At 69.6% G+C, this 57,023-nt stretch carries 48 protein-coding genes and 1 tRNA gene (2 of these 49 only partly in view); 15 read left to right on the top strand and 34 right to left on the bottom strand.

The window, feature by feature from the left end:
- From hflX to V6B97_RS03275, 4 genes are all read left to right on the top strand, one after another.
- Positions 1-390 carry the 3' portion of a GTPase HflX gene (hflX, locus tag V6B97_RS03290; protein WP_333505126.1) on the top strand. Its footprint begins 1,377 nt before the window's first position, so 390 of the gene's 1,767 nt are visible here — the last part of the coding sequence; its start codon lies off the left edge, out of view; the stop codon is at positions 388-390.
- A gap of 1,153 nt (positions 391-1,543) precedes the next feature.
- Entirely contained in the window at positions 1,544-3,256 is a 1,713-nt protein-coding gene (locus tag V6B97_RS03285) for an FAD-dependent oxidoreductase (RefSeq protein WP_333505065.1), read from the top strand.
- Positions 3,257-3,577: 321 nt separating this feature from the next.
- Entirely contained in the window at positions 3,578-3,817 is a 240-nt protein-coding gene (locus V6B97_RS03280) for a hypothetical protein (RefSeq protein ID WP_333505064.1), read from the top strand.
- Positions 3,818-4,013: 196 nt separating this feature from the next.
- Positions 4,014-5,645 (top strand): glycosyltransferase family 2 protein, encoded by a 1,632-nt coding sequence (locus V6B97_RS03275; RefSeq protein ID WP_333505063.1) that lies wholly within the window; start codon positions 4,014-4,016, stop codon positions 5,643-5,645.
- Positions 5,646-5,698: 53 nt separating this feature from the next.
- On the opposite strand, the gene V6B97_RS03270 is transcribed toward V6B97_RS03275, so the two are convergent.
- The 17 genes from V6B97_RS03270 to V6B97_RS03190 form a co-directional block, all read right to left on the bottom strand.
- Positions 5,699-6,574 (bottom strand): ThiF family adenylyltransferase, encoded by an 876-nt coding sequence (locus V6B97_RS03270; protein ID WP_333505062.1) that lies wholly within the window; start codon positions 6,572-6,574, stop codon positions 5,699-5,701.
- A 95-nt stretch (positions 6,575-6,669) separates the two neighbouring features.
- Entirely contained in the window at positions 6,670-6,954 is a 285-nt protein-coding gene (locus V6B97_RS03265; RefSeq protein ID WP_333505125.1) for a MoaD/ThiS family protein, read from the bottom strand.
- A gap of 87 nt (positions 6,955-7,041) precedes the next feature.
- Positions 7,042-7,269 carry a MoaD/ThiS family protein gene (locus V6B97_RS03260; RefSeq protein WP_333505060.1) on the bottom strand — a complete coding sequence of 76 codons (228 nt, stop codon included), beginning with the start codon at positions 7,267-7,269 and terminating at the stop codon, positions 7,042-7,044.
- Between the two features lie 96 nt (positions 7,270-7,365).
- Positions 7,366-9,093: an aldehyde ferredoxin oxidoreductase C-terminal domain-containing protein gene (locus tag V6B97_RS03255; protein ID WP_333505059.1), complete on the bottom strand. Its 1,728-nt coding sequence runs from the start codon at positions 9,091-9,093 to the stop codon at positions 7,366-7,368.
- A 764-nt stretch (positions 9,094-9,857) separates the two neighbouring features.
- Complete coding sequence (locus V6B97_RS03250) at positions 9,858-10,895, bottom strand: extracellular solute-binding protein (protein WP_333505124.1); 1,038 nt, start codon at positions 10,893-10,895, stop codon at positions 9,858-9,860.
- A 38-nt stretch (positions 10,896-10,933) separates the two neighbouring features.
- Positions 10,934-11,707, bottom strand: coding sequence for a spermidine/putrescine ABC transporter permease PotC (potC, locus tag V6B97_RS03245; protein WP_333505058.1), 774 nt, complete (start codon positions 11,705-11,707; stop codon positions 10,934-10,936).
- 1 nt (position 11,708) lies between these two features.
- Positions 11,709-12,677: a spermidine/putrescine ABC transporter permease PotB gene (gene potB, locus V6B97_RS03240; RefSeq protein WP_333505057.1), complete on the bottom strand. Its 969-nt coding sequence runs from the start codon at positions 12,675-12,677 to the stop codon at positions 11,709-11,711.
- Positions 12,664-13,863 (bottom strand): spermidine/putrescine ABC transporter ATP-binding protein PotA, encoded by a 1,200-nt coding sequence (potA, locus tag V6B97_RS03235; RefSeq protein ID WP_333505056.1) that lies wholly within the window; start codon positions 13,861-13,863, stop codon positions 12,664-12,666. The genes potB and potA overlap by 14 nt, the downstream gene beginning before the upstream one ends.
- A 762-nt stretch (positions 13,864-14,625) precedes the next feature.
- Positions 14,626-15,441 carry a polysaccharide deacetylase family protein gene (locus V6B97_RS03230; protein ID WP_333505055.1) on the bottom strand — a complete coding sequence of 272 codons (816 nt, stop codon included), beginning with the start codon at positions 15,439-15,441 and terminating at the stop codon, positions 14,626-14,628.
- A 126-nt stretch (positions 15,442-15,567) separates the two neighbouring features.
- Entirely contained in the window at positions 15,568-16,488 is a 921-nt protein-coding gene (gene aroE / locus V6B97_RS03225; protein ID WP_333505054.1) for a shikimate dehydrogenase, read from the bottom strand.
- A 237-nt stretch (positions 16,489-16,725) separates the two neighbouring features.
- The gene (hisG, locus tag V6B97_RS03220; RefSeq protein WP_333505053.1) at positions 16,726-17,607 is read right to left on the bottom strand and encodes an ATP phosphoribosyltransferase; all 882 of its coding nucleotides are present in this window, start codon (positions 17,605-17,607) and stop codon (positions 16,726-16,728) included.
- Positions 17,607-18,020, bottom strand: coding sequence for a phosphoribosyl-AMP cyclohydrolase (gene hisI, locus V6B97_RS03215; RefSeq protein WP_333505052.1), 414 nt, complete (start codon positions 18,018-18,020; stop codon positions 17,607-17,609). Before hisI ends, hisG begins: the two co-directional genes overlap by 1 nt.
- 215 nt (positions 18,021-18,235) lie before the next feature.
- Positions 18,236-19,366: a tRNA (N6-threonylcarbamoyladenosine(37)-N6)-methyltransferase TrmO gene (gene tsaA / locus V6B97_RS03210; protein WP_333505051.1), complete on the bottom strand. Its 1,131-nt coding sequence runs from the start codon at positions 19,364-19,366 to the stop codon at positions 18,236-18,238.
- An 87-nt stretch (positions 19,367-19,453) separates the two neighbouring features.
- Complete coding sequence (locus V6B97_RS03205; protein ID WP_333505050.1) at positions 19,454-20,545, bottom strand: thiamine-phosphate kinase; 1,092 nt, start codon at positions 20,543-20,545, stop codon at positions 19,454-19,456.
- Between the two features lie 125 nt (positions 20,546-20,670).
- On the bottom strand, positions 20,671-23,064 hold the full coding sequence (locus V6B97_RS03200) for an ATP-dependent helicase (RefSeq protein WP_333505049.1): 2,394 nt from the start codon (positions 23,062-23,064) through the stop codon (positions 20,671-20,673).
- 56 nt (positions 23,065-23,120) lie between these two features.
- Positions 23,121-24,815: an alkaline phosphatase family protein gene (locus V6B97_RS03195; protein WP_333505048.1), complete on the bottom strand. Its 1,695-nt coding sequence runs from the start codon at positions 24,813-24,815 to the stop codon at positions 23,121-23,123.
- An 84-nt stretch (positions 24,816-24,899) separates the two neighbouring features.
- On the bottom strand, positions 24,900-25,103 hold the full coding sequence (locus V6B97_RS03190) for a 4-oxalocrotonate tautomerase family protein (RefSeq protein WP_333505047.1): 204 nt from the start codon (positions 25,101-25,103) through the stop codon (positions 24,900-24,902).
- A 299-nt stretch (positions 25,104-25,402) separates the two neighbouring features.
- Here V6B97_RS03190 and V6B97_RS03185 point away from each other — a divergent pair, with 299 nt between their 5' ends.
- From V6B97_RS03185 to V6B97_RS03175, 3 genes are all read left to right on the top strand, one after another.
- Positions 25,403-25,891 carry a hypothetical protein gene (locus tag V6B97_RS03185; protein ID WP_333505046.1) on the top strand — a complete coding sequence of 163 codons (489 nt, stop codon included), beginning with the start codon at positions 25,403-25,405 and terminating at the stop codon, positions 25,889-25,891.
- A 92-nt stretch (positions 25,892-25,983) separates the two neighbouring features.
- Positions 25,984-26,070 (top strand) — tRNA-Leu (locus V6B97_RS03180).
- A gap of 30 nt (positions 26,071-26,100) precedes the next feature.
- Positions 26,101-27,234, top strand: coding sequence for a Fic family protein (locus tag V6B97_RS03175; protein ID WP_333505045.1), 1,134 nt, complete (start codon positions 26,101-26,103; stop codon positions 27,232-27,234).
- A gap of 137 nt (positions 27,235-27,371) precedes the next feature.
- Here V6B97_RS03175 and V6B97_RS03170 read toward each other — a convergent pair whose 3' ends face one another.
- Positions 27,372-29,306 (bottom strand): ABC transporter ATP-binding protein, encoded by a 1,935-nt coding sequence (locus V6B97_RS03170; protein WP_333505044.1) that lies wholly within the window; start codon positions 29,304-29,306, stop codon positions 27,372-27,374.
- An 80-nt stretch (positions 29,307-29,386) separates the two neighbouring features.
- On the opposite strand from V6B97_RS03170, the gene V6B97_RS03165 reads away from it, so the two are divergent.
- Positions 29,387-30,013 (top strand): metal-dependent transcriptional regulator, encoded by a 627-nt coding sequence (locus V6B97_RS03165; protein WP_333505043.1) that lies wholly within the window; start codon positions 29,387-29,389, stop codon positions 30,011-30,013.
- A gap of 93 nt (positions 30,014-30,106) precedes the next feature.
- Here V6B97_RS03165 and V6B97_RS03160 read toward each other — a convergent pair whose 3' ends face one another.
- The 8 genes from V6B97_RS03160 to hutW form a co-directional block, all read right to left on the bottom strand.
- Positions 30,107-31,015: a TonB family protein gene (locus tag V6B97_RS03160; RefSeq protein ID WP_333505042.1), complete on the bottom strand. Its 909-nt coding sequence runs from the start codon at positions 31,013-31,015 to the stop codon at positions 30,107-30,109.
- A gap of 57 nt (positions 31,016-31,072) precedes the next feature.
- Positions 31,073-31,636, bottom strand: a complete 564-nt coding sequence (locus V6B97_RS03155; RefSeq protein ID WP_333505041.1) for a flavodoxin family protein — start codon at positions 31,634-31,636, stop codon at positions 31,073-31,075.
- Positions 31,633-32,220 (bottom strand): heme utilization cystosolic carrier protein HutX, encoded by a 588-nt coding sequence (gene hutX / locus V6B97_RS03150; RefSeq protein WP_333505040.1) that lies wholly within the window; start codon positions 32,218-32,220, stop codon positions 31,633-31,635. The genes V6B97_RS03155 and hutX overlap by 4 nt, the downstream gene beginning before the upstream one ends.
- Positions 32,202-33,686, bottom strand: a complete 1,485-nt coding sequence (locus V6B97_RS03145; protein WP_333505039.1) for an ATP-binding cassette domain-containing protein — start codon at positions 33,684-33,686, stop codon at positions 32,202-32,204. The genes hutX and V6B97_RS03145 overlap by 19 nt, the downstream gene beginning before the upstream one ends.
- The gene (locus V6B97_RS03140; RefSeq protein WP_333505038.1) at positions 33,686-34,486 is read right to left on the bottom strand and encodes an energy-coupling factor transporter transmembrane component T family protein; all 801 of its coding nucleotides are present in this window, start codon (positions 34,484-34,486) and stop codon (positions 33,686-33,688) included. The genes V6B97_RS03145 and V6B97_RS03140 overlap by 1 nt, the downstream gene beginning before the upstream one ends.
- Positions 34,464-35,114: an MptD family putative ECF transporter S component gene (locus V6B97_RS03135; RefSeq protein WP_333505037.1), complete on the bottom strand. Its 651-nt coding sequence runs from the start codon at positions 35,112-35,114 to the stop codon at positions 34,464-34,466. The genes V6B97_RS03140 and V6B97_RS03135 overlap by 23 nt, the downstream gene beginning before the upstream one ends.
- A gap of 182 nt (positions 35,115-35,296) precedes the next feature.
- Positions 35,297-37,453 carry a TonB-dependent receptor plug domain-containing protein gene (locus V6B97_RS03130; RefSeq protein WP_333505036.1) on the bottom strand — a complete coding sequence of 719 codons (2,157 nt, stop codon included), beginning with the start codon at positions 37,451-37,453 and terminating at the stop codon, positions 35,297-35,299.
- Positions 37,450-38,946 carry a heme anaerobic degradation radical SAM methyltransferase ChuW/HutW gene (gene hutW / locus V6B97_RS03125; protein ID WP_333505035.1) on the bottom strand — a complete coding sequence of 499 codons (1,497 nt, stop codon included), beginning with the start codon at positions 38,944-38,946 and terminating at the stop codon, positions 37,450-37,452. The genes V6B97_RS03130 and hutW overlap by 4 nt, the downstream gene beginning before the upstream one ends.
- 319 nt (positions 38,947-39,265) lie before the next feature.
- Between hutW and V6B97_RS03120 the strand changes: the two genes are divergently transcribed.
- The 3 genes from V6B97_RS03120 to V6B97_RS03110 all read left to right on the top strand — a co-directional run bounded on the left by V6B97_RS03120 (position 39,266) and on the right by V6B97_RS03110 (position 40,888).
- Positions 39,266-39,967, top strand: a complete 702-nt coding sequence (locus tag V6B97_RS03120) for a MotA/TolQ/ExbB proton channel family protein (protein ID WP_442935457.1) — start codon at positions 39,266-39,268, stop codon at positions 39,965-39,967.
- Position 39,968: 1 nt separating this feature from the next.
- Positions 39,969-40,439: an ExbD/TolR family protein gene (locus tag V6B97_RS03115; RefSeq protein WP_333505033.1), complete on the top strand. Its 471-nt coding sequence runs from the start codon at positions 39,969-39,971 to the stop codon at positions 40,437-40,439.
- Between the two features lie 62 nt (positions 40,440-40,501).
- Complete coding sequence (locus V6B97_RS03110) at positions 40,502-40,888, top strand: hypothetical protein (protein ID WP_333505032.1); 387 nt, start codon at positions 40,502-40,504, stop codon at positions 40,886-40,888.
- Positions 40,889-40,994: 106 nt separating this feature from the next.
- Here V6B97_RS03110 and V6B97_RS03105 read toward each other — a convergent pair whose 3' ends face one another.
- The 5 genes from V6B97_RS03105 to V6B97_RS03085 form a co-directional block, all read right to left on the bottom strand.
- Complete coding sequence (locus tag V6B97_RS03105) at positions 40,995-41,828, bottom strand: metal ABC transporter permease (RefSeq protein ID WP_333505031.1); 834 nt, start codon at positions 41,826-41,828, stop codon at positions 40,995-40,997.
- Between the two features lie 156 nt (positions 41,829-41,984).
- Positions 41,985-42,878, bottom strand: a complete 894-nt coding sequence (locus tag V6B97_RS03100) for a metal ABC transporter ATP-binding protein (RefSeq protein ID WP_333505030.1) — start codon at positions 42,876-42,878, stop codon at positions 41,985-41,987.
- The gene (locus tag V6B97_RS03095; protein WP_333505029.1) at positions 42,878-43,834 is read right to left on the bottom strand and encodes a metal ABC transporter solute-binding protein, Zn/Mn family; all 957 of its coding nucleotides are present in this window, start codon (positions 43,832-43,834) and stop codon (positions 42,878-42,880) included. Before V6B97_RS03095 ends, V6B97_RS03100 begins: the two co-directional genes overlap by 1 nt.
- 21 nt (positions 43,835-43,855) lie before the next feature.
- Entirely contained in the window at positions 43,856-45,256 is a 1,401-nt protein-coding gene (locus tag V6B97_RS03090) for a methyltransferase domain-containing protein (RefSeq protein ID WP_333505028.1), read from the bottom strand.
- 101 nt (positions 45,257-45,357) lie between these two features.
- Positions 45,358-47,358 (bottom strand): TonB-dependent receptor, encoded by a 2,001-nt coding sequence (locus V6B97_RS03085; protein ID WP_333505027.1) that lies wholly within the window; start codon positions 47,356-47,358, stop codon positions 45,358-45,360.
- 301 nt (positions 47,359-47,659) lie between these two features.
- On the opposite strand from V6B97_RS03085, the gene V6B97_RS03080 reads away from it, so the two are divergent.
- Complete coding sequence (locus V6B97_RS03080; RefSeq protein ID WP_333505026.1) at positions 47,660-48,787, top strand: energy transducer TonB; 1,128 nt, start codon at positions 47,660-47,662, stop codon at positions 48,785-48,787.
- A 240-nt stretch (positions 48,788-49,027) separates the two neighbouring features.
- A complete protein-coding gene (locus tag V6B97_RS03075; RefSeq protein ID WP_333505025.1) occupies positions 49,028-49,342 on the top strand; it encodes a hypothetical protein in 315 nt (104 codons plus the stop codon).
- A 97-nt stretch (positions 49,343-49,439) separates the two neighbouring features.
- Here the strand turns inward: V6B97_RS03075 and V6B97_RS03070 are convergent, their stop codons facing one another.
- Both V6B97_RS03070 and V6B97_RS03065 read right to left on the bottom strand, forming a co-directional pair.
- Positions 49,440-50,870, bottom strand: a complete 1,431-nt coding sequence (locus tag V6B97_RS03070; RefSeq protein WP_333505024.1) for an ATP-binding protein — start codon at positions 50,868-50,870, stop codon at positions 49,440-49,442.
- 417 nt (positions 50,871-51,287) lie between these two features.
- Positions 51,288-51,887: a ferritin-like domain-containing protein gene (locus tag V6B97_RS03065; protein WP_333505023.1), complete on the bottom strand. Its 600-nt coding sequence runs from the start codon at positions 51,885-51,887 to the stop codon at positions 51,288-51,290.
- Positions 51,888-52,375: 488 nt separating this feature from the next.
- Here V6B97_RS03065 and V6B97_RS03060 point away from each other — a divergent pair, with 488 nt between their 5' ends.
- Entirely contained in the window at positions 52,376-55,120 is a 2,745-nt protein-coding gene (locus V6B97_RS03060; protein ID WP_333505022.1) for a PAS domain-containing hybrid sensor histidine kinase/response regulator, read from the top strand.
- A 7-nt stretch (positions 55,121-55,127) separates the two neighbouring features.
- Here the strand turns inward: V6B97_RS03060 and V6B97_RS03055 are convergent, their stop codons facing one another.
- Complete coding sequence (locus tag V6B97_RS03055) at positions 55,128-55,868, bottom strand: HAD family hydrolase (RefSeq protein WP_333505021.1); 741 nt, start codon at positions 55,866-55,868, stop codon at positions 55,128-55,130.
- Between the two features lie 560 nt (positions 55,869-56,428).
- Here V6B97_RS03055 and V6B97_RS03050 point away from each other — a divergent pair.
- On the top strand, positions 56,429-57,023 hold the 5' end (the start) of the coding sequence (locus V6B97_RS03050; protein ID WP_333505020.1) for a sulfite exporter TauE/SafE family protein. 653 nt of this gene lie beyond the right edge of the window; 595 of the gene's 1,248 nt are visible here — the first part of the coding sequence; its start codon is at positions 56,429-56,431; the stop codon falls past the right edge of the window.

The raw sequence follows: 57,023 nt of genomic DNA, 5'->3' as shown, positions 1-57,023 counted from the left end.
GACGCGGGCCACCCGGAACTGGACCGCCAGTTGGGCGCGGTGGACACCATCCTCGCCGACATGGAACTGCACGAGGTGCCGCGCCTGCTGGTGCTGAACAAGTGGGACACCCTGGACGAGGACACGCGCGACGCCCTGCACGGGGCGCACCCCGACGCCATCACCCTGTCCGCCGCCACGCGGCAGGGGCTGGACGACCTGGTGACGGCCATCGCCGCGCGCATCGACTGGGAGCGCGACCTGCGCCCCTGCGGCCAGCGCGCGGTCAAGGGCGCGGTCAAGGGCGCGGTCAAGGGCGCGGTCAAGGGCGGCGCCAACAGTGGGGGCGGCGATACGGACGACGATGCAGGCTGCCCCTGGCCGGAGATGGAATCGGACCGGCTGAACTGACAAGGGCAGCCCCGCGTCAGGCGATAGGTGGGGCGGCAGGTGGGGCGGTCAGGCGGAGCAGTCAGGGCATTGCCTGCACGCCCTTTCGCCCGCTGCACTCAGACTCGCCACGCATGCGGCGCGACCATGCATCGTGCGGGCGCACAATGACATGCAACGACGCAGCACCACCATGCGTTTCTCAACCATCCAGATTCGTTGATAAACTTTTTTCGCAAAAAATATCCTTTCCTTACGGCACATTGCAACTGCAACATTCTCACGCTGCGGCATATTCGCATGCGCATATCCAACTCCATCAATGGGTGCGCCATGTTGCGGCATGCAGAAATACGCCACGAACTCGTTGCAACATTGTCGCCGCAACGACATACCCCCTTTACAGTCGGCCCGCTCGCGGCTAGGGTTTAGTCACCGGCGAAAGAGATCGGCCTAGCCAGTGGGCCGGAATTCCGCCGGAGTACGCAGCGGCGCCGAGGGCGTCGCGAGATCCGCAACCAGTGCACAGAGCGCTCGCAGCCTGCGCCGGAAGCAGGCGGAGCCCGGCCGAGCCACGGCACGACGCACGGAACGCGACAGGGGTCAGATGCGAAGGAACGCCATCGGAGGACTGTTCTGGCAGAAATTTACCCCCATAACGGCAAAGCGAGTTGCCCCCGATGAATAGGGAAACCGACGAAAATCCCTAACAGGCGTGCAGCAGAGATCCCGGCGCAGAGCGCGGAATCTCCCGGATATCCGGAGCGGCACGCCTTTCCTTTTGCCGTTTTCCGACCGCCGCGCGCGGCACGCCGCCTCCTTCCCGCCCATTTCTCCCGCCCCTTTCCATCGCTTCCCGTCCGGGCTCCCCGCGCCCGTGGCGCCCGCATCCCGGCCCGTCACCGCCAGCCCGCACTTTTCTTCGCCCCGGTCTTGCAGTAAGTACACGCAGACCTTGCCACGCGGCGCGAAAGCGCCTAAATCATACCCAGACGGTAGGCAATAACCCCACTCGCGTGGGGTATTTCACGCCGTCGGCCTGATTTTCGTGGAATCACCCTGATTTCGCGGGGCCATCTTGACGCCCGCGCAAGCCCGAACAGACGCGCGACCCCGTGCCGCGCGCCGCACCCCGCGCCGCCATCGGCGCGCGCAGCCCACGGAGGTTTCCAGCATGCCCAAGCACGTCGTCGTCATCGGGGCCGTGGCCCTTGGCCCCAAGGCCGCCTGTCGTTTCAAGCGCCTCGAACCCGACGCCAAGGTCACCATGATCGACCAGTCGCCGCGCATTTCCTACGGCGGCTGCGGCATCCCCTATTTCGTCTCGGGCGAGGTCAACAACATCGACGCGCTGCAAGCCACCCCCTACAACGTGGTGCGCGACCCCGAATTCTTCCGCATCAACAAGGACGTGGACGTGCTGACCGAAACCCGCGCCGTGTCCATCGACCGCGCGGCCAAGACCGTGCTGGTGGAACACCTGCGCACGGGCGAAAAGCAGACCCTGCACTACGACAAGCTGGTGCTGGCGCTGGGCAGCCGGGCCAACCGCCCCCCCGTGGAAGGGCTGGACCTTGCGGGCGTCACCGCCGCCACCAACCTGGAAGAGGCGGAATTCATCCGCAATTCCGTGGCCGCGGGCACGGTGAGCAACGCGGTGATCGTGGGCGGCGGGTTCATCGGCCTGGAAATGGCCGTGGCGCTGGCCGACATGTGGGGCATCGGCGTGACCGTGGTGGAGCTGACCGACCGGCTCATGCCGGGCTTTCTGTCCTCCACCCTTACCCGCATGGTGCGCCACGACCTGGAGAAGAACGGCGTCACCGTGCTGACCGGCGAGAAGGTGGTGCGGCTGGAAGGCGAGGACGGCGCGGTGGCCCGCGTGGTCACCGACAAGCGCACCATCGACGCGGAACTGGTGATCATGGCCGCCGGGGTGTCGCCCAACACGGCCATCGCCAGGGAGGCGGGGCTGGCTGCCGACCCGCGCGGCGCGCTCATCGTCAACGACCGCATGCAGACCAGCGACCCGGACATCTATTCCGGCGGCGACTGCGTGACCATCCCCAACCTGATCACCGGCAAGCCCGGCTTCTTCCCGCTGGGGTCCATGGCCAACCGCCAGGGCCGCGTGGTGGGCACCAACCTGGCCGGGGGCGACGCCACCTTCCCCGGCGCGGTGGGCAGCTGGGTGGTCAAGCTGTTCGAAATCTCGGCCTGTGGCGCGGGCCTGACCATCGAAACCGCCCTGCGCGAAGGCTTCGACGCCATCAACGTGCACGTGGAGCAGTTCGACCGGGCGCACTTCTACCCGGAAAAGACCATCATGTCGCTGCAACTGGTGGTGGAAAAGCCCACCCGCCGGGTGCTGGGCATCCAGGGCGTGTCCACCCTGGGCGACGCGCTGACCGCGCGCATCAACGCCGTGGCAACCCTGCTGGCCGACAAGCCCACCATCGAGGACGTCAGCAACGCCGAAATCGTGTACTCGCCGCCGTTCGCCTCGGCCATGGACATCCTGAACGTGGCGGGCAACGTGGCCGAGAACATCCTGGAAGGCCGCTGCCAGGTCATCGACCCCGAAGAGTTCGAGCGGCTGTGGAACGAGCGCGCCGACAACGACACCGTGTGCTTCATCGACACCCGGCTCATCGGCAACTCGCAGCCCCTGGCCGAAAAGTACCCCGGCCAGTGGAACGCCATCCCCGAAGAGGAAATCCACGACCGCATCGCGGAAATCCCCAAGGACCGCACCGTGGTGCTGGTGTGCAACACCGGCCTGCGCGCCTACGAATCGCAGCTAATGCTCAAGGAACTGGGCGTCACCAACACCGTCAACGTGCAGGGCGGCATGGTGGCCATGCACAAGATCGGGGCGGATATCTAGCCTCTCCGGACCACACCCGTCAGGAATACGCCGAAGGGCAGGGAACGCGTTCCCTGCCCTTCGTTCTCGTGGATGGCCTCGCTCACGGGCGTGCCCCCTCCCCTGCTGCCGCGAGCCACCCGTCCCTGTTCCGGACCGCGTGGACGGAACAACCCGATGCGCGTATGCAGGGACATGGAGTATCGCTGGGGGTGCTCCGGAAAGGTTTCGTTGGGAATTGCCGCAGGCGGGCGCAACCTGCGTCCGGACGCGACCGGTCACCACCGGGCGTGCGCCGGAACGCCGCCATGGGGGCTGCCGCAAGGCGGTCCGGGAGGTACCATGGAAGACGAGGCTGGATACCTGGCGATGCTGGAACGGCAGATGGACGAGGCCATGGCGCGCCTGGCCGCCGCCTGCCGCGACGAACAGGGCTGCGCCGCCCCGGAGGCGGACGGCGCGAAGCAGGCGGCGCGCGCCGCCTGCGAACGGGCCGAACAGGCCGCCCGCTCCACCTACGAACAGGAGTGGGCCAAGGTCTGGGGGGCGGTGCGCCAGCGCAAGCACAAGGGCGGCAGGTAGCTCCGCACGCGACACATATCTCCGCGTCCACCGGAACAGGGGGAACAGGCGGAACAGGCGGAACGGGGCCGCGCCACGGGCCGGGGGCCTGCCCACCGGCCCGCGCGGCACCATGTGCCGCATCGCCTCTGGCGCGGAACTTGCTTTCTCCGGCGCGGCCCGAAAAACCTGCCACCCACGCAACGCCGGAAATGCCATGCACTACAGGTATCTTGCCCCCGGCCTTCAGACGGAACTGGAGGCGCTGACCGCCGATGACGCCATCGACCACTTGCGCAACCATCTTGGCAATTTCCTGCTCGACGCACCGGTCTGCGTCAGCTACCTGAACCGGCTGGCCGCCGAACCCGGCGGGCTTGCAACGCCCCGCCAGGTGGCTTGGCTGCGCTGGCTGGTGCGCACCTTTGCCCGCCTGCACCCGTTCGACGAGCAAGCCGCCGCCCTGGCCGCCCGGGTGGACTCCACCCCGGAGGACACCCCCCTGCACCGGGCCCTGGCCAAGGTACGCATCCCCGACCCCTTGCGGCAACGGGTGGAACAGACCTCCAACCAGCCCCCGGCCGAGGCGCGCGACCTGCTGCTGCGCCTGTTCCGCGACATGCCGTTTTCCGTGGCCGTGGCCGACCGCCTGCTGCATCTGGACCTGCAACTGGGGCTGGTGCCCGGCGACGGCTGGTACGACGGCCTGCGCTGCCCGCCCCTGCTGCGCGACCTGCTGGACCGGGAGCGGTTCCGGGCGTGCATGCTGCATGGCAACGACGCCATGGCGCTGGAACTGCGCGACCGCACGCGCGAAGCGGGCACGGGCGATCCCGGCTGGCTGAACTGCGCGGCGGAACTGGCCGTGCGCACCGGCGACCGCGCGGCGGGCATGGATTTCTACCGGACCTCGCTGCGCCTGGACCCCATGCAGATACCCGTGGGACTGCGCCTGCGCGAACTGGAGCACCCTTTCGTCCCCCTGCCGGACGCCTTGGCCCCATCCGCCGGTCCCGTGGCCATCTTCCTGTATTCCTACAACAAGCGCGACCTGCTGGAGCAGACCCTGCGTTCTCTGGCGGCGTCGGACACGGGCGGGGCATCCGTCGTCCTGCTGCTGAACGGCTGTTCCGACGGCTCGTCGGAGATGGCGGCGGGGCTGAACGCCAGCCTGTTCGGCGGGCGCATGGAGATCATCGACCTGCCCGTCAACGTGGGGGCACCGGCGGCGCGCAACTGGCTGCTGCACACCCCGCGCGGGCGGGAGGCGGCCTTCGTGGCCTTCCTGGACGACGACGTGGAGGTGCCCGCCGACTGGCTGTCCGCGCTGGTCTCGGTGCTGCGGGCCAACCCGCGCGCCGGGGTGGCGGGTGCCAAGACGGTCTTTCCCGGCGCGCCGCGCCGCTTGCAGTACCTCCATCGCACCGTGTCCGTGGCCCAGCCGGGACTTCTGCGCATCAGCCTGGACACGCCCAACATCAACTACGACGGCGGGTTCTACGACTACATCCGGCCCACGGCCAACGTCATGGGCTGCTGCCACGTGTTCAGCCGCGCCGCCCTGGATACGGTGCGCGACTTCGATATCCGTTTCTCGCCCTCGCAGATGGACGACATCGCCCACGACCTGGACCTGTGCCTGCACGGCTTCGAGGTGGTGTACTGCGGCCTGGTGTCCTGCGTACATCATCAAATGTCGGGGGTGGGCATCGGCAACGTGCACGCCGCCCGCATGGGCAACGTGCTGGGCAACGACGTGAAGTTCTACTATCGCTTCGCCGGACAGTTGGACGCGCTGCGCCAGCTTACCGCGCGCAACGCGGTGCCAGACATGCCGCCGGAGGCATAGCGGTCACGCCCCTCCCTGCTGGCGCATCACGGCCAGCCGACGCCACTAGCCCCCTACTCCCGCAAAGACAGGCGGTCGAGACTGACCGCCGCCAGGTCCACCACGGCCATCCTGCCGCCGGGGCCGCCCAGCCGGGGGGGCTGGCCCAGCGCCAGCCGCACCGCCTCGGAAAGCGCCAGTCCCGCCGCCACGAGCAGGGCCGGGGGCTGGCACCCCAGCACGTCTTCCGCAGGGGGGCTTGCGGCCCGACCGTGCGGAAAGAACATCCCGGCCAGCCCGCGCTCGCCCGGCAGGGCCGTGGCCACCATGGCCGTCCACCCGGCCACGCTGGCCGCGATCAGCGGCACGCCCGCGGCGGCGGCCCCGGCCTCGGCCACAGGGCGGAACGTCACGCCCCCCAGCGCGTCGATGGCTACATCCGCGCCCGCATAGAACCGCGCGAAGTCCTGCCCTTCCAGCCGGTCCCGCCACACTTCCGGTTCCACGGCCGGGTTCACCAACACCATGCGCCGCACGGCGGCGTCCGCCTTGGGCGTGCCGAGATCCGCTTCGGTGGCGAGCAGTTGGCGGTTCAGATTGGTGGGCTCGAACACGTCGTGGTCGGCCATCCGGATGCGCCCAAACCCCATCCGGGCCAGCCCTTCCAGGATGTGTCCGCCCAGTCCGCCCAGCCCCACCAGGGCCACGCGGGCGCGCAGCAGCCGGGCCTGGGCGGCGCAATCCAGCGTGGAGAAGTTGCGCAGGTAGCGCTCCGGAATCAGTCCGAGTTCCAGCGCCGCGATTTCCGTCTGACGCAGGCTCGCGCCCGCCCGGCGCGCCACGTCCCCCACCGCCCCGTGCGCAAGCGTCCGCACGGGGGCGCCGTCGGGCAGGGTTCCGGGGATGGCGGCCTGTTCCAGCGACGAGTGCAGCATGACGGAAGCATCCATGGCAACCTCCTCCGGGCCGGACATGCAACCCCGACCATGTGCCCAGCGACAGGCACGCAAAAAGCCCCCGCGCGCCAAAAGGAGCGGGGGGGCGATCACATCTTGCGGAACCCCAGCAGAACCCGGTACGGCCCCGGAACGCCGGGCGGCGCCAGCGCCACCCTGTCCCCGCCGGACACCACGGCCAGGTCCGGGCTCACCGCCTTGCCGTTGACGAAAACCACTTCCACCATCTCCGGGGCGATGTCGAGCTGGCGCAGCAGTTCCGGCCCCGTGGTGCCCGGATGGACGCGCACCGGCAGGGGCACGGCCCATCCGCGCTGGCGGAACAGGTCCGCAAGCCCCATGAACGCCCGCAGTTCGATGGCGTCCGGCGGCATGCCGCCGCCGTCCGTTCCAACGCCGGACGCAACCCCGGCAGCGCCCGGCTGGCGCGAGTCGTCCACCATGGTCCCTCCGCCCCGCGCCTACCCGCCGCCCACCGCCGGGAACAGGCCCAGCCGGTCACCGTCCGCCAGCGCCCTGTCCAGCGGTGCATGCAGGCCGTTGATGAAGATCACCGCCACGTCTTCCGGCGCGATGCCGAGACGCAGCACCACGTCGCGCACGGTCCCGCCCCCGGGCAGGGAACATTCCTCCCCGTCCTTCGGCTGGAAGCGTTGCAACGTGGCGTAGCATTTCACCGTGATGTGCATGTGTCGTCCGCCTGTCCTGCCATACTTTGGCCCTGTTCCGGACATGATCCGGCCATGGCCGCCCCGCCCTTCGGGGCGGCCGCGCGGATACCTGTGCTAGAAGGCCAGCACGCTGTCGATTTCCTCGTCCGTGAAGTCCCACACGGTGTTGTGCGGGGGGCACGGTTCCTCGAAGAACTCGGGCAGACGGTCGTGCGCGCTGGTGAACCCGGCGCGCCGGTTGAAGTCCAATTCGGCCTTCAGGATGGTCTTGCCGAGGGCCGTCACGTCGTCGCCCGTCAGGGCCAGATCGTACCGCGCATTGATCATGTCCACCAGCGCGTTGAACCCGTCGGGGATGTCCAGGATGGCGAAAGCGATGAACAGGCACATGCCGGTGGAGTCCACGGCGGCGGTGGCGATCTGCAGGTTGCGCGAAAGCTCCACCTGCCCTTCCTTGCCCAGCGGATCGACGAAGCCGCCCACCCGCAGGATGTTGGTGGCCACGGCGTACCCGGCGGTGTGGTCCGCGCCCATGGGGGTGGTGGCGTAGGTCAGGCCCACGCCCTTCACCGCGCGCGGGTCGTAGGCGGGAATGGCCTGGTTCTTCACCACCGGCACGCGCGTAAGCCCGTACATCTGGCCCACGGCCGCCGCGCCGCACCCCAGGATGCGCCCCAGGGGAGTGCCCTGGCGGATCTGCTTGATCAGGTCCAGCGCCGCCTTGGCGTCGCCCCACGGGATGACGCCCGCGTCCATGGCCACGGCCACGGCCACCGAGGTCTCGATGGAATCGATCCCCACCTCGTCGTACTCGCGGTCGGCGTAGGCGATGGCGTCCAGGTCGTCGATGGCGGCGTCCGCCCCCAGCGCCCAGATGGTTTCATACTCGAAGCCGCTGGTGATGTATTTGCCCTGCTTGTCCACGTAGTGCTGCGAACAGCGGATGACGCACCCCGCGTGGCAGCCGTGGGTGGTCTTGCCGCCGCGTTCCTCGATGGTGGCGGCCATGGTTTCGCCGCCGATGTTGTTGGCCCATTCGTTGCGGCCCCGGCGGAAGTTTTCCGTGGGCAGGCCGCCCGCCTCGTTCAGGATGTTCACCAGCACGTTGGTGCCGTACTTGGGCAGGCCCTGGCCGGTGACGGGGTGGGTGGTCAGGGCGTTGGCGAAGCGCTTGGCCGCGCTCTTGAACTCCTCGGGCCTGGCGATGGCGACGGCGGGCGCGCCCGCGTCGTCGATGACCACCGCCTTGATCCCCTTGGAGCCCATGACGGCCCCCAGCCCGCCGCGCCCGGCGCTGCGGATGTTGCCTTCCGGGTCGGCGAAGGAAATGTTGGCGGCGGACAGCTTCATCTCGCCCGCAGGGCCGATGAGCGCCACGCCCACCTTGGGGCCGTACTTGGCCTGCAACGCCTTGACGGCGTCGTAGTTGCCCGCGCCGATGATTTCGGCGGGGGCCTCGTCAAAGGTCACGCCGTCCTTGTCCACCTTGACCACGGCATACGCGCCGTCGGCGGGCAGGCCTTCGAACACCAGGGCCTTGATGTCCAGGCGGGCCATCTTCTGCGAAAAGCTGCCGCCGCTGTTGCTTTCCTTGATGCCGCCGGTGAGGGGGCTTTTGGCCCCGCAGGAGATGCGGCCGGAGTTCACCGCGCTGGTGCCGGTGAGAAAGCCGGGGGCGAAGACGAGCTTGTTGTACTTGCCAAGGGGATGGCAGGTGGGCTTCACCTCGTCGGCAACGAACATGGACGTCAGGCCGCGCCCCGCAAGCCCGGCATACCTTTCGGGACAGTCCCCGATCTCCGCCGTCCTCGAACCCATGTCAACGCGTATGAATTTCGCCATGTCAGCCTCCATTGCTGTGTAAGAACAGGCGCGCGCCACCAACGGCGACGCCACCGCGCCATGCGCGCCGTCGCGTGCGACTGCACGCGGCATGCATGGCCGACACCACCACATCTGCAATACCGGTACGGGCCGCGCGGACGGAAGGCTGCCGTCCGCGCGGGGTCCGTTGCATGCAGGCGTGACGCAACACCCGCCTTCACTCTCACTATTTACGGCACGCAATGGTGTCAATTTATGCCCTGCATGACATAGGACGCATTTTCGCCACGTTCCAATATACATATTTATGTCAGGCATGACACAATCAATACTCTTCCATGAACACGGTGCGGCATTGCACGCAGGGCAAATGCCGCACCGGACGGTATTTCGGCCCCGAGCGACACCGTTGCCACTGCAAACGCATGTCACGCCGTCGGTTATGGTTCGCATGCATCCGTATCGGTAAGAACGGGTTCCAGCCCGCCAACGGCAAGGCCCACGCCCTGCCCGCCAACGCACGGAGGCATGCCCGGCGCTCGCCCAGGGTGCGGCCCACCCGGCGCAAAAAAAATCCCGGCCCCCGCCGAGCGATCGGCAAGGGCCGGGGAAACGGCCGGGTGCGGGAACCGGGCTAGGGGCTGTTATCTAACTTAGGATTTTCGTTCGTTGGCAAGGAAAACAAGCCTGCCATGAGGGAGTATACTCTTATCGTATTTGACCGAAATGGCAGGCGACGTTTGACGAAGCCAACGGGCGAAGGGACAAGTTAGAAACAGTCCCTAACTGCCGGTCTTCAGCATCTCCCAGTACTTTTCGTAGACTTCCAGCGCGTTGCCCACGCTGTTGGTGAACTCGGCGTTCTTCAGGTCCGCGTCGGTGGGCGAGGTGATGCGGCTCTTGGCCAACTCGGGCGAAAGCATCTTCTGCGCGGCCACGTTGGGGGTGGAGTAGTTGTATTCCTCCACGCATTCCTTGGCCACGTCGGGCCGCAGCAGGAAGTCGATGAACTTGTGGGCGTTTTCCTTGTGCTTGGCCCCCACGGGGATGGCCAGGCTGTCCACCCACAGGGGCACGCCTTCCCTGGGGTAGACGTACACCAGGTTTTCATTCTCGCCGGCGGCGATGTAGGCGTCGCCGTTCCAGATCAGGCCCGCGGCCACTTCCTCGCTGATGAACGCCTGCTTGCTGGCGGTCACGTCGAACACGCGCACCGAGGGCAGCAGCTTCTTCAGCCATTCGTAGGCGGCCTTGATTTCGGCCTCATTGGTGGAGTTCACCGAGTAGCCCAGCGCCTTCAGGGCCACGCCCATGGAGTCTCGCTGGTCGTCGGACAGGATGACCTTGCCCGCGAACTCGGGACGGTTCAGGTCGTTCCAGCTGGCGACGGTGGCCGGGTCCACCACCTTCCTGTTCACCATCAAGCCCGCCGAGCCCCACATGTAGGGCACCGAGTATTCGTTGCCCGGGTCGAACGGCTGGTCCAGCACCTTGGGCGAAAGGTTCTTGAAATTCTTCAGCTTGGTCTTGTCGATCCTGGCCAGCAGCCCGTCGTCGCGCATCATGGAGATGAAGTAGGTGGACGGCACGATCACGTCGTAGCCCACGCCCTTCAGCAGCTTGATCTTGGCGTACATGGCCTCGTTGGATTCGTAGGTGGTGTACACCACCTTGATGCCCGTCTCCTTGGCGAACCTGTCGAGCACCGACTGGGGCACGTACTCCGACCAGTTGTAGACGTGCAGCACCTTTTCTTCCGCCGCCACGGCGGGGCTTGCGAACAGCGTCGCCGCCAGCACCGCCAGGGCAAGGCCCACCATCACCAGCGCGGCGCGGGCCGCGTGCAGCTTCGTGCGCATCATTTCCTCCTCGTCCTGGTAAGGGTTTGTGCCAGCAGCACCAGCACTATGGTCAGCGCGAACATCACCGCCGACAGGGCGTTGATGTCCGGCTTCACGCCAAGGCGCACCATGGAATAGACGCGCAGGGGCAGCACCTCGAAGGTGGGCCCGGTGACGAAGAAGCTCACCAGCACGTCGTCCATGGACAGGGTGAACGACAGCAGCCACCCCGCCGCCACGGCGGGCGCGGCCAGGGGCAGCAGCACGTGGCGGAAGGCCCGCCATTCCGACGCGCCAAGGTCGCGCGCGGCCTCGATGAGCTGCTCGTCGAACTCGGCCAGGCGCGCCAGCACCGTCACGGTGACGAAGGGCAGCGCCAGGGTGACGTGGGCGGCCAGCAGGGTCCAGAAGCCCAGCTGCACCTGAAGGGCGATGAAGAAGATGAGCAGCGAGATGCCCATGACGATGTCTGGCGACACGGTGAGCACGTAGATGCAGCCGTGCAGCACCTTGCGCCCCGGAAAGCGGTAGCGCCGGATACAGATGGCCGCCAGCGTGCCCAGCACCGTGGCGATGGTGGCGGCCAGGGTGGCCACCGACAGCGAGTTGAGCGCGGCGTCCACCAGCGGGCCGTTGGCGGCCAGGGCGGAATACCACTTCAGGGTGAAGCCCTTCCATTCGGTGGTGTAGCGCGCGTCGTTGAAGGAATAGACGATGACCACCAGGATGGGCACGTACAGGAAGGCATAGACCAGCCAGACCAGCCAGGTGCGGAGGGTGCGCAGCTTCATCCTACGCCCTCCCCCGCGCGCCGTACGCCATGCCGTCGCCGCCATCATGCATCGCATGGTCGCCGTCGGGCGTGCGGCCTGCCCCCCCCATCCCGAGGGTCGCGCCGGTGTCCGCGCCCTTGCGTTCGCGCGCGGCCACGCGGCGGCTGCTGAGCCAGTAGCCGATGATCATCAGCACCAGCAGCGCGGTCATGATGGTGCTGGCGGCGGCGCCCAGCGGCCAGTCGCGCGCCACCAGGAACTGGTTCTTGATGAAGTTGCCGATGAGCATGCTCTTGGCCCCGCCCAGGATTTCCGGAATGTAGAAACACCCCAGCGAGGGCAGGAACACCAGCATGCACCCGGCCACGATGCCCGGCAGGGTCAGGGGCAGGGTGACATGCCAGAAGGCCCGCAGGCTGCTGGCCCCCAGGTCCTTGGCCGCGTCCAGCAGCCGCTTGTCCAGCTTTTCTATGGACGCGTACAGCGGCAGGATCATGAACGGCAGCAGCGTGTAGGTAAGCCCCGTGAACACCGCGAACTCGCCGTACATGAACGACACCGGCTCATCGACCAGCCCCAGGGCCATGAGCACGTTGGAGGCGATCCCCTGCGACTTCAGGATGATGATCAGCGCATAGGTGCGGATGAGCGAGTTGGTCCAGAACGGGATGACCACCAGCAACAGCAGCCACGGCCGCAACGCGCGCCGGGCCGTGGCCACGGCATAGGCGAACGGGTAGCCGATGAGCAGGCACACCAGGGTGCTGGCGGCGGCCAGCCACAGCGATTCGCCCAGAATCCTGACGAACACCGGGTCGGCGAGGCGGGCGTAGTTGTTCCAGGTGAACACCAGGTTCACGAAGTCCGACTCGCCCCGTTCGAGAAAGGTGACCAGCAGCAGGCCGAGGTTGGGCAAAAGGGCGAACAGCCCCAGCCACAACCAGACCACCGCGATGCTGGCGGTGCGGAAGGGTCTACGCCGCGTCATCGGGCAGCAGGACCTCCCATCCGTCCACCCAGCTTACGGCCACGCGCTCGCCGGGGTTGTAGTTGATGTCCTCGTCGTCCTCGTTGAAGAACTCCGCCGCCATCAGGCGCTGCCCGTCGTCCAGGGTGATGACCAGGTCCACGGTGGCGCCCTTGTATACCGATTCCTCGATGCGGCCCCACAGGTGCGGCCAGTCCGGGGTTTCCGCATCCGCAATGCGGTCGATGCGCAAGTCCTCGGGCCGCAGCAGCACCTGCACCGCGTCGCCGGGGGCCAGCCTGCGGCGCGAGCGCACCGGAAACACCGTGCCGCCCACGGTGGCGTCGTACAGGTGTTCGCCGGGCTTCAGGTCCTGCGGCAGGGCGGCGTGCTCCTGCGTGCCGTGGGCGGGAGGGGCCAGGGGCGTGCCCGGCGCGGCCGTCCAGTCCAGGCGCACGGCGTCGATGCGGCCGGGCAGCGCGTTGATGTCGCCCACGAAGCGCGCCACGTACATGTTGGCGGGTTCCTCGTAGATTTCCTTGGGCGCGCCGATCTGCTCGATGCGGCCCTCGTTCATCACCACCACCCGGTCGGACATGGCGAAGGCCTCTTCCTGGTCGTGGGTGACGAACACGAAGGTGATGCCGAGTTGCCGTTGCAGGTGCTTGATTTCCAGTTGCATCTGCTTGCGCAGCTTGAAGTCCAGCGCGCTGAACGGCTCGTCCAGCAGCAGCACCAGCGGGTTGTTGATGACGGCGCGGGCAATGGCCACGCGCTGCTGCTGCCCGCCGGAAAGCTGGCGGGGCTTGCGGTCGGCCAGGGCTTCCAGATGCACCATGCGCAGGGCGTCGAACACGCGGCGGGCGGTCTCGTCCGCCGCAACACCCTGCATCTTCAGGCCGAAGGCCACGTTGTCGCGCACGGTCATGTGCGGGAACAGCGCGTAGTTCTGGAACACGGTGTTCACCTGGCGCTGTTCGGGGGGCACGCGGTTGACCACCTGGCCGTTGATGCGCACCTCGCCCGCCGTGGGCCGCTCGAAGCCCGAGACCAGGCGCAGGATGGTGGTCTTGCCGCAGCCCGACGGCCCGAGCAGGGTCAGGAATTCGCCGTTGCGGATGGTGAGGTCTATGGAGTCGAGCGCCACGGTGTCCTCGAACGTCTTGGTGACGCCGCGCAACTCGATGATGTGTTCCTGTTCTGCCATCGTCGCCTCTTGCTGTACTCTGTCGGGGGGTGACCCCTTCCTTGCGTGCTGGTTATCCTTGTGAGCCGGCGGGCGGGCCGGATGCCGCCGCGACTCCGTCCAATCTCCCCCGGCGCAACGGGCCGAACGCGCGCGGACGCCATGCCGGCCGTGGGCCGGGGCGCCGTGCATCCTCGCGGGGGTGCGTGATTCCGGAAACTGCGGGGCGACGCTCCACGTCGATACGGGCCGGATACCCGCCGTCCTCGACCGGATGGGGACCGGATGGGGGCCGAATGCGCAAGGGCGGGACGGGGATGGGCATGGAACCCGATGCGGTGCCGGTGCGCCGGGGCGCATCGCACCAAAAGCCGGTACGTCGGAGCTTGGCAGGGGGACGGAATCGCTACGCTGCGGAATGCAGGGCGCGCCGGTTACCGGTGCGCATGGGCCGAGGGGCCGGCATCGCCGGCCACGGGCGTTCGGGCGTTGCCGGAGCGGCGAAGCCCCAGATTGCGCACCCGGTGCACCGGCCGGGATGAAAGGATGACCTGCGAGCAGCGTATCATGCGTTCGTCTTCCCTCATGGGGGGCGTCATGGAATGACGTCGTGGCGCTGGCCGGAGACTGCCGCGCGCCCTTGGGGGGCGCGGGCTGGACGGTGGTTGTTCGGGGTCTGTGTGCCATGCGTGGGGCGGGGTGACAAGCAAAAAAACACCCCCGCGCGTTCCCTGCCCCCACATGAGAGCGCACGATTACGAAATCGGCTCCCCCCTGCCCCTGTCACCGCGCCTCCGCAGCCTCCGACCCATCGGACAGGCGCACGAAGCGCACCCCGCGCCGCAGCAGTTCCGGCAGGGCCGCGCGCAGTCCCGCGCCGCTGCCCGCGTCGGGCTTGTTCATGTGCAGCAGCAGGATGTCCCCGTTACGGGCGGCCAGCAGGTTGCGGGCCACGGCCGGGGCGGGCAGCGTGGCCCCGGCGTCGGCCGCCACGGTGCAGCCGGTAACGGTCTGCCCAAGGTCCGCCGCCACGCGCACGGCCACCTCGTCGCAGAACAGGGTGGCGGCCCGGTAGCAACGCGGGCGCGTGCCGGTAAGCGCGGCCAGCCGCCGGGCGTTGGATTCCACCTCGTCCACGAACTCGGCCACGGAGCGAGTACCCCGGATACCGTAGGCGACACGCCCGCTCACCGAGGCGGGCCGGTGGCGCGCACCGTGGTTGGCGATTTCGAACAGCGGATCGCGCGCGAGGTCGGCGGCTTCGGCGGGGTGGGCGGTGAGCCACGGCCCGGCCAGAAACAGGGTGGCGGGCACCCGCAGGTCGCGCAGCAGGGCGATGATGGAAGCATCGTACCCGCCGCCGCAGGCGTCGAACGTCAGGGCCACGGTGACCGGGCCACCTTTGGGAGCGACAGTTGCGGGCAGATGGGTGAGCGTGCCGGGCAGGGCCGGTCCCCACTGGACGGGGTGCTGCCCGCCGTAGCGGGCCTCGAACCGGGCCGCCAGTTCCGGCAGGGGCAGCGTGGCGAGGTCCGGCTCCGCCGACCGGGCTGCCGGTGCGCTCAGCAGGATCAGTAGCGCGGCCAGCAAGGCCAGCACGCACCACGCCCGGCATGGCGCGGGCAATGGAAAGGAATATGGTGCCGACCGGAGGACGGGCCGGGAGGCGGACCGAAGGACGGGCCGGGGCGCGAAGTGTCCCGGACCACCAGCGGCGGCCATGGCCTACCCTTTCCCCAAGCCGGGCAGCGCGCACTGGCCGCAGACGCGGCCCACGGCCACGTCCCCCAGCCCCAGGGCCACGGCGACCAGGGTGCGCGCGCCTTCGGCAGGCAGTTCCAGGCCGGTCCACAGCCGGAACTGCTCGCGGCCCTGCTCCACGAACATGGCCAGACCGTCCTGGGTGTCCCAGCCCGCGTCGGCGGCCTCGGACAGGAAGCGGGTGCGCAGCGGATTGTAGACAAGGTCGTAGGCAAGGCCGGTACGACCCGAGAACCCCTGCGCCGGATACGCGGTGTCGCCCTGCCGCTCGCCGGACATGCCCATGGGGGTGGTGTTGACGACCAGGTCCGCGCCCCAGGCGGTGCGCGCATCCCAGCCCACCACGCCCGCGCCGAATTCGGCGGCCAGGGGGGCGGCCTTTTCCGCGCTGCGCCCGGTGACGGCCACCTCGCCCACCGCGCCATCACCGGTCCGGCCAAGCTCGTTCAGCCCGGCCAGCACGGCGCGGGCCGCGCCGCCGTTGCCCAGCACCAGCGCCCTTGCGCACCGCCACCCTTCCGATGCGCGCTGGCGCAGGGGGGCCAGAAAGCCGGTGACGTCGGTGTTTTCGCCCAGCAGCCGGCCGTCCCGCCAGTACAGGGTGTTCACCGCGCCCACGGCGCGGGCGCGCTCGCTGACGCCATCCAGCAGGGGCAGCACGGCCTGCTTGTGGGGAATGGTGACGCTGGCTCCGCGTATGGGCAGGGTACGCACGGCGGTGACGAAGTCGCCCACCCGGCCCGGCTCCAGCGGCCAGGCCATGTACACGGCAGGGATGTCCAGCAGGCCGAAGCCCCAGTTGTGCAGCAGGGGGCTCATGGTGTGGCCGAGGGGATGGCCGATGATGCCGTAGAGTTCGCGGGGCAGGAACGGATGTGCGGGCATGGGACGGCCTCCGGCGGTTGGCCCCGGCCCTTTCTGTCAGGGCTGACCGTCCACGATGGACGTTTGGGGGGGGGAGCCTCAGCCGTTATGCGAGTCTTCGAGCATTACGGCTGAGGACAGCAGGGCGGGGGCCGGGGAGGGAAACCTTTTGCCTCAGCCGTTAGGCGAGCTTGCGAGCCTTACGGCTGAGGACCGCAGAGCGTCAAAAGCTCCCCTCCCCGGTTCATTGCCTGTGGCTTAAATGACCTTGTTCAGCGAATACTCGATGATGCCTTCGGCGCCGGCGGTGCGCAGACGGGGGATGAGGTCGCGCACCACGCCGTTGTCCACCACGATTTCCACGGCGAACCAGGTGCTGTCGCGCAGCCCGGCCACGGTGGGCGAATTGAGGCTGGGCAACTGGTCGAGCACGGCGTCGAGGTTGCCCGCGGGCACGTTCATCTTCAGGCCCACCAGCGAATCGGCGCGCAACGCGCCTTGCAGCAAGAGGTCGATCTGCTCGATCTTGGCGCGCTTCCACGGGTCGGCCCAGGCGGCCTTGCCGGCGATGAGCACGGTGTTGGTCAGCAACACCTCGGCGATGATGCGCAGGCCGTGGGCCTTGATGGTGGTGCCGGTCTCGGTGACCTCGACGATGGCGTCGGCCAGGCCCTCGACCACCTTGGCCTCGGTGGCGCCCCAGGAGTACTGCACCTTGACGGGGATGCCCGCGTCCTCGAAGTAGCGGCGGGTGACGCCCAGCAGTTCGGTGGCGATGGTGCACCCGGCGAGGTCCTCTGGCCGGACGTAGGGCGAATCGCCGGCCACGGCCAGCACCCAGCGGGCCGGGCGGTTGCTGACCTTGGAATAGACCAGGTCGGACACGGTGACCACGTCGGCCCCGGTTTCCAGCAGCCAGTCCTTGCCGGTCAGCCCCACGTCGAGCACGCCGTCCTCGAGGTAGCGGGGGATTTCCTGTACCCGACAGAGGCGCGCGGTCAGTTCCGGGTCGTTGATTTCCGGAAAGTAGTTGCGGTGATGCTTGCGGATCTTCCACCCGGAACGGGCGAACAGGTTCACGGTGGCTTCTTCCAGCGAGCCCTTGGGAATGCCGATCTTCAGCATGTTGTTGCCGGACATTATTTGTAGACCTCCTTGGGGTCGAACACGCGGGGCGAGCAGATGACGGGCTCTCCGTCCTTCAGCTCTCGGTAGAAACAGCTGCGGTACCCTTCATGGCAGGCCGCGCCGCCCTTCTGTTCCACGAGCAGCAGCACGGTGTCGCTGTCGCAGTCCAGGCGCACGGCCTTGATATGCTGGGTATGGCCCGACGTGCCGCCCTTGTGCCACAACCGGCCACGGCTGCGGCTGAAGTAATGCGCCTCGCCGGTGGCGAGGGTGGCGTCCCATGCCTCCTGGTTCATCCACGCCAGCATCAGCACTTCGCCGGTGGCGGCGCACTGGGCGATGGCGGGCACGAGCCCGTTGGTCTTGACGAAATCGGGGGCGAAATCGGGACGGATGCCTTGCGCGGCGTCGGAAGCCTGAGCCATGTGCGATGTCCTCGCGCGGGGAAATCCCCAAAGGGGTTGCGGGGCAAGGCCCCAAAAAGGTTGTGGAGGAGCGGCCCCGGCTGCTGCTGCTGCGGCGGCGAGTGCCGCGTTTGCCCGGTGCAATGGCCGCAAGGTGGCGAATCTAGCCGTTCCGCGTGACGGACGCAAGGCGGCGCGGCGGGCCAAGGCACCGCGAAGGGCGCCGTTGCGCCCTTTCAGTCCCGCACCTTGGCGTGGGCGGACAGCACCGCCAGTTGCACCCCGGCCAGGTGTTCCAGTTCCTCGGCCAGGGCCAGCGCGCGGGCGGCGGAGGGGCCGGTGCAGCACAGGCCGTGACGCTCCATCCACACCGCGTCGCGGGTGGCGGCGGCAGCGGCCACGGCGTCGGCCAGCGCCTGGGTGCCGGGGGCGTGGGCGGGTGCGAAGCCCAGTTGGCCGCGCAACAGTTCCGATTCGTAGATGGGCAGGCGCAGCATGTCGTCCGGTGACACCAGCGCGCCCAGAGCCAGCAGGCGCGGCGGGTGGGTGTGCACCACGGCCTTGGCGTCGGGCCGGGCGCGGTAGATGGCCAGATGCATGGCCCCTTCCGACGAGGGGTTGCCCCCGGCCAGCACCGCGCCGGTGGCGATGTCCACCAGCGCGAGGTCGCCGGGGCCAAGGTCACCCTTGGCCGCGCCGGAGCAGGTCAGCAGGCAGGCCGTGCCCACGCGCAGGCTGGCGTTGCCGTTGAACCCGGAATACAGGCCGCGCTGCCAGCCGCGCAGGCAGATGCGCCGCAACTCGTCGGCGTGTCCGTCGGGGATGCCCTCTCCCCATGGCGAGGGCGCGGAGCCGGACACTACGTGTACGAATGCTCCACCATTTACACTACCATCCGTCATACGCTTCGTATCACTGCCCACGCCGACATCGCCGCCCTGAACCGGTTCCGGCTGGCGCTGGCGGTACGAGGTCTTGATGTCGATGACCGGCGTGCCGTCCAGCGCTTCCAGCGGGGCCACGCGCAGGCGCATGGAGCCGTCCGCGCCGGGGGCCAGTTCCAGCAGGCGCACCTCGTGCAGGCCCACGGGGTTGGGCCGGGCGGGCGAGCGGGTGTTGAACACGCCGCGTTTGGGGCGGCGCATGTCGCCGCGCGGGTGCACGGACAGCACGCTGCGGTCGGCGCGGTGCAGCCAGGTGAGCAGGGTCAGGGACAGGCCCGGCGCCAGGGTATCCAGGCCGGGCACGTAGGGCGCGGCGATCTCCACCCACGCCTCGGGCGCGCCCTCGTCGCCCTGCTTGGGGCACTGCGAAAAATCGGTGAGCGGCGACACGATGACGCCGATGGGCCGCAGGGTGGTGTCCATGTGCGCACACTCCTTGATTGCCAATGACGACAGACCAAACACCCCTGAGGGGCCGCCGGAGGCGTCCAAAAAACGAGCCCCTGTCTCCTACCCCGAAAAATGGTCGAACCCGGCGGACACGGGCAAATCACCATTGACCAGCACCACGCCGTCGGCGGTGACCCGGCCGAGCAGGGTCAGACCGGGCACGGCCGCGCGCACGGCGTCGAGCATGGCCGGACGGCAGCTGCCCAGCAGGGCGTAGTCCTCGCCGCCGGTGAAGGCCATGTCCACGGGGTCCAGGTCGTTGGCCAGGGCGTAGGCGCGCACCTCGCCGGGCTGGGCATCAGGGTCCATGGCCAGTTCCGCGCCCAGGCCGCTGCCCCGGTCCGCACCGATGAGCCGGGGCAGGTCGCGCGCCAGCCCGTCGGACACGTCCATGAGCGCGATCCGCGCATCGCCGGTGCCGCAGATGGCCGCCAGCGCCAGCCCGGCCGCCACCTGCGGGCGCGGCCGCAGGTGGGCGCGGCATGCCTCGGGGTACAGGCGGGCGGCTTCGGTTCCCATGCTTTCCAGCGCCAGCAGGCCCACGCGGGCCAGCCCCGCACGGCCCATCAGGAACAATTGGTCGCCCGGCTGGCAGCCGCCCCGGCGCAGGAAGGGGGACGCGCCCCCGGAGGCGGGGCGCGGAAGGATACCGGCATTCCCGCCGCCGCTCCCGTCCCCGCCCACGCCCGCGCCACCCTCCGCAACGCCCGCAGGGGCCGGGCGCGGCGCGGGGCCGCCCCACACGGTGATGCACAGGGACAGGGCGTCGCCACGGGTCAGGTCGCCGCCGGTCAGGGCCATGTCGTGCTCGCGGGCCAGGGCGGCCATGGCGGCCAGCATTTCGTCGCAGAACTCGCGCGAAAGGTCGGCGGGCGCGGTGAGCGCCAGGCTGAAGCCCAACGGGCGCGCCCCGCAGGCGGCCAGGTCGCTGATGTTCACGGCCAGGGCCTTGTGGCCGATGTCGCCGGGGCTGAAATAGCTGGTGCGGAAGTGGCTGTGCTCGTTGAACAGGTCGGTGCTCACGGCCATGCGCGGCGGGCAGGCGATGACGGCGCAGTCGTCGCCGCGCCCCACGCACAGGTGGGGATGGGCGTTGGTGAAGTGGCGGTCGATGGCGGCGAGGAAATCGTCCTCGGAGGCAAGCCGGGTCATGCGAAGGCTCCTGGTCAGGTGATGTGGGACGCGTCCGGTGTGGGACGCGTCTGGGGCGCTGGCGACATCTTTCGCGCCGCCGCAGCATGCCGTCAGCAAAGCAGCGCACGGCTGCGGTGCCCGCGTCAGTCGGATTCCAGCGTCAGGTATTCGGCCATGATCACCTTGAGGCCGAAACCGGGAAAGTTCACGCGATACTTGTCGGGCGGCAGGTGCTGCACAATCTTGCCGCGCCCGAAGATGCGGTGGGTGCAGTAGCCGCAGCGCCCGGCCGGAGCCGTGCCGCCGGACAACGGCGAGGGTGTGCCCGCCGCATCGGGGGCGGGCTGCGCTGCGGCGGGGGATGCCGGCGACGGGGCCGGTGATACGGGGACCGGCGACATGGTGTCATGGCGGGCTGCCGCCCCCCCTGCCCTGCCCGGCGCGGTCCCTTCGGCGAACATGGGCGGCCGGGGGATGCCGGGCGCGCCGTCGAAGCGTCCTGTCCCCATGCCCTGCGCGAAGCCGCCGCCCCCCCCGCTTCCATTGACAAGGCCCCTGCCCCCGCCGAATCCGGCCCCGCGCTGCCCGTTGTGCGCATCGCGGCGCATCAGGCCGCCGGAATAGCTTTCGTGCAGTTCGTCGAACAGATGCGCGGGCAGTTCGCGCACGAAGGGGCTGGGCACGGCGGGCTGGTTGCCGCCGTCGCCCCGGCTGTACAGGCTGGCGGGCACGAACAGGCACAGGTGGTCGCGGGCGCGGGTGCAGGCCACGTACATCAGCCGCCGCTCTTCCTCGAAGTCCTCGGCGCGGGCGATGGCGTGCCGCGAGGGAAAGCGCTCCTCCACCAGGTCGATGAGCAGCACCGCGCCCCACTCCAGCCCCTTGGCCGAGTGGATGGTGGACAGCACCACGCTGTCGCGGTTTTCCTCTTCCTCGCCGGGGTCTTCCAGCGACAAGTCGGAAATGAACAGGTCCAGGTCGCGGTAGGCGGCGGCGATTTGCAGCAGTTGTTCCAGCCCCTGCTGGCGGCGGGGCCAGTCGTCGGGGAAGGCGGCCTCCATGCGCGGCTTGTAGTGCTCCATCACTTCTTCGAGCAGCGAGGTGGGCGTGTGCGGCCGCTTGCGCAGGCCGTCCAGCAGGTCCAGGTCGGCGCGCAGTTCGGGGTAGCGCTGGCAGGCGCGGCGGGTGGCCTCCGCGTCGCCCAGGCGGGCGATGTCGTACAGCTTCAGGGTGGTCTTGGGCCCCACCCCCTTGGACATGGCGGCGATGCGCTGGAACGCGGGCAGGTCCAGCGGGTTCAGCACCAGGCGGGCGTAGGACAGCACGTCCTTGACGTGGGCCGCCTCGGAGTAGCGCAGCCCGCCGTACTTGCGGAACTTCACGCCCAGTTTGTTCAGCTGCACTTCCACGTGGTACGACTGGTACCCTGCCCGGAACAGCACGGCGATATCGTGCGGCGGGTAGCTGCGCAGAAATTCCACGATGCGCGACACCACCAGCGAAGCCTGGGTCAGATCGCTGAGCGGGCGCACCACCTGCGGCCTGTCGCCGCCTTCTCGCGCGGCGAACAGCCTCTTGCGGAAGGCCTGGGGGGCCTCTTCGAGGATGGCGTTGGTTAGGTCCAGCACCGGCTGCACGGAGCGGTAGTTCTCCTCCAACTTGATGAGTTGCACGGCGGGGAACAGCTTGGGGAAATCCAGGATGTTGCGCACGTCCGCCCCGCGAAAGGCGTAGATGGACTGGGCGTCGTCGCCCACGGCCATGACGTTGCCGCCCTCGCCCGCCAGCAGGTGCACCAGCCGGGCCTGCACCAGGTTGGTGTCCTGGTACTCGTCCACCATGATGTAGCGGAATTTGGCGCGGCACCAGTCCAGCACGTCGGCCCGCTCGCGCAGCAGCCGTTCCAGTTCGAAGAGCAGGTCGTCGTAGTCCAGCAGGCCGTGCTCGCGGCGGTAGGCGTGGTAGGCCGCGGCGATGCGTCCGATGGGTTCGGCGTGCACCAGCAGGTGGTACGCCTCGCGCCGGATCACCTCGTCGATGTCCAGTTCCTTGTTGCGGGACTTGCTGATGAGCCCCACGATGTTCTGGGTGCGCGGGAAGGAGCGGTCGCCCTTGCCGATGCCCAGGTTGTCCTTGCAGTGGCGCACCGCGTCCACGATGTCCGCGCCGTCCATGACGGTGAGGTCGCCCGCCTCGTAGCCCGAGGGGCGGAACTGGCGCAGCACCGAATAGGCGAAGGCATGAAAGGTGCCGCCCTGCACCCCGGTAACCCCGTGCACCCCGCCGTGCACGGCGGCGGTGGCGCTGTGTTCCAGCAGCCGCCCGGCCCGGTGCAGCATTTCGCGCGCGGCCTTGCGGGTGAAGGTAAGCAACAGGATGGACGAGGCGGGCACACCCTGCTCCACCAGATTGGCCAGCCGGTAGACGATGGTGCGGGTCTTGCCGCTGCCCGCCCCGGCAATGACCAGCACCGGGCCTTCCAGGGTGGTGGCGGCCTGATATTGGGCGGGGTTCAGTTCGTTTCGATAATCTATCATATGATTGCCGGATGGTGATCGGTGCGTTTGCGGTGTGACGTCTTTGCTGGCGGGGTTCAGCGCGCGCGGATGATGTGACTATCGGAAAGCGACGCAGGCGACAGGGTGGAATGCGGCAGGTTCGGGGCGGCATCCGCCGGGTCGGGCGGGTCTGCGGCGGCATCATTCCCGGATGGGGCAATTCCGGAGGAGTCCTTTGCGGACGAGTCAGGGCCGCCGGGGGCGGACACCCTTCCCCGCCAACTCGCCTGCCCGGTGAGAGCGGCCGGATAGCCCACGGAACGCGGCGGCGCATCCAGCCCGAAGTGGCGCAGCACGGCCGCGCCCGCGTCGCGCACCGAAACGGGTGCGCTGCCGTCCGGCTGCGAATCGTACCAGAAGGCGTCGTCCGGGGTGTGGGTGCCGGTGCGGCCAAACTGTTCCGGCAGGCCGAAGATCTGGGTGCGGTTCCATTTGGCCTTCAGGTCGAAGCCGTAGGCGGGCACGCAGACCAGGTCCGGCGCGGCCCAGCGCATGGGCGGACCGTCAGCGTGGGCGGAGGTGGTGGCGGGTTCGCCCGCACCGAAAACATGCCCGGCCGCTCCCGGTCCGGAAGCAGCCTGCCCCGGCGCGCACTGGCCCAACGCCCCCTGACCGGGCACCTCCGGCCCGTAGGCCTCGTCCGCCGTGAGCACGGCGCGGAACACCGGCGTGCCTTCGAACGTCAATTCCATAAGCTCGTGCCGCAGCCGTTCGGACAGATGCCGCCCGGCCGCATCGTCCAGCGTGCCGTCAGGAAAGCGGCGGCGGGTGCGCAGGTAGATGCGGCCGGGGTCCAGCGCGAAGGCCGCGCTGTCCGGATGCAGGGTGGCGGAGTCCAGTTCGCCGCACTGTTCCACGCCGCCGGGCGTGACCTGGCGCAGCAGGCCCTGCCCGCGCAGCCAGGCGTTCAGGTCCACCTCGGCGCGCACCGGGCCGAAGCCGTGGTCGGCCAGCGCCAGCAGGCGCACCGGGCGGCCGTCGCGCGCGGAAAGGGCCTTGACGAGGTCCAGCACCTCGCCCACCAGCGCATCCCATTCCGCCAGAAAGTCCATGCACGCCGGGTGCAGCGGGTGGTCTTCGCCGATCACCGCGTCCCACAGGAAGTGAAACAGCCGGTCGGTCTCCGTCAGCACCAGCACGAACAGGTTCCACGCAAGGTCCGGCCACAGCAGGCGCAGCGCCGCGCGGCGCGAGGCCAGGGTGGCGCGCAGTTCGGCCAGCAGATGGGCCGGGTCCGAGCCGCCGCGCGCGGTGTCGGCCTCCAGCCGGTAGCCCGCCCCGGCCAGCGGCCCCAGCAGGAACGGCGGGTGCACCGCCCGCGCCAGGTCGTGCGCCACGAATCCGGAGACGAGCATGCCCGGAATGGGCCGCGCCGGATAGGTGTTGGGCAGGTTGACGACCCGGCTGGTCAGCCCGCGCTGGCCCAGGCGGTCGAAGATGGTGGGCGCGGCCACCTGCGAGAAGTCGGCCAGCGACAACCGGCGCGTGGCCACGTTGAACCGCGTGAAGCCGTACACCCCATGCGTTTCCGGGCCGGACGCCGTGTAGAACGAGGTCCAGTTCACCGGCGAGAGGTCGGGAAGCTCGGCGGCCAGGGCCGACGCGTTGGGGGATGCGGCGATGCGGGCAAGGTTGGGGGTGCGGCCCCGCACGCAGAGGTGGCGGGCCAGCGAGAACGGCAGGCCGTCCAGCCCGAGCACCACCAGGCGGGGGCGCGTGTCCGTGTGCATACCCGGTTTGTAGCAGATGGGGGGGCGATGCGCCAGCGCGGGGATGCCGCGGGGGCGGCCGTGGCCACGCCACGCCCCTTCCGGCTACGCGCCGCGCTTGCGCCGGGCGGTGATGGTTTCCCCGCCCACACCCCAGTTGTCGGTGTCCACCTCGTCGATGGTCACCACGGTGGTGGCGGGGTTCTTGCCGAGGATGTCCACCAGCAACTGCGTGACGCCCTGAATGAGCGCCGCCTTCTGCTCGCTGGTCGCGCCCTCGCGGGTGATGCGGATGTTGACGTAGGGCATGGGGCCTCCTTGCAAAAAGGAACGTGCGGGCGGGGCCAGTATCGCCGGCCGCGCGGCGAACGTCCAGCCGGGCAGCCACCGGAACGCCACGAGTGCATCCGGGGCACGCGATGCGGCGGTTTTGACGCCCGAAGCCGGCTCGGCTATATCATCGGGGATATGCCCCGTTCCCGGCAATCTGCCCCTCCCCGATGCCGCCCCCCGGTGCCCCCCCCCCCCGGTGCGACCGACCGACCGGCACGGCATGGCGGGCGTCCCGGCTTCCCCCGTATCCTCCCGGAATACCCAAGGACCGCACCATGGCGAAATTCGACTGTGAACTCTTCGGCCATTTCGTGTACGGGCCGGAACTGAGCTACAACGACCTGCTGGCCCGCGAGGCCGAACTGGCGGACGCCATCCACGGCGCGCTGGACGCCAGCGGCGGCGAGCATATCGACTTCACCCCCACGGGCGACGCCCTGCGCGTGCAGTGCGTGTTCGCCCACCACGAGGAGACGGCGTTCCACGCGGCCTGCGCCGCCGTGGCCCCCCTGCTGCGCGGCGACGTGGAAGGGCGCATGCTGTTCGTGGACAAGGGACTGGACCTGCTGCACCTGTATCTGCTGGCCGACGGCACCTGGCGAGAGGCCGCCCTGCGCCTGCCCCAGGCGCGCGCGGGCATGGCCCGCCTGTCCGGAACCGACCCGGCCCTGGCCGTGGTGCCCACGGCAAAACCCAAGCCGGACGCGGCCCGCGCCAAACGGGGCAAGGGCGCCGACAAGACTGCCGGGAAACCGGCGGGGTAGGCGTCCCCGCCGCTGTCCCGGCATGGCCGCGCGCCAGCCCGACGTTGACGGCAACCGGCCCGCATACTAGGGTTTCGGCCCATTCCCACCGTGCCCGGATGGCGGAACTGGCAGACGCAAGGGACTTAAAATCCCTCGGCCTCACGGCTGTGCGGGTTCAATCCCCGCTCCGGGCACCACTTCCCTCCCGCCAGCAAGCGAGGCATCCGATGAAGTTCGAAGACTTCACTTCCGGAACATTCGTCCAGCAGTACGAATACAAAAGCTTCATGCCCACCCTGGTGAACCGCGAGTGGACGTGGGAAGACCCGCGCATCAACAGCCTGCTGGAGGAAACCACCCGCAGCCTTGCCGAGTTGGACGCCTTTTCGAAGATGGTCCCGGACGTGGACCGCTACATCTACATGCACGTCGTCAAGGAGGCCAACACCTCCAGCCGCATCGAAGGTACGCGCACGGAAATGGACGATGCCCTGCGCGACAGGATGCACGTTGCCGAGGAAAAACGCGACGACTGGCAGGAAGTGCACAACTACATCGATGCCATGAACGTGGCCATCCACGAACTGGCGGAGCTTCCGCTCTCGAACCGCCTGCTCCGGAAAACACATGAGATATTGATGCGCGGGGTGCGCGGCGAACGCAAGACGCCCGGCGAGTTCCGCCGCTCGCAAAACTGGATCGGGGGAGCCTCGCTGAAGGACGCCGTCTTCATTCCGCCCCATCACGACGAGCTTCCCGAACTGCTCGGCGACCTCGAAAAGTTCTGGCACAACGCGGAGATTCATGTTCCGCACATCATTCGGGTAGCCATAAGCCACTACCAGTTCGAAACCATCCACCCCTTTCTGGACGGCAACGGCAGAATCGGCCGCCTGCTCATCACGCTGTACCTCATCAGCGTCGGGCTGCTCAGCAAGCCGTGCCTCTACCTTTCCGCGCACATGGAAAAGCACAAGGGGCAATACTACGATGCGCTGACCGGCGTCCGCGTGTCCAATGACCTCGGCCATTGGGTCCGCTTCTTCCTCGTGGCCATGCGCGATACGGCTCGCAACGGGGTGACCACGTTCCGGAACATCATGGCGCTCAAGGAGCGTTCCCTGCAAAAGGTTCTTTCGTTGGGCGCACGATCCGCCAATGCCCAAAGGCTGTTGGAATCGCTGTACATGAATCCTGTCACCAACGGAAAGCTCGTGGCCCGGAACCTCGGCATCTCGCCTCCAACGGCCAATACCCTCATCGAGGAAATGGTCCGGCTTGGCATCCTCGAAGAAATGACCGGCTTGCAGCGCAACAGGGAATATCTGTTCACCGAGTACTACCGGCTTTTCCTCGACTGATCGGAACACCCATTGCCTAAAATTCCGCTCAGGATTTTTTTCTTACCCGGAGCGCTAATTAAATTTCGAACCCATTTTTTAATTAGCGACCCCGGATAGTAAAATTCACCCCGAAACCGGCATGGTCCCGGCCACCGTCACTCCTCCGAGGCCGTTCCCGTATTCCACATCTCGGCGTACAGGCCGCCGCGCTCCAGCAGTTCGCGCGGGGTGCCGCGCTCCACTTCGCGGCCCTGGTCCAGCACGATGACGCAGTCGAAGTCGGCCAGGGTGGAGAGCCGGTGCGCCACGGCGATGACTATCCGACCGGGCCGACCGGGCCGACTTGGCCGACCAGGCTGACCGGCCTGACTGGCCGACGGGATACAGTCCCCGCCGCCCTCCTGCCCCGCCGCCAGCCCGGCCAGATTGCGCTTGATGCGCTGCTCGGTCAGCGAATCCACGGCGGAGGTGGCCTCGTCCAGGATCAGCACGGCCGGGTCGCGCAGCAGGGCGCGGGCCAGGGCGATGCGCTGGCGCTGCCCGCCGGACAGCTTCAGTCCCCGCTCGCCGATGAACGTGGCGTAGCCGTCGGGCAGGTCCGTGATGAAGTCGTGCGCGTCGGCCATGCGCGCGGCCTCGCGTACCGCCGCGTCGTCGGCGTGCGGCGCGCCCAGGCGGATGTTTTCCTCCACCGTGCCGTGGAAGATGAACGGGTCCTGCGGCACGTAGCCGATGTGCGACCGGTACGAGGCCAGGGTCCAGTTGCCCAGCGGGCGGCCGTTGACCAGCACCTCGCCCCGTTTGGGGTCGTGCAGGCGCAGCAGCAGGCGCACCAGGGTGCTCTTGCCCGCGCCCGACGGCCCCACGATGCCCAGCGACATGCCCTCCGTCACCGTCAGGTCCATGGCGTGCAGGGCGTCTTCCCTTTCACCATGGCCCTCGCCGTAGCCGTAGCCCGCGCCGCGCAGTTCGATGCGCCGGGGCGGCTCGAGCAAATCCTCCGCGCCGGGCGCGTCCACCACCGTGGGCCGGGCGTGCAGCAGTTCGTCGATGCGCGTCAGGGCGGCGCGGGCCTGCTGCACCTGGTTGGCCACCATGCCCGCCGCGAAGATGGGCAGCACCAGCCGCATGCCCATGAACACGAAGGTGGTGTACGCGCCCACGCTGGGGCCGTCGCCCTGCGCGGCCAGCCACCCGCCCCCGGCGATGAGCAGCGCGAAGGACAGCCCCGCCGCCATGAAGATGGCCGGGATGAACCGGGCCCGCGTGCGCGCGGCGGCGATGCCCGCGTCGCGGTATTCGGCGGACCGGACGCGCAGCCGCTCCATTTCGTGGTCCTGCGCGTTGGCGGCCTGCAATTCGGCCACGCCGTGCAGGCTGTTCTCCAGCACCCCGGCAAAGCCCCCCGCCGCCTTGCGGGCGTGCAGGTACTGCGGCCGGATGCGCCGGGCGAAGTGCACCATCAGCCACACCACGCCGGGCACGGGCGCCAGCAGCAGCACGGCCAGCCGCCAGTCCAGCCAGAGCATCCAGGCGTAGGTGCCGCAGACCATCATGCCCACGCGCACCGCGCCGGGCAGGGTGTCGGACACCACGGCCTCCAGGGTGTCCACGTCGCCGGAGACCACGTTCATCAGGTCGCCCTTGCGGCGGCTTTCGTAGAACCCGGCGTCCAGCCGCAGCAGGTGGCCGTACAGGGCCATGCGCAGCGCATGGCGCAGCCGCTGGGCCACGTCGGCCAGCATGTAGTCGCTGCCGCACTGGAAGGCGGCCAGCCCGGTGAAGGCCCCCAGCACCATGGCCCCATACATGGCGTAGGTCGCGGGGGCGGTCTGCCCCCCGGTGACGGCGTCCACCACCACGCCCAGCAGGGCCATGGGGATGAGGTCGCACAGCCGGGCCAGCAGGCTGCCCGCGATGCCCAGGGCGAAGCGGCCGCGCAGTGGGCGCAGCAACGCGGCCACCAGATGACGCCCGGTGGGTGGGGTCGGTGGGGTCGGCGGGGCGGGCGGGGCACCGGGAAAGGGGGCCGGTTCGGCAACGGCGGGAACGATGTTCGGGGCGGCGGGCCCCGGCATGGTGGCGTTCAAGGGGTGCATCCGGAAGTGTTTTACGATACAGGGGGAAACGCGCGTCACGGCGCGGACAACACAACACGCAAGGGGCCGGCATGTCGGCAGAGAACACCCCGCTGTCCAACACGCTCGAAGATTATCTGGTCGCCATCTTCCACCTGGAGATGGAGCGCGGAGCGGCGCGCTCGCGCGACATCGCCGAAGCCCAGGGGGTGTCCCGGTCCACGGTGACCAGCGCCCTGAAGGCCCTGGCCGCGCGCGGGCTCATCGAATACCAGCCGTACAGCCTGGTGCGGCTGACCCCGCAGGGCGAACCGCTGGCGCGCGAAATCGCCCACCGCAACATGATCCTGCGCCGGCTGTTCGGCGACGTGCTGCAACTGGACCGGGCACTGGCCGAGGCCACCGCCTGTCGCGTGGAGCACGCCGTGGATGCGCAGGTCATCAAGCGGCTGGGGCAGTTCCTATTGTACCTTGAACGCACCGGTCTGCAACTGGAGCGTTGGCGCGAGGACTACGCGGCCTGCATGCGCCGCAAGCCCCACCCCGGCCCGGATACGCAGTTGGACGGCCCGGTGCCCACCCAGTCCGGCAACCAGCCCGGCACCCAGCCCGGCACCAGGACGGTCGCCCCGGCGGCGCAGGGGCAGGATCCCCCCCCGCTGCCCAGCCCGGCCCGCGCGGCCGCGCCGCGCCGCAGGAAGGGCGGCCGCACCGGGTAGCGCCCGGCCCGTTGTTCGCAACATCGGCCCTCCCGGCGGCGGCACCGCCGGACATGGCCGGACGCCCCAATTCCGCCAGTCCCGCCAATCCCATCAGTTCAGTTCGTAGCGCACCGGCACCAGCACCCGCATGTCGCCGGGCAGGCTGACGTTGGCCACGCGCACCCCCTCCATGCGGGCGAAAGCCTTTTCCGTGGCCCTGTCCAGCAGGGCATGGGCGCTGCACGCGGCCACGTTCCAGGTGTCGATGGCCCCGTCGCTGCGCAGCTTCACGGCCATGACCACGGTGCCCTGGTATCCCGCCCTCCGCGCGGCGCGGGGGTATTCCTTGTACCGCTCCACCAGCGCCGTCAGGGCGGCCAGGATGCGCTGCGTCTCGCCCGCGTCGGCCATGGGGGTTCCGCCCGGATGCCCGACGGCGGGCGCGCCCGCGCCACTGCCCGGCCCGCCGCGTCCCGCGCCGCGCGCCATGCCCGCCATCCCACCCGGCGCACCGCCGGAGGCGGAGGCCACGGGCACGGTGTCGCAGAACTCCGCCTCCTGTCCCGCCGTGGCGGTCCGCTCCTCGCGGGGCTGATCGGCGGAAGGCCGGTCCGGTGCTGATTTCGGGGCGGATTTGTCCCGTGCCTCGGGCCGGGGCGCGGCCTTGGCGGCCACCTTGCGCGCCGCCACGGGTTTGGCGGCGTTCTCCGTCACCATGGCGGCCGGTTTGACCGGCACGGGCGCGGGCGTGGCCGGAGGCGCGGCCTGCGGCCGGGGACGGGACACCGGCTGCGGCGCGGAGTCCGGAACGGCGGGCGCCGCTCCACCGCCGCCACCGGGCAGCGCCAGACCTTGCAGGTCCATCATCACCACGCCCAGCGGCAGGGGCTGGGGCGGATGCGCCGCCAGCGGAGCCATGGCCATCAGCAGGAACACGCCGCAGTGGATCACCAGCGACGCGACAATGCCGCCCAGGCCTTCCCGGTCTTCGGAATGTTCACGCAATGCAGGCAGATGCATGGGTGCTCCTTGCCACGTCGGCGGTGATGCGGCGTCCGTTGCCACCGGGTCCCGGCCCTATGCCGGGCCTCCGGGGGCGGTGGCGACGGGGGTAACGGGGGCGGCCAGCCGGTCCGCCATGGCCCGGAAGGCGGCCTGCGCGGCGGCCAGATCCTTCTCGTCGGGATGGCGTTCCGCTTCCTGGATGCGCGCGATGCGTTCCGGGGTCATGGGGTGCGCGTCCGAGGCCATCTTTTGCATCATGGCGATGACGGCCGGATCGATGCGCCCCTGGCACAGAAACGTGCCCAACACCTCGTTGCCCGCCATCATTTCTTCGGCGCGGCGGATGCAGTCGCGGGCGTGGTCGGAATCGGGCCAGGCCCCCAGGGTGCCGAACAGGCCCACCCGGCAGCCTTTCACCGCCTGCATGTACTTGGCGGCCGCCGCGTCCGGGCCGCCCTTGTCCACCCAGAAGCCCAGGGCCACGAAGCCGTAGCCGTGGGTTCCGGCGCCGGCGGACAGGTCCGGGGCCTGGTCCACGGGCAACACGTCGCACGGTTGGGGCAGGCAGTCCGCGATGGCGCGGGCCACCTTTTCGGTGTTGCCGGTGCGCGAGGAGTAGACGACCAGCGTTTTCATGCCGCCACCTCGCCCGCGTCCTTGCCCGTGTCTTTGCCGTCAGTGGCGCTGGCCGCCAGGGCCGGACCGGCGCAGACCCGGTCGCGCAGGGCCAGGAACGCCTCGCGCACGGCGGGAATCAGCGCGCGGCCCTCGCGGCCCGCGTACACGGCGAACATGGCTGCGCCGTCGGTGTCGTAGAACTGCACGGAGTGGCTCTCCAACCCGAAGAACGGCTTGGACAGGAAGCACACCGCGCCCAGCCGTTCCACGAACACGTGGCCGCCCAGCGGGTTCTCCGCGTCGTGCAGGTTGAACATGCCGTGGCCCCGGCGGCCCTTGGGCAGCCTGCCCTTGACCTCCACCACGGCGCCGGGGGTCATGGCGATGAGGGTCACCTTCTCCCAGCCGGTCATGTCCTCCCACACCGCGTCGAAGGCGTCGGCCGGGGCGAAGCGGCGCATGTCGGCGGGCAGGGCACAGGCCACGGCCCCTTCGGTGGCGCCGCAGCGCTGGGCCAGGGTGTGCAGCATGATGTCCGGGCTGTCCTTCACGGCGGCCTGCACGGCGTCGCGCAGTTCCGGCGTCACGAGATGGTCGAACATTGGGGATTCTCCTTGGTTGTGCGCGGGCAGCGCAGCGGCAGGCGCAGCGCGGCGTCGCAGGTGATGGAAAGCAGTTCCAGGTCGTGGCTGACCAGCAGCACCACCGCGCCCCGCGCGGCGGCCGCGCGCACGGCGTCGGCCACCAGGCGCATGTTGTGGCCGTCCAGGCCGCTGGTGGGTTCGTCGAGGATGAGCACCTCGGGCTGCTTGGCCATGCCGCAGGCGATGACCAGCCGCTGCTTCTCCCCGCCCGACAGGGACTGGGGATGGCGGTCGGCCAGGTGGGCCAGATTGAACAGACGCAGCAGGTCGTCTTCCGTCTGGCGGGACGCCGGGCGGGAATCCGGGCGGCCGCCATTCCCCGCCGCTCCCGCCCTGCCCGCCGCCCCCGCTGCAATGGACGCGGCGATTTCCTCGCGCACGCTCTTCATGTGCAGCTGGTGGTCGGTGTTCTGGAGCACGATGCTGCCGTGGCGCAGCAGGCGGTCCGGGCGCACCGGCACGCCGTGCAGGTGCAGCCTGCCGGAGTGCATGCGGTGCAGTCCCGTGAGCAGCCGGGCCAGGGTGGTCTTGCCCGCGCCGTTGTCGCCCAGCACCCCGATGACCCCGCGCGGCAGCAGGAACGAGGCCCCGTGGAACAGTTCCGGCCCGTGCCTGTGGGCGTAGCGCAGGTCGGCCACGCACAGGGCATCGCCCCGGCCGCTGGCCTCGGGCAGGGCCGTGCGCGGGTCGGCCACGCGGGCGGCGCGCAGGCCGCGCGCCCGGCGCAGCGCGTCGTCGTGCAGGATGGAGAAGTCCCCCTCCTCCACGATGCGCCCTTCGGCCATCACCACCACCCGGTCCACCACGCCTTCCAGCCAGTACAGGCGGTGGTCCACCACCAGCACGGCCATGCCCGCCGCCTTCAGCGCGCGGATTTCGCCGGCCAGGGCCAGGGTGGCTTCCGGGTCCAGGTTGGCCGTGGGCTCGTCCAGCACCACGGCGCGCGGCCCCAGCGACAGGATGGAGGCCAGCGCCACCTTCTGCTTCTGCCCTTCGGACAGGTCGTGGATGGGCTGGTCCAGCAGGTGGCCGATGCCGAAGCGGCGGGCGGCCTCCTGCACGGCGGCCAGGGTGTGGGCCGGTTCGCTGCCCCGCCATTCGTGGGCGAAGGCGATCTCGTCGCCCACGGTCAGGGCGAAGAACTGGTTTTCCGGGTCCTGGAACAGGGTGCCCGCCAGGCGGGCCAGTTCGTGCAGGGGCGTTTCCGCCGTGCGGCGGCCGTCCACGGTCACGGAGCCATCCAGCCGCCCCCGGTAGTAGTGGGGGCACAGGCCGTTGGCCAGGCGGACCAGGGTGGACTTGCCGCACCCGCTGGGGCCGGTGCACAGCACCGCCTCGCCGGGGCGCACCCGCAGGGAAAGATCGCGCACCGCGGGTTCCGTGGCGTGGGGATAGGTGTAGGTGACGTCGGTGAGGCGCAGCATCAGAACATGCCTCCCCCGCCCCAGCCCGCGCGCAGTTGCAGGCCCACGCCCGCCGCCACCAGCGCCAGCGCCCCGGCCATGGCGGCCCAGTCGCGCCGGGCCAGATGCACCGTGCGGCACGGGCGCAGCCGGTCGGCGTAGCCCAGGCCCTTCAGTTCCGCCGCTATGCCCAGTTCGTCCGCCGCGCGCAGGGCGCGGAACACCAGCGGCACGAACAGCAGACGCATGGACAGCAACGGATGACGCAGCAGGAACAGCGGGTTGACCCGGTAGCCGCGCGTCTTCAGGGTCTCGGACACCTGGCGCACGTCGGCCACGAACGACGGCACGAAGCGCACCATCACCGCCGTGGGAATGTACACGCAGAACGGCAGCCGCAGCGACTTCAGGGTGGACAGCATGGCCTGCACCCGCGTGGACAGGGCCAGGGCCAGCACCACGTTGACCATGATGGCCAGGCGCAGGAACGGCACCAGCAGGCGCACCGGCTCCAGCGGGGACATGCGCGGCACGGCCAGGTGCATGGCGTGCATCAGGCCGAAGGCCACGCACATCAGGACCGCGATGCCCGCGTGGCAGGCCAGCAGCATGCGCCAGCGGCCCAGGGTCAGGGCGTAGGCGACGGACGCGGCCAGCAGCAGGCCCAGCGCCGCGGGGTCGGCCAGCACCATCACCGCCACGGACCCCAGCAGCGAAATGGCCATCTTGGTCCGCGCGTCCAGCCGGTGCATCAGGCCCCGGCCGCGCGCGTCGGCCGCATCCCCGGCGGTCCACCGGTCATTCATGGACGATGCCCGCATGGCGCAGCTCCCGCAGAAAACGCAGGCCCACCGGCAGCCCGGCCAGGGCACCCACGTACCCGATGGCCACCACCACCCCGGTGAACCACAGAAGTTCCGGCTGCTCGCGCACGAACAGCCACGACACGCCGAACGACCCGGCCTTGAACAGGATGTCGTAGCAGGCGATGCCCGCCACCAGGGCCATCTCGTTGCGGTAGCCGCCCAGCAGCAGGATGATCCCTTCCGCCGCGAGGCCCGCCACCAGCATGGACGGCAGCAGGAAGAACCCGCCGCCCATGAGCAGCATGGACACCAGCACGTTGACCAGGGTGAACAGCAGCAGCGTGCCCGGCTTGCGCAGCTTGAACAGCAGCACCAGCGCCAGCACCGTGAACACCAGGTTCTTCAGCACCAGGGTGAGCGGGTTCATGCCGCCGCCCACCAGGGCCACCAGCAGGCTGGACACCTTGGTCAGGGCGGCGAACACGCCCACCGTCACCAGTTCGCGCACGGCCCAGTAGCGCGCCCTGCCCCGGCGCGAGGCTGCGCCGGACTGGACCGGTGCGGACTGGACCGACGGGGACAGGACCGGTGCGCCCGGAACAGGCAGGGGCGGCGCGCCGGAGCGGCTTGCGTTCGTCTTCATGCGTCGTCATCCGTAAGGTTGAAGTCCGGGGCCGGGAGTCCGGCGACTCTGGCCGTCATGACCGCCGGGGCCGTCATGACCGTTATGACCGGCGGGTTTCGGGTGCCGGTTGCCCGGCACCCGCTTTCGACATACTGAAAACGATTTCCATTTTCAACATTAGACGGCAATCCATCCGTCGATCAGAACGTGGTCCCCACCTTGACCACCGCGTGCATGCCCGGCTCGTCGATGGACGAGGCCGCCGTCTGGTAGTCCCTGTTCAGGATGTTCAGCAGGCTCAGGCTGACGAAGTGCTGGCGTTCCTCGCCGAACTTGGTGCCCAGCGAGAGGTTCAGCGTTTCCCAGGCGTCGTAGTTGTCGTGGGTGCCGTCGGAATATTCCTCGCGGGCGTCCACGGCGGCGCGCAGGTACAGGTCGGCGAACAGGTCCATCTTCCGTTCCGGCAGGTCGCGGTCGAAGCGCACGCCCAGGCGGCCCATGTATTCGGGGTGGCCGGTGTCCCAGGTGCTCAGGGTGCCGGAGTCGTAGTGACGCTTCAGCCACGTGCCGCTGGCGTACGGGGTGAGGAACAGCGAGCGGAAGGTGTACCCCGCCGAGGCTTCGACGCCGTAGGTGTCGGCCTCGTCCACGTTGGTGAACTGGTTGCCGCCGGTGACCTTGGTGGTGGTGATGTAGTCCTCGGCGTTGGAGACGAAGAAGGCCACGTCCAGGTTCAGCGCGCCGTCGTCGTACCGCGCGCCCACCTCGTAGTTGTTCGAGGTTTCCGGGTCCAGGTCGGAGTTGGGGAAGGTGGGGTCCGAACCGCCGTGCACCGTGCCGATGTACAGCTGTTGCAGGTTGGGGAACCGGTACCCCTGCGAGAACAGGGCGCGCAGGGTGGTGTCCTCGATGCCCGACCAGGTCAGGCCCGCGCTGAACACCGGGTGCGAGGCGGAGCGGGTCTCCGTGTCCAGGCTGGGGTTGTTGGTGTCCGCCAGTTCGGAGCGCACCCAGGTCTGGCGCACGCCCAGGGTCAGGGTGAAGTCCTCCGGCAGGGTCCATTCGTCCTGCAGGTACACCGCGTGGGTGTCCATGGTGGCGTCGTAGTCGTACTTGGTGAAGGTGGAGGCAAGCAGCGTGCTGCCCATGTACCGCTTCGAGTCGATCTGGGTGGTGGCGTCCAGGTCGTCCAGGTTCACGTCGTAGCCCAGGATGACGTGATGGTCCTCGTGCGGCAGCAGGTCCACCTGCATGGTGCCGCCCCAGCTGGCCTGCTCGTTGCGGGTGCGCTGGTCCTGGTCGATGGTGATCATGGCGTTGGGTTTCACGCCGATGATGTTGATCATCTCCTTGGTCACTTCCTGATAGTACGCGTCCACCCGCACGCGGGAGACGAGATCGCTCACGTCGCGGAACTCGGCGTAGCCGCCCGCCTTGCGGCGTTCCCACAGGGGGATGTCCAGGTCGAAGTTGTACAGGGTGTCGCCGGTGGTGCCCTCCGGCGTCATGGCGTTCAGGTTGCTCCAGTATTCCTCGTAGGTGACCCCGAAGGACGCCTTTTCCGCGTCGTAGCCCAGGAAGGCGGCGGTATCGCGGGTCATGTACGAGGTGTCGTCCATCTCGCCGTCGGCGGAACGGCGGTTGCCCTGGTCGTTGTAGCTGCCCGACACGCGGTACTTGAACCCGTTCATGCCGCCGAAGGCCGAAAGGTATTCGGTGAACCCGTCGGTGGACGAATCGAAGGTGACGCTGGTCTCCACGCTGATGGGCTTGTCGCCGCCCTTCTTGGTGATGATGTTGATCACCCCGCCGATGGCCTCGGACCCGTACAGCACCGAGGCCGGGCCCTTGATGACCTCGATGCGCTCGATGCGGTTGGGGTCGATGAGCAGCGGCGCACCGTCCATGGACTTCTGCTCCGACACCTTCTGCCCGTCGATGAGCACCAGCACGCGCTGCCCGCTTTCGCCGCGGATCTGCACGCGCTTGGCGCCGGGCACGGAAAGGTCGAACACCTCCACGCCGGGCACGTCGCGCAGGGCGTCGGCCACGTTGATGGCGGGGGTGCGCTTCAGGTCTTCCTGGTCCACCACGGCGGCGGACGAGGGCACGTCCTTCAGGTCGTGCTCGGTGCGGGTGGCGGTGACCACCACGTCGCGGGTGCGGGTGACGGATTGCTCGGCAGACTGTGCGGCGGTCTGCTCCGGAACCTGCCCGGCGGTTTCCCCGGCCGTTTCCTCCGCCAGCGCGGCCACGGGCGACAGCAGCAGCACGGTGGCGGCGGCCAGTAGCAGGCGGGCCGCCGCCCGCGTGTGGCGGGCAGATTTCAGGCGGCCCGGTTCAATGGCTTGTCTCACGATGCGTTTTCCTCCTCGATCTCGTGGATCAGATAGTTGATGAGCAGGTGCGCCATGGTCACCTGCCAGAACTGTCCGGCCATGGTCAGCTCCAGCCAGTCGCCGTCGCGTTCCAGCAAGCCCGCGCCGCGCCACTGTTCCAGCAGGGGCGCGGCATGGCGCGCCACGGGCAGGCCCAGTTCCGCGTCCAGCCGGGCGGGGTCGATGCGCCCCGCCTCGAAGGCCGAGGCCACGGCCCGCGCCAGCCCGGCGGAGGCCGGGGGCAGCATCAGGGCCATGACGGGCTTGCCGCCGCCCTGCACCGCCGCCAGCCAGTCGGCGTAGGCGCGCTGGATGAAGAAGGCGTGGCCGTGCAGCATGCCCCCGGCCCCGGGGCCATACGCCAGACAGTGGGCCTGCCCCTTGGCCAGCTGGTTGTAGAGGTTGCGTTCGCGCGTGGTGCGCCCCCAATGGCTGGACGACAGCCGCCGCCAGCGCGCCCCGTGCATCAGCCGGATGCCCTCGGCGAACAGGCGGCCCTGCTCGGCCATGTCGGCGGCGGGGGGCAGCTTGCCCGCCTCCACCGCCGTGAACAGCGGCGTGCCCCGGAACACGTTGAGCTGGTAGAAGTCGGCCCCGTCCAGTTCCAGTTCCAGCAGGGTTTCCACGTCGCGCCGCCACGAATCGGCGGTCTGGGTGGGAAAGCCGTAGATCAGGTCGATGACCACGGCGGCCTGGTCGTAGGCGGACAGGCGGCGTAGCGCGGCCACGATCTCCTCGCGCGGGGCGCGGCGGCCCATGCGGCGGCGCAGTTCGGTGTCGAAGGTCTGCACCCCCAGCGAGAAGCGGTTGGCGCCGCCCGCCAGGCAGGCCTCCATCTTGTCCGGTCCGAAGTTGTGGATGCGCCCCTCCACGGTGATCTCGCAGTCGTTGGCCAAAGGCAGGGCCGCGCCGATGCCGCGCAGCAGCCGGGTCAGGTCCGGGGCTTCCAGCGCGGTGGGGGTGCCGCCGCCGATGTACACGGCGTGCACCGGGCCTTCGTTCTGGGCGGGCGCGTGGGCCCACATGTCCAGTTCGCGCAGCAGGGCGTCGGTGTAGCGGGCGCTTTCGCCGGGGCCGTAGGCCTTGGTGTAGAAGCCGCAGTACAGGCAGTGCGTCTCGCAGAAGGGCACGTGCACGTAGGCCGCCGTCTTGCCCGTGCGCGGGCGGGACAGCAGGTGGCCCAGCAGGTCGGCCCGGCGCTCCTCTTCCACGGGGGCGCCGCCCAGCCCGGCATGGATGGCCAGCTTGCGCGGGAAGGCGCTGCCCAGCGGGTCGCCGTCCGTGGCGGCGAAGCAGGCGCGCAGCCGCTGGCCGGCGGCATCGCCGGGTGTGGCGCCCGGAACGCCATCGGAAGCGGGGGCGGTAGCGGGGGCAGGCAGGCCCGGCTCGCCGAACATACGATTCTGGATTTCATTATCATTTATGGACAGGTCGGCTGTCAGGACGGCTGCGCCGGATGCGGGGCTGGTCATGTCGTTTTCCTTGATCTTCGCCGCTGGCGGCAATATGTTTTGCGCTGCGCACAAAGTTTGATTAAGCAAACTTTCATGCCCAATGCCACGGCCGGTGGCGGGTGTCAACCGGGCGGCGGAAGAAATGCCTGAACGCGGCATCCGCATCGCCTGCTCCGCCCCTGTCTGCGGAGGGCGCACGCGACAGGCGGGACAGGGGGGACAGAGGGGGGCTGAAGGGGCCGCCCCCATCCGCCCGCCCCCACCACGCGGACACCCCGCGCGCAAGGCCGCACAGGAGCACAACCAGAAACGGGACACACCCGAAGGAAGGAACACAATGGATGCAAGCATGCTGCAACTGATCGCCCAGGCCACCCCCGTGGCCAAGGCGGTGCTGGCGATGCTGGTCGTCATGTCGCTGGCCAGTTGGGCCGTCATCTGCGCCAAGTGGCGCACCCTGGAGCGCGCCCGCCGGGGCATCGCCCAAGGCATCGCCGATGCGCTGTCCGCCCCCGGCCTGACCGACCTGCTGCACCGGCTGGACGGCTGCGGATGCGGGGCGTCGCCCTTGCGGCGCATGGCCCGGCTGGGCGTGGACGAGTTCAACCGTCTGGCCCGCACCGGCGACGCCGACCGCCTGCTGGCCGACAACGTGCGCCGCACCCTGCGCCACGGCGTGGGCGAGGAAATCCGGCGGCTGTCGCGCGCCCTGCCCCTGCTGGCCACCACGGCCAACACCGCGCCGTTCATCGGGCTGTTCGGCACCGTGTGGGGGGTGATGCACTCGTTCCAGTCCATCGGGCAGATGAAGTCCGCCTCGCTGGCCACGGTGGCTCCCGGCATCTCCGAGGCGCTCGTCGCCACGGCGCTGGGCCTTGCCGTGGCCATCCCGGCGGCCATGGCCTACAACGTGCTGCTGGGCAGGCTGGCCACCCTGGAGGGGCAGTGCATCAGCTTCGCCGGGCTGCTGCTGAACCGCTTGCAGCACGAGGCCAACGCCCACGCGCAGGGCATCGCCCTGTCCGGCGGGAGGGGCTGACATGGGTGCGACGACCGGTTCCGGAGGGTCGGGCGGGTTCGTGGCCGAGATCAACGTCACGCCCTTTGTGGACGTGATGCTGGTGCTGCTGATCATCTTCATGGTCACCGCGCCCATGATGACCGAAGGCGTGGACGTGGAACTGCCGCGCACGAAGATGGTGGAAACCCTGCCTGATGACGATGCCGGCGTGCTGCTGACCGTGCGGGCCGACGGCTCGCTGTATCTGGACGAACGGCGCACCGACATGGCCGGGCTGGAACGGTGGCTGGCGGGGTTGGCCGCATCGGAGGGGGCTGGCGGCACGGGGGGGTCTGCTGAAATGGGCGGCCCCAGGGTGTTCCTGCGGGCCGACCGCGACGTGCCCTACGGCACGGTGGTGGAGGTCATCGGGCTGGTGCGCGCGGCGGGCGTCGAAAAGCTGGGGATGGTCTCCGAGCGGGAGGGGAGCGGCGACGACGCGCCACGATGACCCCGTTGCGCGCGGGCCGGTTTCCGGTATGCTGCACGGCATATCCACCCCCAGGAGGCCCCATGCCGCAACACCGCCGCTCCGGACGCCCGCTCCCGCCGACTCTCCCGGCAGCCGCCCCGCGCATCCTCGCCACGCGACGCCCGCCAGCCGGGATTGCCGCCGCCCTTGCCCCGTTCGCGCTGGCCGTCATCCTGGCGGTCACGGCCACCCTGACGGGCTGCGGCGAGAAGACGCCGCCCGGCGAAGTGACGGTCATGCGGGCCTGCCGCATCTGCCACGGCACGGACCGCATCTGCGCCGACATCGGCAAGCTGGACCGGGCGGGCTGGGAGAAGACCGTGGACCGCATGATCGCGGGCGGGGCCAACGTCGCGCCCGAGGAACGCGCCGCCGTCATCGACTGGCTGGCCACCCGCAAGCCGGGCGAAAAGCCGTTGTGCCCGTAAGGAACTATCCGGCACCTTCCGGGTGCGTTCCGGAAATCTTCCGGACATCATGCGCCCTGCACGGCCCCTGCCCGCGCAGGGCGGGCCCATGGCGCGCAGCCCCGGCCTACCGTGCCGCCGGACGGCTTCCGGTCCGCCGCCGCTTGGGCGAGAACCACGCGGCCAGCAGGAACAGCGCGCACGACAGCAGCACCACGGCCGCCCCGGCGGGCACGTCCAGATACCAGGCCAGCAGCACGCCCCCCACGCCCGATGCCGCGCCGAACAACCCGGCCAGCACGAACATCCGCCACAGGCTGTAGGTCAGCTGATAGGCGGCGGCCGCCGGGCTGACCAGCAGGCTGTACACCAGCAGGCCGCCCACGCTGGGCAGGCAGGCCGTCACCGTCATCCCGGTCTGTACCAGGATGGCGTAGAACACCGCCGTGGCGGGAATGCCCACGGCGGCAGCCACGGCGCGGTGGCAGGCCACGGCCTGGATTTCCTTGAAGAACAGCGCCACCCCCAGCACGGCGGTGCCCGCCACCCCCGCCAGCAGCCACACGTCGGCCATGCGCACGGTGAGGATGGACCCCCAGAACAGGTTCAGGGCCTCGGTCTTGGGACCGGGCATCAGGCCCATGCACAACACGGCCACGCCGATCATGGCGGAAAACACCACCCCCACCGCCGTGTCCGGTGAAATCTCGCCCTTGTCGGCCAGCGGGCCGATGACCAGCGCGGAGACCATGCTGGCCGCCAGCGCCACGGGCAGCGCGGGCAGGCCGAAGGCAAGGGCCGTCAGCCCCCCGGCAAAGGCCGCGTGGGCCAGGCACACCCCGATGAAGGTCAGGCGCATGAGCACGGCGAACACCCCGGCCACGGAACAGGCCACGCCCGCCAAGGCTCCCGCGGCCAGCGCATGGCGCATGAAGGCGTGGTCCAGCAGCGAAAGGTCCATGCCTCCTCCTAAGGGGCTGTTTCTAAGTTAGGATTTTCGTTCGTTGGCAAGGAAAACAAGCCTGCCATGAGGGAGTATACTCTTATCGTATTCGACCGACATGGCAGGCGAAGTTTGACGCAGCCAACGGGCGAAAGGACCATTTAGAAACAGCCCCTAGAACAGCACCACGGGCCTGCCGTGGTGGTCGATGACCGAAATGGGCGTGCCGTACAGTCGCGTCAGCCGTCCGGCATCCAGGGCCTGGTCCAGCGGCCCGGCCCAGGCGATGCGCCCCCCGGCCATGCAGGCCACCCGGTCCACCGGGGATGGGGGGACCGGCACGTGCCCCTCGCGCAGGGGCGGGGCCAGCGCGTTCAGGTCATGGGTGACCAGGATGGTGGTCAGCGGCGGGCCGCCGTCCGCGCCTCGTTCCCGGTGGATGGCGGACACCAGGGCCATGATGTCCCGCTGGGCGTGCCAGTCCAGCGCAGAGGTGGGTTCGTCCAGCAGCAGGATGTCCGGCTGCTGGGTCAGGGCGCGGGCAATGGCCGCCCGCTGGCGTTCGCCGCCGGAGCACTGTCCGAAGGGACGGCGGGCAAGATGGGCGATGCCGGTGCGTTCCATGTTGGCCAGGGCCAGCGCGCGCAGCGCAGCGCCCGGCCGGCGCAGCAGCCCCAGCCGGCCGTAGCCGCCGGTCATCACCGTTTCCAGCACGCTGATGGGCAGGCGCGGGTCCACGTCGGCCATCTGGGCCACCAGGCCCACCCGGCGGCGCACCCGCCATGCGCCGGGCGCGCGCATGTCCCGCCCCAGCACCACGGCCGTGCCCGAGGCGGGCCGCACCAGGCCGTTGACCAACCCCAACAGGGTGGACTTGCCCGCGCCGTTGGGGCCCACCACGGCCAGGAATTCCCCGGCGGCCACGGCAAGGGCGGGCACCTCCAGAATGGTCCGGCCGCGCGGGGCCACCACCACGTCGCGCAGGGTCACGGCCGCACGGGAGGAGGCCGGGCAAGCGGAATCGGGACCGGCGGGAGCCGCGCCGCAGGAGATGATGCCCGCCGCCATCAGGGTGCGGTCTCCATCGCGGACGTGGGCGCGGACGTGGGCGCGGGCGCTGCGCCGCGCGCCGCCGCCATCACCATGTCGGCATTGCGCCGGAACGACGACTCCCAGTCCGGCGTGTCGGGAAACCCGCCGGGAAAGTTGGTCAGCACCACCAGCCGGGCGTCCATGTCCTCGGCCAGGGCCCGGCCCGCGCCGCCGGTGGATTGCAGGTTGTCCGCCACCAGCGCCGCGCGGGCGGCCTTGCCCGCCGCCACGGTGCGGGCCAGGGCCTCCGCCCCGGTCTCCTCGAAGCGGCCGTAGTCGCCCACCACGCGCAGCCCCAGCCATTCCAGCATGGGCCGTTGCATCACGTCGCCGATGGCCGGAACGCCCGCGATGCCCGACGCCGACGCCAAGGCGCGGACCTCTCCGCCCACGGCACGGGCCCGCGCCGCACGCTCCGCCGCGCGGCGGGAGTACGCCGCCGCCCCGTCCGGGTCCGCCGCCGCCAGCAGTCCGCCCACGGCCATGGCCGCGCGGGCCTGCGCCTCGGGCAGCATCCAGTTGCCGGGGGCCTCGGGCACGCGCACCCTGCCCGCCGCGCCGGGGGCGGTGTCCAGCAGGGCGCGGATGTGCGCCTGCCCGCACTGCCAGTCGTGCAGCAGAATCAGGTCCGCCGTGCCGAAGGCCGTCACGTCCGAGGCGCGCACGTCGTGATGGCCGGGGCAGGCCCCGCCCGGAATGATGGCGCGCACGGACACCCGCCCGCCGCCCACGGCCCGCACCAGGTCTTCGATGAGGGTGGTGCCCGCCAGCACCTGCAACCGCGCGGGGGCCGGATTCCGGGCATCCTGCGCATCCCGCGCCGCGGCGATCCCGCAACCCCATACGCCCCACAGCGCCAGCGCCGCGCAGGCCACGGCCGCGCCCAGCCATGCACGGCGCGACCGCCGCATGTCTCCATATCCCGATTTCATGCGCATCTCCCGCAGTGGTCCTCAATCGCCCTTGGCGAACCGCATCAGACCGTAACGCCGCTCCCCGTCGGTCCAGACCATATCCACGGCGAAGCCTGCCGCCTCGCCCAGCGCCCGCAGGGTGGAAAACCGCTCCTGATGGCCGTGGGCCGACCAATGACGGTGCACCATCCCCACGTCCTCCGGGGTCAGGAAATGCCAGTGTTCCCGGCCCCGCGCGGCCATGCGCGCCAGCATGGCGTCCCGGTCCTCGTCCTCGCCCATGACCGGGTCGTGCGCCAGCACCATGCCGCCGGAAGCCAGCAGGCGATGCGCCGTGCGCAGGAGGTCCGCCTTGAGCGGCGTGGGCAGGTGGTGCAGGAACAACCCCATCCAGATCACGTCCACGTCGCCTTCCGGGCCGGACAACACCACGCGGTAGTCGTCCTCCACCAGGGTCACCGGACAGTCCAGCCCGGACAGGCTCTGGCGCGCGGCTGCCAGGGCGGGTCCGCTGGTGTCCACGCCGGTATAGGCGGCCACGTCCACCCCGGAGAGGGCGCGCGCCATGTCCACGGCCTCGCCGCAGCCCACGTCCAGCAGCCGCAGGGGACGGCCCGCGCCGCGCAACAGGCCGGACGCCACGCCGTACACGGCGGCGTGGTGCATGACGTCGTGCTCCTTCAGCGCCGTGAACACCCGCCGGGCCTCGAAGCCCGCGTCCACGGCATGTGCGTGGGTGGAATGTCCATGCGGGGCGGAAGCGTGCCCTTCCGCGCCGCCGTGGGCCGGATGCTCCGGTTTGCGGGCGCGGGCCACGTACATGCCGGGGCCGTCGGCGATGCTGGCGCCGGTCAGCCCCGCGTCGCGCAGGAGTTGGCGCATGGCGCCGTCGTCGGGCAGGGCGTCCTGCGCCACTGCCGGGTGCCCGCCGTGGTGGCGCGCCAGTTCGGCCCGGCTCAGCAGATGGGCGATGACCACCTCTCCGCCGGGCCGGGTCACCCGGGCCATCTCACGCACGGCGGCGGCCTTGTCCGCGAAGTGGGGAAAGGCGGCAAAGCAGATCACGTGGTCGAACGCGCCGTCGCGCGCCGGAATGCGCATGGCCGTGGCCTGCACGCACAGGCCCCGCGCGCCCGGCTCCTTGCAGCCCGCGCGGCGCACCATCTCGAAGGACACGTCGAAGGACAGGATGCGCCCGGCATCCCCCACGGCCTCGCGCAGGCAGGGAATGAGCACGCCGGTGCCCGTGCCCATGTCCAGCACGCAACTGCCCGGCTTCACCCCGAACCCGCGCGCCAGTCCGGCCAGCCGTTCGCGGGCGGCCGGGGGATAGCAGCGCTCTTCCCAGGTGGCGGCCCGCTCGTCAAAAAACAGGGCACGCGGGTCGCGGCGTTCCGCCGCACCCGCGCCATGTGCCGCATGCGATTCGTGCGATTCCATGCCGGTTCCCGCTCCGTTGCGCCCGCAGGCGCGGTTGCATGTCCGCAGTGCCGGGCGGGGAGCCTGCGGCCCCCGCCCGGCGGGTGTCCATCCATCCGTTGCTAGAACGTCACGCTGGCGCCCACGGTGACGCTGGACCCCGGCATGCGGTAGCCGGGCCGGTACTCGTAGTCCGAGTCGGTGATGTTCTCCAGGGCCAGGAACAGTTCCCCCTCGGTGATGCCCCATTCCCTGTAGTCGAACAGGTAGGCCAGCCGCCCGTTGACCACGTGGTAGGCGTCCACCGTGGCGGTGTTCACCGCGTTGTCGAAGCGCGACTGGCTGCGCACCTGCTCTTCCGTCACGTACTGCGCGTCCAGGCTGAGCCGGAAGTGCTTGAGGAACCGCCAGTTCAGGCCCGCGCTGAAGGTCCATTCCGGGGCGTAGGGCAGGTCGGACGGAAAGGTGTCGAGCCAGGTGGAGCCCACGTACAGCGAAAGGTCCGGCAGGGGGGTGTAGGTGACGGTGGCCTCCACGCCCCGGATCTGGAACGATTCCACGTTCTCGAAGCGCATGCGCGGCGGCGGGGCGTTGCCCACGACGACGTACCGGTCGGATCCGTCCTCCCAGAACGCGGTGACGCCGGCCTTCACCTTGCCCCACAGCTTCTGGCTGATGCCCACCTCGAAATGGTCCACCAGTTCGGGGTCCAGGTTCTTCCAGTCCTCGCGGTAGGGACCGTTGGCGATGCCGGGTATGGAGTTCTGCGAGAACACCGCCACGTCCAGGCCGGGGTAGCTTACCCCGCGCGCGTAACTGGCGTGCAGTTCCGTGTCCTTGTAGCCGAACACCAGTCCGGCGTGGGGCGCGGCCTGGTCGCCGAACTCGTCGTGGGTGTAGTAGCGCATGCCCGCGGACGGAATGGCGAAGAAGTCCCGGCGCGAACCGAACATGTGGCTGACGGCGGCATAGGGCGAGAACAGGACGAAGTCGGTGCGCTCGAACTCGCGCGTGGTGCCGTCGTAGTACTCGAAAATGGATTTGCCGCTCATGATGTCGTAGTCGAAGCCGGTCACCACCTCGCCGCCTTCCCACGCCCGGAACGCCTCGCGGGCGCGCACGCCGTAGGTGTCCCAGTCGCTGATGGTCACGTCGGTGGCCCCCGACTGCCCGGCCCAGTTCACGTAGCCGTTGTTCCAGTACAGCTTCAGGTGGCCGCTGGCCCCGTCGTAGTCGTTGGACAGGGTGATCACGTTGAGCACGTCGTCGGTGGTGAACCGCCCCTCGTTGGTCGTCTCGTCGCGGCTGCCGGGGTCGCGCGCCACGTTGCGACTCATGTTGCCGAACCACGAGACGTTCCAGTTCTCGTACAGGTCGTAGCCCAGACGGGCGAAGTAGTTTTCCAGCTGGCCGTCGGAATGTTCGCGGTGGCCATCGGACAGGCGCAGGCTCTGCCCGAAGTAATAGTCCGCGCCGCCCTGCTTGCCGCCGTGCTCGACCCCCTGGGTGAAGGTGTTGTAGCTGCCGTACGAGCCGAACAGCCGGGTGCGGAAGCCTTCCTCGGTCATGCGCTTGGGAATGACGTCGATGGCCGAGAACCCGTTGCCGAACTCCGTGGGCTGCACGCCCTTGTACACCCGGATGGACTGCGCCGGGTCCATGGGCAGGATGTCCAGCAGGGGGTGGCTGTACACCGGGTTGTAGCGCGGCACGCCGTCGTACAGGGTGGAGATTTCCGCACCGGGGCGGCTGGAACCCATGCCCCGGATGAACACCCCGCCGCCTTCGGCCCCGCCGAACGACCCCACCGGATTGTAGCGCGAAATGTTCACGCCGGGCGTGCGCCGCAGGGCCGAGGCCATGTCCTGCGCGTTGAGGTCGGTGATCTGGTCCTGCGTGACTTCGGTGTACTGGCCGCCGTAGCGGGTGGTTTCGTTGCCCTCGATGATGGGGGTGGAAACCACCACCTCCTCCTCGAGCGTGGCGGCCCCGGCGGCCTCTCCGGCGACGGTCTGCCCGTCCGCCGCACGGGCCGCCCGTGCCCCGGACAGGCCCGGTGCGCCCCATGGCGCGGCCAGCGCCAGCGCCAGAACCCATGCCGCCATCATCCTCCTGCTGCCCATGTTGCCTCCTGCTGCGAGTTGCCCGTACCCCGACGCCGGACGAGGCCGCATCCGGCGCCCCTCGCTCCGGCGCGGCGCGCATCCGCCCGGCCGGGGCATTGCAGTGTGACTTTTTGCGCGAATTCGTGTACTGAAGTTATACTTTATTACAAAACGTAGCACTATCGCTAGAAACTTTTCCATTTTGTGTCAACCAGTAACACGGATCCGGATTGGAAGTCCGGCGGGCCGCACCCCGGTCCACGCCGATTCCGGGCACCTCATCGGCCGTGCCGGATTACCCCCGGGAAAGGAGTCGCACATGCCCGGCCCCGCCGCGCGCACCGCACTGCGCATGGCCCCGCACAGCCCGCCAGCCGCGATGGAGCCCGAACCGGTGAGCGAACCGGTGGGCGAACCGCCCCGGCAGGGCGGTTCGTGGTGGCTGGGGTGGTCGTGCCTGTGCGGGAAGCGCTGGCCGTGCCTGTGGGGTTCGCTGCTGGCGCATGCACTGGCGGCCTTTTTCCTGTTGGCCCTGCCCATGGGGGGTGGCGGCGGTGGCGGCCAGGGAGGCATGGCGTACCTGGAGGTCAGCCTGGCCGGACTTTCCGGCGGAGCGCCGGGAGGCGCCGGGGACGGCCCGGCCACGGGTGAAACGGCGGTGGTGTCCGGCCCGGCTGGCGGCACGACACAACGCCTTGCCCCGGATACCCCGGATGCCCCGCCCGTCCGGACCGGAATCGCACGGGTGGCGCCGAGAAGGACGAAGCCCGAGAAGGGGGATGCCGCGCGGCGCAACGCGGAAGAGCCCCCGGCCCTTCCCGATGCCCGGGGCGCCCGTGCCCCGAAAGCGGAACCTGCCCGGCCGGATGCGCAACGGCCCGCACCGGTGCCCCCCGCCACTCCTGCCGCCGACACCGGGGCACGGGCGGATGCCGCACCCGGCACTGCCGGGGCGGACGGCCTGTCCGGCGTGCATGGGCTGGACGGGGCGTCCACCGGAGCACTTGCCGGAGCATCCGCCGGAACCGGCCCCGGACCCGGCGGCCCGGTGGGAGAATCCGGCGGCGGGCAACCGGGCGCACGGGGAGGAGGCCCCGCCGGGTCCGGCGCATCCGGCGTACCCGGAGCATCCGGCGGCCCCGGCCCGTTCGGCTATGCGGCGCACGACGTGGACGTACGCCCCGCCGTGCGCCACAGGGTGCCCCCGGAATACCCCGACCCGGCCCGGCGCACCGGCACGCAAGGCCGGGTGGTGCTGCGCCTGCTGGTGGACGAACAGGGCCGCGCCCGCCACGTTTCCGTGCTGGAGGCCACGCCCGGCGGCATCTTCGAGCAGTGCGCCATGGACGCCGTGACCCGTTGGACGTTCACCCCCGGCACGCGCGGGGGACGGGCCGTGCCCACCTGGGTGCACCTGCCCCTACGCTTCGACCTGACCTCGCGCTGACACCCGGTACCGGGCAACCTTCCGCCTCCAACGCCGCTGCGCCCCCCGCTTCACGCTCCCCTGTCCGCCTCGCGCCCGGTCCGCCCCCGATCCCCCCGCTCCGACCAGTCCCGACCAGTCCGCAGCCGTCTCCGCCTGCCGGACTCGTCTGCCGGATTCGCCCTCCCCCGCATCATCCCGTTGCATCCGGCGCACGGGCGTGTACAATGGCGGCAATCCCCTTCAACCAAGGAGCAGCCCATGCGCCGTATGCCCACCTTCCGTGGCCGGATGCTGCCAGCCCTGGCCGTGTCCGCCGCCCTTGCCGGTTTCGCCGTATTTGCCGCCGCTTCCGCCATCGCCCAAGACCCGGCCGGGACCGTCATGTCCGCCTGCACCAAGTGTCACAACACCCAGCGCATCTGCGCCAACCTGGGGGCCAAGGACAAGGCCGCCTGGAACACCACCGTCACCCGCATGATGGGCAAGGGCGCGCAGGTCAGCGAGGCCGAAAAGCCCGCCGTGGTGGACTGGCTGGCCGCGCAGCAGCCGGGGGCCAAGCCCGTCTGCCAGTAGCGGCGCCACGCCTGCGGTTCTGAAAGGAAAAGGCGCACCCCGTGCGGGATGCGCCATCCTTTCGTCGTGCCCGCGAACCGGCGCGATGCGCCGTCCATCACGCTTCGATGGGTTCGTCCAGTCCGCCCTGCCCCATCCAGTAGCACAGCAAGGGCGCGGGAATGCGCATGACGCCGCCGTGCCCCGCCAGGGGACCGAAATCCGCCAGTGACTTGGTGACCGCATAGCCGCGTTCGGCCTTGCGTTCGCGCATGAACTCCAGCAGCCCCTGCAACTCGGCGGCCCCGGCGTGTTGCGCCCGGTACTTGACCTCGAAGGGCACGAGCTTGCCCCCCATGTCCGCCACCAGGTCCACTTCCCGGTTCTTCTTGTCGCGCCAGTAGGTGAACCGCACGTCCCGTGCGTAGTACCGGGCAAAAAGGTGCTTGAACACGGCCGTTTCCGTGGCCACGCCCAACGCCACCGGATCGTCGATCAGCCCCTTGCCCTTCAGCAGGGCTGCCGGGGCCAGCGCGGCATCCGCCAGGTACACCTTGTATCTGGCCCGAAGGATATCCTTGCCGTACCCGTGCGGCGGCAGCTTGTAGACAAGGTGCGTGGACTCGAGAAGGTCGATGTACTTCAGCGCCGTGGGGCGCTTGACCTCAAGGTTCTTGCACAGGTTGGGAACATCCAGCAGTCCCCCGTCATGCATGCACAGGTAGAGAAAGGTGTGCTCCAGGTCCAGCACGCGGCGGACCCCGAACAGCACCGTCATGTCCCGCTTGAGCACCTTGTCGATCACGTCCTCGCGCAGCAGGCGTTGCGCCTGCGTCACGCTTTCGACCTGGGCGATCTGCGGAAAGCCCCCGCGCACCAGATAATCGTGGAAATGCCCCACCAGCGGGGCGGCCATCTCGGCGACACGGTAGAACGCGCCCTGGGGCCAGGCGAACGTTTCGCGCAGGCTGCGCAGCGGCGGAATCTCCGAATGGGGGATCCGCTTCAACTGCAAGTACTCGTAGAAGGACAGGGTGGTCAGCTTGATGGTGTGCCAGCGGCCCACGCCGGACTCCTGCCCGGCCTCCAGCAGCGGCAGGGCCGACCCCGTGAACGCGATGCGCCGGTGGCGGAAGAAATCCACCTGATGCTTGACCCAGGTACCCCAGTCCCGGATGAACTGCCCCTCGTCCAGGAACAGGAATTCCGGACCCGGCAGGGCGGGTTCGCGGGCGCGCCAAGCCTCCAGCACGGCCTCGATCCCGGCCAGCTTGAACAGGGGATGGTCGAACGTGGCGTACAGGATGTTGGCCGGGGGGACGCCCCCGGCAATCAGTTCGGCGATGCTTTGCAGCATCAGCGTGGTCTTGCCCACCTGCCGGGCGCCGGACACCAGAACGGCCCGGGGGGCCGGCGGCGCGGCAACCCATGCGTGCAACTCGCGGAATGCCGCCCGGCGCCACGCGGGCAGGTCCGCCACCGGCTCGCCCCGCCACCATGGGTTGAACTGGGCAAGCACCCCGATAAGGTCGTCCTTGGGTATCTTCATGGTCTGAAAAATATCTCCGGACGCAAAATAAGTAAAGTATACATTACTAAAAAACGATCTCGATGTACTTTCCGCTTCAACAGCGTCTTGCGTACGCCGGAACCCCTTGCCGTGCGGCAGCCTCGGGGGGTGGCCCTGCTGGTGGCCGGGCTGCTGCCTGGGTCGCGCGCCTTTCGGAGTGACCGGGCCGGGCGGTGGATTCCGGAGCCCCCCGGCGGCGTGGCCCAGCGCAGCCCAGCTTCCGGCAGTTCCCGGCAGTTTCCGCCTGCCCTCCCCACGCCGCATCGTTCCGCCCTGCGCCAACGAAAACGGCGGCACGCTGCCGTGCCGCCGTATGGCGCAATGCCGGGGACGCCCCGTCCCGCCCTCGCGGGCGTGGAACGACGCGCCCGTTTCGTGGCGCGGGGTCACGCGGGCCTAGCCCGCGGCGGCGGCGCCCTTGCTGATCAGGAAGCCCTTGGTGGTGGGGCCGGTGGAGGCCGAGGTGCCCGCGATCTTCGACAGGTAGGTGTCGCCCAGGTTCTTCAGGTGTTCGCCCACGTTGTCGAAGTGGTTGAAATGGACCTGCTCCTCCTCGATGATGGTCTCGAACAGCTTCATGCTGACGCTGTCGCCACATTCGCGACACACCTGAAGGAACTGGTTGTAGGCGTCGATGGTGTCGTCCTCGAGCCCGGCGTCGTAGGGGAAGATGATCCGCACGTCCTGCCCCTTGACCAGGTCGCCCTCGCGCTCGGTGGTGGGCTCGCCGCCCAGTTCCTTGATGCGCTCGGCGAACATTTCGGCGTGGCGCATCTCGTCGATGGCGATCAGCTTCATGTCCGCCGCCAGCGCGCCGTAGTCCATGTTGTCCAGCCCGTAGTGCTGGTTCATGTACTGGGTGATGGCGTTCAGTTCCATGGCGCGCGCCTTGTTCAACACCTCGATGACCTTGGCCTTGCGGGCCTCGCGCGGGGAGGGGGCCGCCGCCGCGGGCTTGGCGGGCTTGGCTTTTGCCGGTTTCGTCGCTTTGTTCATGCGTCCGCTCCTTGTGCTTGAATTTGAGGTGGGGGATTGGCCACCTTGCCTTCCGCATACCACAGGCGCGGCAAAGGTGCATCTATTTCGTGCAGGTGCGGTCCTGCACGATGCCCTGGCGACGGACTTCCCGGCACCCCGCCCCATCGCCCGCCCATCGTCCATCCCATCGTCCACCCGGTCCGCGCGTCATCCGCCGCCGCACCGGCACGGGGCCTTCGGCAACACGATATTTTCATATCGCGCGGCGCGGGTTTTGGCGTATGATGCCCCCACACGACACCTCGCGCCGCATCCGGCGCACCACCCGATCACGGGGAACCGCCATGCCCAGCGTGCATCATTCCGGGTCCGCATCCATTGCAGTCCGGCTTGTCACCCTCGCCCTGGCGGCAGTGCTGTGCGGAGCCGCCGTGCCCGGCGCGGCCGCTCCGTCCGGCGTCCTCCTTCCGGCGTCCGCCGCCACGGTCGCGACCGTCCTCGGAAACATGGCGAACACGGTGACCGCGACCCCAACTGCACACCCCGCCGTGCCGGACATCACCTATCCGCAGGACGCCGCCTCCGGGGTCCTGCCCCCCGCGCCATGGTGGGGGCGGCTCATCGACGATGCCGCGCTGATCTTCCCCGCCGCCGCCCTGCTGCTGTGGCTGGCCCTGCGCCTGCGCCGCGCCCGCCGCGCCCGCCGCGCCCTGAACCGGGCGGAAAACACCCTGCGCGGCATCGTGCAGGTCACCTCGCCGCTGGTGGAGCAGGAATTCTTCCGGATGCTGGTGCAGCAACTGGCCAAGGGCCTTGGCGCGCGCTACGCCCTGGTGGGCGAACTGAACGCACGGGACGAACGGGACGGACTGGCCGGACTGGACGAAACGGACGGACTGGACGAAACGGGAGAAACGGACAACGGCGGCGACACCCTGCGCGTGCTGGCCGCCTGGCTGGGCAGCGCCCCGGCCGAGCCCTTCGACTACGCCCTGCACGGCACCCCCTGCGCGCGGGCCCTCAATTCCCCGGACCTGTGCGTGTACCCCGACGGCGTGCAGGGGGCCTTTCCCGAGGCCGAACTGCATCTCTCGCTGGGCATACGGTCCTACATGGGCCTTGCCCTGCGCGACGCGCACGGCACCCCCCTGGGCGTGCTGGCCGTGTTCCACGACAAGCCCATGGCGCCACCCACCGGCGAGGGCACGGCGCTGATGCGCGTCCTGGCCGGGCGCGCCACGGCGGAACTGGAACGGCTGCGCGCCGGCCGCGCCCTGCGCGAAAGCGAGTCCCGCTACCGGGGGCTGTTCGAGAACAACCACGTGGTGGCCCTGCTCATCGACCCCGCCACCAGGGCCATCCGCGACGCCAGCCCCGCCGCCGCCGCATTCTACGGCTGGCCGCGCGACGTGCTGCGCACCATGCACATCTCGGCCATCAACACCCTGCCGCCCGGCGAGCTGCGCGGCGAGCTTTCCTCGGCCGCGCGGGGCGAGAAACGGCGTTTCCGCTTTCGTCACCGGCTGGCCGACGGCGCCATCCGCGACGTGGAAGCCAACACCGGCACCCTGATGCTGCGCGGCGAGCCCCTGCTGTACTCCATCATCACCGACGTCACCGAGCAGCGCCGGGCCGAAGAAGCCCTGCGCCGCAGCGAACTGCGGCTGCGCATGCTGGTGGAGAGCGCGGGCGACGCCATCTACATCGTGGACGGCGGCGGGCGCATCCTGGACGCCAACCCCGAGGCGGAACACCAGACCGGGCACACCCGCGAACAACTGCTGCGCATGAGCCTGTTCGACATCGACGAACAGCTCGACCAGCGGGTCTTCGCCCGGCTGCGCGCGAAACTGGAGACGGCCCGCAAGGCCACCTTCGAGACCACGCACCGCACGCGCGGCGGCGCGCCGCTGCCGGTGGAGGTGCGCATGGCCCTGATGGAGGAGGAGGAAGGCGAACCGCTGCTGCTGGCCATCGTGCGCGACAGTTCGGCCCGCAAGCGGGCGGAATGCGAACTGCGCTGCGCCAAGGAGGCGGCCGAGGCCGCCAACCGCACCAAAAGCGAGTTCCTGGCCAACATGAGCCACGAGATCCGCACGCCGCTCAACGGCATCATGGGCATGCTGCAACTCTTGCAGGCGGACCCGGCCAAGGCCATGCGCAAGGTGTACGTGGGCGCGGCCACCCAGTCGTGCCGCCGCCTGGGGCTGCTGCTGGGCGATATCCTGGACCTTTCGCGCATCGAGGCGGGCAAGCTGGAACTGCACGACGAGCCGTTCGAGGCGCGGGCCGTGCTGGACGAGGTGCGCGGCCTGTTCGAAGGTCCCGCCGCCGAGCGGGGCCTGACCCTGCGGGTGAGCGTGGACAGGCGCATTCCCCGCCACCTGCGCGGCGACGCCATGCGCCTGCGCCAGGTGCTGTTCAACCTGGTGGGCAACGCGGTGAAGTTCACCGACCACGGCGAGGTGGCCGTGGAGGCGTGGCGGGTGCAGGCCTCGCGCTCGCGGGGATGCCGGGTGCTGTTCACCGTGCGCGACACCGGCATCGGCATTGCCGAAGACCGGCTGAAGGACATCTTCGAGCCGTTCGTGCAGGGCGAGACGGCCTCCACCCGCCGCTACCAGGGCGCGGGGCTGGGGCTGCCCATCGTGCGGCGGCTGGTGCGGCTGATGCGCGGCACCATCGCCGTGGAAAGCACGCCGGACGCGGGCACCGCGTTCAGCGTCAGCCTGCCCTTCCGCTTCGTGAACAAGGTGGAGGAAGCCGTGGCCGGGCCGCCCGCCGCCGACGCCCCGGCCCTGCGCGGCCGGGCCATCCTGCTGGCCGAGGACGACGCGGTGAACCGCCTGGCGGTGACCCGCCTGCTGGAGAGCATGGGCGCGCGGGTGACCACGGCCGACAACGGCGAACGGGCCGTGCAGGCCCTGCTGGCCGACGACTTCGACTGCGTGCTCATGGACATCCAGATGCCCGTCATGGACGGGATGGAGGCCACCCGCCGCCTGCGCGCCCTTGGCCAGGACGGGACCCGGCTCGACCCGCGCACCCTGCGGGCACGCTCGGCAACGCCCGTCATCGCCCTGACCGCCCACGCCATGCGCGGCGACCGCGAACAGTTCCTGGCGGCGGGCATGGACGGCTACCTGACCAAGCCGGTGGAGGCCGCCACCCTGGCCAGCGCCATCGTGCGGGCCATCCGCGAACAGGGCCTGCGGGAACGCGAGCCCGGCCACGCGATGCAGGCAGGCTGAGCGGCAGCTAGAGGTGGTCCAGCAGGTCCAGCGGATGGGCCAGCAGCACGGAAGCGCCGCTCTCGCGCAGTTCCGCCTCTCCCCGGAAGCCCCACAAGCAGCCCACGGCCAGCATGCCCGCGCCGCGCGCGGTGCGCATGTCCACGTTGCTGTCGCCCACGAAGGCCGCGTGCGCCGGGTCCACCCCCAACGCCCGGGCCGTGGCGATGGCCGCGGCGGGGTCGGGCTTGCGCGGCACGCCGGGGCGCGCCCCGGCCACCACGGCGAACGGGCCCAGCGGTCCGTCATCCGGGGCACCGTCAGGGGCGCAATCCGGGGCACCGCCTGGGGCATCACCCCCGCCGCTGCCCGCGCCATCGAAGAAGCTGCCCACCATCAGGCGGGTGAAGGCGTGCGGCTTGTTGGACAGCACGCCCAGCGGCAGCCCAGCGGGGGCCAGCGCGGCCAGCAGTTCGCGGATGCCGGGATAGGGCGCGCTCTTGGCCGACCAGCGCGCGCCGTATTCGTCGCGCATGCGGGCCACCAGGGCGGCCACGGCGGTCTCCGTGGCGACGCCGGGCGGGATGTCCGGCGGCAGTGCGCGCCGGAACAGGGTTTCCACCCCGTCGCCCACGAACTGGCGGTAGGCGTCCACGGGATGGGCGGAAAAGCCCTGCGCCAGCAGGCAAGCGTTGGCCGCGTCGGCCAGGTCTTCCAGCGTGTCCAGCAGGGTGCCGTCAAGGTCGAAGATGATGGCGTGTATGGGCATGGACCTCACCTACCGCGTCCGGCAGGCACTGTACAGGATGCGGACGCTCCTCCCCCGCCGGACGCCGGATTCCTTGCTGCCGTGTAAAAAAAGCTGACACCTCGCCCCGGTCCCACGCCCGGCAGACCGACCGTAATCTACCGCAACCGGCAGATGGCGCCCGCAACAACAATATCTGGCTGTTTTTCAAGATAAAATTCTTCAAGACTCCAGGGCTCCGCCCGTAACCGTCCCACCGCAATGCGTTGTCCTTTCACGCGGGCCGCACGGACCGCAGCGCCGCCAGGTCGCGCCGGTGGCCGGTTGGCGGGCTGCCGCCAGGATTCCGGACAGCCGCGCCGTCCCGTCCGTGCGCGTTCCGCAACATGCCCTGCTCCCCCGCTGTCCCGCACCACATAAAACAAACTATCTCAGCATATTATCACATAATATCCGCATTCGTTCCTTTTGGCACAACCGTTGCTACTTCCGGCTCGTCCCATTGCGCCGCGAGGGGTGCACGGGGGCGGAGGCTGGGTAACGGGTATGCATCACGCATCGAGTTTCACGGAGGAACCGGAATGAGCTTTCCAAGACAAGTCTTCGAATTCCTGAAGGCTGGCTCCATCGCCCACGCGCAGTGGGATATCGAGGTGTCCACGTCCATCATCAAGAACAGGAAGAAACTGATCATCCTCGGCATCCTGCTGCTGCCGATCCTGATGTTCAGCTTCGCCGAGGCGAACTCCATGCTGGGCAGCAAGACCGCCTACGCTCCGGCGTTCTACTCCACCAAGATATTCCTGGTGTCCATCGCGGTGGGTCTGGCCGCGGGCCTGATCACCGGCTGCATCGGCGCGGGCGGGGGCTTCATCATCACCCCGGCGCTGATGGCCGCGGGGGTCAAGGGCATCCTTGCCGTGGGCACGGACCTGTTCCACATCTTCGCCAAGGCCATCATGGGCACCACGGTGCACAAGAAGCTGGGCAACGTGTCGGTGAAGCTGGCCATCGCCTTCCTGATCGGTTCGGGCGGGGGCACCTTCATCGGCGGGGCCATCAACAAGGGCCTGTACAACACCGACCCCCTGCTGTCGGAACTGTTCATTAGTTCCATCTACGCGGTGCTGCTGGGCTTCCTGGGCTTCTACGCCCTGTTCGACTTCCTGAAGGCCA

It is taken from the genome of Nitratidesulfovibrio sp. 1201_IL3209 (genome assembly GCF_036763125.1).
Lineage (GTDB): Bacteria > Desulfobacterota > Desulfovibrionia > Desulfovibrionales > Desulfovibrionaceae > Cupidesulfovibrio.
Note: the sequence above shows the minus strand (reverse complement) of the source record. Positions and strands in the feature narration are given on the sequence as shown.

What these genes read in the sequence shown, in the direction of transcription:
- V6B97_RS03120 (WP_442935457.1), top strand. Translation starts at nt 39,266, where the DNA reads ATGGATGCAAGCATGCTGCAACTGATCGCCCAGGCCACCCCCGTGGCC.
- potC (WP_333505058.1), bottom strand. Translation starts at nt 11,707, where the DNA reads ATGAAGCTGCGCACCCTCCGCACCTGGCTGGTCTGGCTGGTCTATGCC.
- hisG (WP_333505053.1), bottom strand. Translation starts at nt 17,607, where the DNA reads ATGTCCGGCAACAACATGCTGAAGATCGGCATTCCCAAGGGCTCGCTG.
- V6B97_RS03250 (WP_333505124.1), bottom strand. Translation starts at nt 10,895, where the DNA reads ATGGTGGGCCTTGCCCTGGCGGTGCTGGCGGCGACGCTGTTCGCAAGC.
- V6B97_RS03175 (WP_333505045.1), top strand. Translation starts at nt 26,101, where the DNA reads ATGAAGTTCGAAGACTTCACTTCCGGAACATTCGTCCAGCAGTACGAA.
- V6B97_RS03165 (WP_333505043.1), top strand. Translation starts at nt 29,387, where the DNA reads ATGTCGGCAGAGAACACCCCGCTGTCCAACACGCTCGAAGATTATCTG.
- V6B97_RS03105 (WP_333505031.1), bottom strand. Translation starts at nt 41,828, where the DNA reads ATGGACCTTTCGCTGCTGGACCACGCCTTCATGCGCCATGCGCTGGCC.
- V6B97_RS03270 (WP_333505062.1), bottom strand. Translation starts at nt 6,574, where the DNA reads ATGGATGCTTCCGTCATGCTGCACTCGTCGCTGGAACAGGCCGCCATC.
- V6B97_RS03255 (WP_333505059.1), bottom strand. Translation starts at nt 9,093, where the DNA reads ATGGCGAAATTCATACGCGTTGACATGGGTTCGAGGACGGCGGAGATC.
- V6B97_RS03090 (WP_333505028.1), bottom strand. Translation starts at nt 45,256, where the DNA reads ATGGAATCGCACGAATCGCATGCGGCACATGGCGCGGGTGCGGCGGAA.
- V6B97_RS03065 (WP_333505023.1), bottom strand. Translation starts at nt 51,887, where the DNA reads ATGAACAAAGCGACGAAACCGGCAAAAGCCAAGCCCGCCAAGCCCGCG.
- V6B97_RS03115 (WP_333505033.1), top strand. Translation starts at nt 39,969, where the DNA reads ATGGGTGCGACGACCGGTTCCGGAGGGTCGGGCGGGTTCGTGGCCGAG.
- V6B97_RS03070 (WP_333505024.1), bottom strand. Translation starts at nt 50,870, where the DNA reads ATGAAGATACCCAAGGACGACCTTATCGGGGTGCTTGCCCAGTTCAAC.
- V6B97_RS03135 (WP_333505037.1), bottom strand. Translation starts at nt 35,114, where the DNA reads ATGAAGACGAACGCAAGCCGCTCCGGCGCGCCGCCCCTGCCTGTTCCG.
- V6B97_RS03185 (WP_333505046.1), top strand. Translation starts at nt 25,403, where the DNA reads ATGGCGAAATTCGACTGTGAACTCTTCGGCCATTTCGTGTACGGGCCG.
- V6B97_RS03140 (WP_333505038.1), bottom strand. Translation starts at nt 34,486, where the DNA reads ATGCGGGCATCGTCCATGAATGACCGGTGGACCGCCGGGGATGCGGCC.
- V6B97_RS03195 (WP_333505048.1), bottom strand. Translation starts at nt 24,815, where the DNA reads ATGCACACGGACACGCGCCCCCGCCTGGTGGTGCTCGGGCTGGACGGC.
- V6B97_RS03060 (WP_333505022.1), top strand. Translation starts at nt 52,376, where the DNA reads ATGGCGAACACGGTGACCGCGACCCCAACTGCACACCCCGCCGTGCCG.
- hutW (WP_333505035.1), bottom strand. Translation starts at nt 38,946, where the DNA reads ATGACCAGCCCCGCATCCGGCGCAGCCGTCCTGACAGCCGACCTGTCC.
- V6B97_RS03100 (WP_333505030.1), bottom strand. Translation starts at nt 42,878, where the DNA reads ATGGCGGCGGGCATCATCTCCTGCGGCGCGGCTCCCGCCGGTCCCGAT.
- potB (WP_333505057.1), bottom strand. Translation starts at nt 12,677, where the DNA reads ATGACGCGGCGTAGACCCTTCCGCACCGCCAGCATCGCGGTGGTCTGG.
- V6B97_RS03260 (WP_333505060.1), bottom strand. Translation starts at nt 7,269, where the DNA reads ATGCACATCACGGTGAAATGCTACGCCACGTTGCAACGCTTCCAGCCG.
- V6B97_RS03080 (WP_333505026.1), top strand. Translation starts at nt 47,660, where the DNA reads ATGCCCGGCCCCGCCGCGCGCACCGCACTGCGCATGGCCCCGCACAGC.
- V6B97_RS03190 (WP_333505047.1), bottom strand. Translation starts at nt 25,103, where the DNA reads ATGCCCTACGTCAACATCCGCATCACCCGCGAGGGCGCGACCAGCGAG.
- aroE (WP_333505054.1), bottom strand. Translation starts at nt 16,488, where the DNA reads ATGCCCGCACATCCGTTCCTGCCCCGCGAACTCTACGGCATCATCGGC.
- hutX (WP_333505040.1), bottom strand. Translation starts at nt 32,220, where the DNA reads ATGTTCGACCATCTCGTGACGCCGGAACTGCGCGACGCCGTGCAGGCC.
- V6B97_RS03155 (WP_333505041.1), bottom strand. Translation starts at nt 31,636, where the DNA reads ATGAAAACGCTGGTCGTCTACTCCTCGCGCACCGGCAACACCGAAAAG.
- V6B97_RS03075 (WP_333505025.1), top strand. Translation starts at nt 49,028, where the DNA reads ATGCGCCGTATGCCCACCTTCCGTGGCCGGATGCTGCCAGCCCTGGCC.
- V6B97_RS03160 (WP_333505042.1), bottom strand. Translation starts at nt 31,015, where the DNA reads ATGCATCTGCCTGCATTGCGTGAACATTCCGAAGACCGGGAAGGCCTG.
- V6B97_RS03280 (WP_333505064.1), top strand. Translation starts at nt 3,578, where the DNA reads ATGGAAGACGAGGCTGGATACCTGGCGATGCTGGAACGGCAGATGGAC.
- V6B97_RS03085 (WP_333505027.1), bottom strand. Translation starts at nt 47,358, where the DNA reads ATGGGCAGCAGGAGGATGATGGCGGCATGGGTTCTGGCGCTGGCGCTG.
- V6B97_RS03275 (WP_333505063.1), top strand. Translation starts at nt 4,014, where the DNA reads ATGCACTACAGGTATCTTGCCCCCGGCCTTCAGACGGAACTGGAGGCG.
- V6B97_RS03200 (WP_333505049.1), bottom strand. Translation starts at nt 23,064, where the DNA reads ATGATAGATTATCGAAACGAACTGAACCCCGCCCAATATCAGGCCGCC.
- potA (WP_333505056.1), bottom strand. Translation starts at nt 13,863, where the DNA reads ATGGCAGAACAGGAACACATCATCGAGTTGCGCGGCGTCACCAAGACG.
- V6B97_RS03145 (WP_333505039.1), bottom strand. Translation starts at nt 33,686, where the DNA reads ATGCTGCGCCTCACCGACGTCACCTACACCTATCCCCACGCCACGGAA.
- V6B97_RS03095 (WP_333505029.1), bottom strand. Translation starts at nt 43,834, where the DNA reads ATGAAATCGGGATATGGAGACATGCGGCGGTCGCGCCGTGCATGGCTG.
- V6B97_RS03265 (WP_333505125.1), bottom strand. Translation starts at nt 6,954, where the DNA reads ATGCCGCCGGACGCCATCGAACTGCGGGCGTTCATGGGGCTTGCGGAC.
- V6B97_RS03055 (WP_333505021.1), bottom strand. Translation starts at nt 55,868, where the DNA reads ATGCCCATACACGCCATCATCTTCGACCTTGACGGCACCCTGCTGGAC.
- V6B97_RS03205 (WP_333505050.1), bottom strand. Translation starts at nt 20,545, where the DNA reads ATGACCCGGCTTGCCTCCGAGGACGATTTCCTCGCCGCCATCGACCGC.
- hisI (WP_333505052.1), bottom strand. Translation starts at nt 18,020, where the DNA reads ATGGCTCAGGCTTCCGACGCCGCGCAAGGCATCCGTCCCGATTTCGCC.
- V6B97_RS03110 (WP_333505032.1), top strand. Translation starts at nt 40,502, where the DNA reads ATGCCGCAACACCGCCGCTCCGGACGCCCGCTCCCGCCGACTCTCCCG.
- tsaA (WP_333505051.1), bottom strand. Translation starts at nt 19,366, where the DNA reads ATGGACACCACCCTGCGGCCCATCGGCGTCATCGTGTCGCCGCTCACC.
- V6B97_RS03285 (WP_333505065.1), top strand. Translation starts at nt 1,544, where the DNA reads ATGCCCAAGCACGTCGTCGTCATCGGGGCCGTGGCCCTTGGCCCCAAG.